We start from the raw sequence: 57,231 nt of genomic DNA, 5'->3' as shown, positions 1-57,231 counted from the left end.
AGTGCAACGCCATGATCGAGGACACCTACGCGCGGGCCGAGGCGGTGCTGCGGCTCGGCGGCGACCACTCCGACCTGGTCCGCGGCGCGCTGCACGAGGCCTACCTGATCGCGCGGCGCAAGTGGGGACAGATCCGCGAGTTCGAGGCGCCGCTCGGCTGGGTGATCAAGACGGCGCACAACGTGCTGCGCCGCGAGCGGGCGAAGGCCGACCGGGAGACCGCGCTGCCGGACGAGATGCCCGGCGCGCCCGCGTCCGCCACCGACTCCTGGGAGGCCGAGCAGCTGCGGCGGTTCTGGCTGGCCCAGCTCCCGCCGCGGCAGGCCCAGGTCTTCGAGCTCGCCGAGCAGGGCTTCTCCAACCCGGAGATCGGCCGCACGCTCGGGCTCGCCGACAGCAGCGTCCGGTTCTACAAGTCCGACGCGCGCCGCCGCCTGCAGGAACTGGCAGGTGCCGCCGATGCGACTCGATGACGTGCTGCGGCTCGCCGCCGGACACACCCCCAGCGCGCTGGAGCAGGCGCGCTTCCGCCGCGTCGCCCGGCAGGTGCTGCTCGACCACCGCCAGGACGCGCCCACGCCGGAGGCCGACCTCGCCGACCCGCTCACCACGTCGCAGGACGAGGTCACCCGGATCACCCAGGCGGCCCGCACCGCCGGCCTCGGCGTCATCGCCTGGGACCGCGCCGCCGGGCGGCTGACCTGGTCCGCCGGCATGACGCAGCTGCTCGGCCGGGCCCCGGCCGCGCCGCGGCACGCGTCCACCGGCGCGCCCGACGACGTGGTCACCCCGGCCGTGCTGATGTCCTGCATCCACCCGGACGACCTGGTCGCGGTCACCGCCGCGGTCGAGGACGCGTGGGCGCAGACCCGGCCGGCCGAGGTCACGTTCCGCGCCCGCCGCACCGACGGCAGCACGCGGTACGTGCACGCGCTCATCGAGGTCCCGGCCAACGGCATCGTCGCCACCTGTGAGGACGTCACCGCGCCGGAGCTGGCACGGCGCGAACGGGCCCGGCGGGCCACCCGCGAGGAGATGCTCTGCGCCGGCCCGCCCACCGGGCTGCCGACCCGGGAGTACCTGATCGACGAGGTGGACCGCGCACGGCGTACCGGCGACGGCATGGTGTTCGTGATCGCGGCCGAACCCGGCACCACCACGCTCGGCGAGGACGACCGGGACACGCTGGCCGCCGAGATCGGCCGGCTGCTGACCGGCGCGAACCCGCCGCACGCCACGCACGGCCTGGTCGCGCCCGGCCTGTTCGGCGTGCTGCTGCGCGGCACCACCACGCCGGCCGAGGCGGAACGGCTCGCGGTCGCGGCCGTCGGCCGGGTCCGCAACCACCTGTTCTCCGGCGTGCGGGTCAACGCCTGGGCCGGCGCGGCCTGCTTCGCGCGGGGCACCGACGCCGACGGCTTCGAGCTGGTCACCGACGCGGAGCACGCGGCCGCCGAGGCCCGCCGCACCGGCCACCACGCCCAGGTCGCGGCCGTCCCGGCCGGTCGCGCGGCCCGGCTGCGCCGCTGCCGCACCGCCGTGCGCGGCGCGGTCGCCAACGACCGGTTCACGCTCGCCGCGCAGCCGATCCTCGACCTCGACCTGAACCGGATCACCCGGCACGAGATCCTGCTCCGGGTCCGCGGCGAGTCCGGTGAGGCGGGCGCGCCGTGGGCGTTCCTGGACACCGCGGAGCGCATCGGTGAGATCCTCGCGGTCGACCGCTGGGTGATCGACCACGCGATCAAGCTGATCGGCCGCGGCGCGCTGGACTCGCACTGCCAGATCAACGTGTCCGGCCGGTCGCTGGCCGACCCCGGGCTGCTCGACCACGTCACCCGCGCGCTGGCCCGGCACCGGGTGCGGGCCGACCGGCTCACGTTCGAGATCACCGAGACGGCCGCGATCGACAACCGCAACGAGGCGCTGGCGTTCGCGACCGGCGTGCGGCAGCTCGGCGCGCAACTGGCGCTCGACGACTTCGGCACCGGCCACGCGTCCCTGCTGCACCTGCGGACGCTACCGATCGACCTCGTCAAGATCGACGGCCGGTTCGTCACCGGGCTGACCCGCACGCCCGCGGACCGGTCCCTGGTCGAACGGCTCACGCTGATCTGTCACGACCTCGGCATCCGGGTCGTGGCCGAGAAGGTGCCGGACGCGGACACCGCCGCGCTCCTGCGCCGCTACGGCGTCGACTTCGCGCAGGGCTTCCACATCGGACGCCCGGCGCCGATGATCGACCCGTCCGGCCGGATCGAGCTCGACCTGCGCCCGATCGCGAAGCTGGGCTGACCGTGCACCCATTGACCGCCTGGTGGGCGGCGCACGCGGCGGACCTGGCCGTCGAGCGCCGCCTGCTGCGTGACTACCTCGCCACGCTGACCTTCACGATCGGTTGGTGGCACTGGCTGATGACCACGAAACCGATCCGTCGCGACCGTCTCACCCTGCGCGTCGACGCCCACGTGAGCACGCTGCGCGCGCTGTGCGCGCCGGCCGTCGCCCTCGATCCCCGCCTCGCCGAGTGCGACCGGGAGGCGGCCCGCTTCCTCGCCACCGCCGACACGGCCCCGCACGAACCGGACGACGTCGCCCGCCTCCGCGATCCGCTGCGCCGCGCGCTCGACCTCCTCGACGACGTCGAGGCCGAGATGCTGCGGCCGCCCGGGCGGTGACGGCGACTATCCGCGGTGGACGGTGAAGCTGCTGGACTCGGCGAAGTCGTCGGAGTTGTCGGACTCGTCGATCCAGAGCTCGATGTTGCGGTGGTGGACGACGTGGGTCGGGTAGTTGACCGAGCGCAGCGTGACGGTGCCGGGCGCGGCGCCCTCCTCGGGACAGAACGTCGCGTCCTGGCGGAACAGGTCGGAGTCGTCGAGCGGGTCGAAGCGCAGGCGGTAGCCGGAGTGGCGCATGTAGCGGTCGCCGGAGCGGAACGTGAAGCAGGCCGCGTCGGCGAGGCCCTCGACGACCTCCAGCGCCGGGGCGTTCGCGGTGATCACGGCCAGGTCGTCCACACTCGACACCAGCGAGCCGGGCGAGGCGACGGACTCCAGCTCGTACGAACCGGTGGCCAGCTCCACCGGGCCCTCGGACGGCGGCGCGGCGGACGGGGTGCCGGCGACCGGGGCGGCGGACTGGGCAGCGGCCTCGTTGAGGTCGCGCAGCGGGTCCGGCTCGGAGACGCCGCGCCAGACGAGCCAGCCGAGGGCGAACGCGGCGACCATGCCGAGCGCGACGGCCGCGGTGACGCCGGGGTGCACGCGGTGGAACAGGCCGTTTCGCGGTGGGCGGGGGTCGTGCGCGCCCTTGCCGTAGACGGTGCCTGACAATGCCGCTCCTCGGGGTGTCGGAAGAACTCAACCGGCGGCGAAACTGTACAAAGCCGTCGCCAGTGTTCCGGGTCCGGGTGCGCCGGTAGGGTGGTCGTCCGTGGCGGTACGCATTGATATCGAAGCTTTCCGGGAGTCCGTGGCGGCACCGGTCCTGGACGCGGCCGACCGGCTCGTGGCCGACGGCGCGGTCGGCGAGCTGGAGTCGTCCGGTGGTGGCGTGCTCGCCGACGTCGCCGACGTGCAGGCCTGGGCCGGCATCGTGGACGGCGAGCTCGGCGGCGACTGTGACTGCGGGTCCGGTGAGCGGCTGTGCGCGCACGTGGTCGCGCTCGCGCTGACCGCGGTCGGCACCGGCTTCCCGTTGCTGGCCTCCGCGACACCGCCGGGTCCGGACACCACCGACCCGGAGCAGGCCCGCTACCTGGCGGCGCTGCGCGGGCTCACCGGGCGGCAGGTGGCCGCGCTGGTGGTGGACACCGCGCTGCGGGACCGGCTGTTCGCGGTGCGGCTGCTCGGCGAGGCCGGGCTGCTCGACGCGGACGCGGCGGCGAACGGGCTGGAGGACTTCCGGGCCGCGATCGACGTGGCCGCCGAGGACGAGGACGCGTGGGCGGCCGGCACCCGGCTGGCCGAGGAGGCGGAGATCCTGCTGCAGTACCCGGCGACCACGGCCGCGCTGGAGCTGGTCGAGGACGCGCTGCAGGTCTGGGACGAGCTGGCCGCGGAGATCGCCGACGACCCGGGTGAGATCACCGAGGTGCTCGTCGAGGGCCACCGTGAGCTGTGCGAGCGGCTCGGCCTGGACGAGGCGGAGGGCGCCGCGCGCCTGGACCGGGTGGCGGCGTCCGTGCGGTACGGGACGATCGTGCCGTCCGGCCGGTAGCCTGGTGCCGATGTTCGAGGCGGACGGCACGGACCTGCTCGGCGTACCCTATGAGCGCTTCGTCCTTGATTGTGGGCGGGACGCGCAGGGGCCGCTGATCGCCACGCTGGTGCGCCGCCGGCCGGACCACGGCGACGGGCGGCGGGCCGTGCTGATGCTCGGTGGGCTCGGGGACTACTTCTTCCAGACGCACGTCGCCGATCATCTGGCCGCCGGCGGCTGGGGCGTCTACGGGCTGGACGTGCGGCGGTACGGGCGGAGCCTGCTGCCGCACCAGACGCCGAACTTCTGCCGGTCGCTGACCGAGTACTACCCGGAGCTGGACGCCGCGGTCGCGCGGATGACGGCGGACGGCGCGCGGGAGATCGTGCTGTGGGGGCACTCCACCGGCGGCCTGATCGGGTCGCTGTGGGCGGCGGACCGGCCGGGCGTACCGGTCGCCGGCGCGTTCCTCAACAGCCCGTTCCTGGACTTCGCGCTGCCGTGGGTGCTGCGCCGCCCGGCGATGGCGGCGGTCTCCGCGGTGGCCCGGCTCGCGCCGCACGCGGTGATGCCGCATCCGACGTCCGACGCGTTCGCGGTGGCCACGCACGCCACGCTGGGCGGCGAGTGGTCCTACGACCTGGCGCTGAAGCCGGCGCGCGGGCACCCGATCCGGCTCGGCTGGCTGGCCGCGATCCGGGACGCGCACCGCCGGGTCCGGCGCGGGCTGGGGCTGCGCATGCCGGTGCTGGTCGGCTCGTCGGACCGGTCGTTCGACTGGGTGTCCGGACCGCGCGAGGACATCCACCGCACCGACATCGTGCTGGACGTCGCGCACATCCGGCGGTGGGGCGCGGCGCTCGGCACGCACGTCACGCTCGTCCGGTTCCCGGGTGCGCTGCACGATCTGACGCTTTCCGGACCCGATGTCCGCGCCGCGGTGTTGCGCCGGTTCGATCAGTGGGCCGGTTCGCACATCCGGCGTGACGCACCACGCCGAAACTTGAATGATTCCAATCTAGTGCCCTAAGGTCGTCGGCGTGACGTCCGATCTCGCGGCGCGGCTGCGGGCGGTCTCGTTGCGCGTGACCCGTCCCCGGCTGGCGGTGCTCGCCGCGCTGCACGACCACCCGCACGTCGACACCGACACCGTGATCTCCCTGGTGCGCGCGGACCAGCCCATGGTCTCCCACCAGGCGATCTACGATGTTCTGCGTGCGCTCACGGACGCCGGCCTGGTGCGTCGCATCCAGCCCGCCGGCGCGACCGCGCGATACGAGACCCGGGTGGGGGACAACCACCACCACCTCGTGTGCCGCTCCTGCGGCGCGATCGTCGACGTCGAGTGCGTCACCGGCCGGGCTCCCTGTCTCACCGCCTCGGACGACCACGGATTCGCGGTCGACGAGGCGGAGGTCGTGTTCTGGGGCACCTGCCCTGATTGTTCGTGATTGCGAGTGGAAGGAAACCAATGAGCGACAGTCTGGACCCGAAGGCCGGCGGCTGCCCGGTCGCGCACGACTCGGTGACCGCGACCGGCAGCGAGAGCGAGAACCCGGCGATCGACACGCCGACGCCGAAGACCGGCGGGCGCCCGCGCACGAACCGTGACTGGTGGCCGAACCAGCTCGACCTGTCCGTGCTGCACGCCCACTCGTCCAAGGGCAACCCGCTCGGCGACAACTTCGAGTACGCCAAGGAGTTCGCCAAGCTCGACGTCGAGGCGATCAAGCGCGACATCACCGAGGTGCTGACCACCTCGCAGGACTGGTGGCCGGCCGACTTCGGTCACTACGGCGGCCTGATGATCCGGATGAGCTGGCACGCCGCAGGTACGTACCGCATCCAGGACGGCCGCGGCGGCGCCGGCGACGGCGGGCAGCGGTTCGCGCCGCTGAACAGCTGGCCGGACAACGCCAACCTGGACAAGGCCCGCCGCCTGCTCTGGCCGGTCAAGCAGAAGTACGGCCAGAAGATCTCCTGGGCCGACCTGCTCGTCCTCGGCGGCAACGTGGCGCTGGAGTCGATGGGCTTCAAGACGTTCGGCTTCGGCTTCGGCCGCGAGGACGTGTGGGAGCCGGAGGAGATCTTCTGGGGCCCGGAGGACACCTGGCTCGGCGATGAGCGCTACTCCACCGACGCGCTGCCCGAGGGCGTCGGCGCGGCCGAGATGGGCCTCATCTACGTCAACCCCGAGGGCCCGCGCGGCAGCGCCGACCCGCTGCTCGCCGCGAAGTTCATCCGCGAGACGTTCGCCCGGATGGCGATGAACGACGAGGAGACCGTCGCGCTGATCGCCGGCGGCCACACGTTCGGCAAGACGCACGGCGCCGCGCCCGCCGACGGCCACATCGGCCCGGAGCCGGAGGCCGCGCCGCTGGAGGCCCAGGGCCTCGGCTGGCTGAACACGCACGGCACCGGCAAGGGCGGCGACACCATCACGTCCGGCCTCGAGGTCACCTGGACCGACAAGCCGACCCAGTGGTCCAACCGCTTCTTCGAGATCCTGTTCGGGTACGAGTGGGAGCTGACCACCAGCCCGGCCGGCGCGAAGCAGTACGTCGCCAAGACGACCGACGAGATCATCCCGGACGCGCACGACCCGTCGAAGAAGCACCGGCCGACGATGCTGACGACCGACCTGTCGCTGCGCGTCGACCCGGTGTACGAGAAGATCTCCCGCCGGTTCCTGGAGAACCCGGAGGAGTTCCAGCTCGCGTTCGCCAAGGCCTGGTACAAGCTGCTGCACCGCGACATGGGCCCGGTCAGCCGCTTCCTCGGCCCCTGGGTGCCGGAGGCCCAGCTGTGGCAGGACCCGGTGCCGGCCGTCTCCGGCCCGCTGGTCTCCGCCGAGGACGTCGCCGGACTCAAGCAGATCATCCTGGACTCCGGCCTGACCGTGTCCCAGCTGATCTCCACCGCGTGGTCGTCGGCCGCGACCTTCCGCTCCACCGACAAGCGCGGCGGCGCGAACGGCGCCCGCATCCGCCTCGAGCCGCAGCGCAACTGGGAGGTCAACCAGCCCGCGCAGCTGTCCGAGGTGCTCACCACGCTCGAGGGCATCCAGGCCGAGTTCAACGCGGCCGGCGGCGCGCAGATCTCGCTCGCCGACCTGATCGTCCTGGCCGGTGGCGCCGCCATCGAGAAGGCCGCGCGGGACGCGAACGTCGAGGTCACGGTGCCGTTCCACCCGGGTCGCACGGACGCGTCCCAGGAGCAGACCGACGTGGAGTCGTTCAAGGTCCTGGAGCCGCGCGCCGACGCGTTCCGCCAGTACCTGCGGCCGGGCGAGAAGACCCAGCCGGAGATCCTGCTGGTCGACCGCGCCTACATGCTCGACCTGACCGCACCGGAGATGACCGCGCTGATCGGCGGCCTGCGCGTGCTCGGCAACAACGTCGGCGGCGCCCAGCACGGCGTGCTGACCTCGCGCCCCGGCGTGCTCACCAACGACTTCTTCACCAACCTGCTGTCCCCCGGGACCCGCTGGAAGGCGTCGGAGACCGAGGAGCACGTCTACGAGATCCGCGACCTGTCCACCGACAAGGTCATCTGGACCGCGACCGCGGTCGACCTGATCTTCGGCTCCAACTCGCAGCTCCGCGCGCTGGCCGAGGTCTACGCGTCCGAGGACGCCCGCGAGAAGTTCGTCGAGGACTTCGTCAAGGCGTGGGTCAAGGTCATGGACAACGACCGCTTCGACCTGAAGTGATCCCCGCTTAGCCAGAACGGGCCCGGCCGAAAGGCCGGGCCCGTTCTGTGTGCGGTTCGCCTGAGAATCGCGGAGATACTTCTTGTAAGCGCCGCACTACTCTGGAGAGACTGCGAGCGCTGACCGGAGGCGGAGAAGTGGGGCAGGTGCGGCGATGGGGGGCGGCCACTTCGGTAAGTGCCGCCGGAATGGGTGCCTCCTGGGTGCTGTGCCAGGCAGTTCTCGGTATGGATCTCCCGACGGCGGTTGCTGTGGCGACGTCCGTAGCCGCGCTGATCGGTGCTCCGTCGGCGGCCTGGGCGGCGTATCGACCGGCCTTGCCGCTGGCCGACGACGTACGGCGCGACGTCGCTGACGCGACTGTGGAAGGGCACCTCACAGCCGTCGCGTGGAACATTCCGCCGCGAAATGTTGCGTTTACCGGCCGACGTGAGCAACTGGCGGCCCTCCGCGGGCATCTGCAGAACATGGGGCCTGTTGTCATCATGGCCCTGCACGGTATGGGTGGAGTCGGAAAGAGCTCGCTCGCGGTCGAGTACGCACATCGTTTCGCCGAAGACTACGACATAGCGTGGTGGATTGATGCCGAGCAGCCCGCTTTCGTGGCCGAGCAGCTGGTGAGCCTCGGATCTCTGGTCGGTTGGACGCCGAATCTGTCGGACGTCTCGGCCGGTGCCACGGAGGTACTGCGACGGCTTCGAGTCGAGAACAGATGGCTCGTCGTGCTCGACAATGTCGAGTCTCCCGAGGAGGTGGCTCGCTGGCTGCCGCAGGGACCGGGCCACGTGCTCCTGACATCCAGGAGGCCTGATTGGTGGCAGCTCGCGGCGGCGGTCGAAGTAGACGTCTTCGATCGGGACGAGTCGATCGCCTTGTTGCGCCGAATCTCACCTGCTGTCAGCGGTGCCGATGCCGGTGACATCGCGCGAGAGGTGGGTGACCTGCCCCTTGCCGTCGCACAGGCGGCCGGAGTGCTCTCGGAGACCGGAATATCGGCTCGTGACTACCTCAAGGAGCTGAGGCGGGGTGCCGCGGCGGTGATGGCCGAGGGTAAACCGCTTTCCTATCCGACCTCATTTGCCGCTGCGATAAAGCTCTCCCTGGGCCGAATGGCGGATGACAATGCGGCGGCTGCCCAGTTGGTGCGCCTGTGTTCGGCGTTCGCCGCCGAACCGATTCCGATCGAGTTGTTCTCTTCGGAGGCCGCAGCTCGGCTACCGCAGCCGCTCGGACCGGCGACGGTCTCTGCGATGGACTTCCGGCGGGTGCTCGGCCGGGTCAATCGATTCGGACTGGCGAAGGTCAACGAGTCCACCATGCAGCTACATCGATTGACGATCATGGTTGTCGCAGACCAGCTCGACGCCCATGAGAGCTCCGCAGTGCATGCGTCCGCGCAGTCTCTGGTCGCTGCGGCCACGCCGGGCGACAGCCGGCATCCGGAGAGTTGGCCGGCCTGGTCCCGGCTGATGCCCCACCTCTTGGCTCTTGAGCCGGCGAACAGTGAGAATCCTTCCTTCAGGGCGGCGGCGTGGCAGGGTGCGTGGTTCCTACTGGAACGTGGTGAGCTGTCGCTGGGCAGAAGCATCACCGAGGATCTCTACCTGCGGTGGCGGGACAGGCTGGGTTCGGATGACACGGACACCATGCACGCAGCGCATGGCTTGGCGTCGGCGCACTGGCGTCTGGGGCAGCATGATCGAGCTGAGGCGATAAGTCGGGATACCTACCTCCGGCGGCGCCGCCTATACGGGGAGGACCACGCTGACACGCTGCTGTCGGCTGTTCAGTACGCATGGCAGCTCTACGAGGTCGGAAGGTTTGCGGAAGCGTACGAACTGAACGAAGACGCAGTGGCCCGGCTCCGGCGGTGTAAGGGAATGGACAGCCGGCTCACACTGGGTGCCACTCACAATCTCGCCATCATGCTACGCAAACTCGGCGACATCGAGGCTGCGATAGCGCTTGATGAGGATACGCATGGCCGACGTCTGCGATTGCTGGGGAAGAGGCATCCCCACACCCTCATCTCAGTGCTCACCCTGGTGCGTCTGTATCGTCAAGCGGGCCAGGGGATCAAGGCGATGGAGATGTGCAACGAGGCGTTGGCAACTTCCAGGGCCACGCTCGGTGTCGGCCACTACATCACACACGACCTCGCCGCGCTCAAGGGAGTGCTGCTCTACGACGCGGGACGCCTTCAAGAGGCACAGCAGGTACAACAGGACACCCTCGATCGTCGTATCGAAGTGCTTGGTGCGGCGCATCCGCATACCGTCGAGACCGCGAAGGACCTCGCGAGGACCCTCCGAGCTCTGAAGAAGTCTCGGCTGGCAGTCCAGATAGAAGCGAAATTCCCCTCATCCGGCTGACCTTCGGCACGCGGTCCTGCGGCATGGCCGACCGCACGGCCATGCCGCAGGATGCGTGCTACTTCCAGAACGGCTTGTGCCGCTTCGGCTCCTCCGCCGGGAGGGTGTCGTCCACCGGCTTCCCGCTCTGGCCGGCGTCGCTCTGGCCGGTGCCGGGGGTTGTCGCGAACTCGTCCAGCAGGCGCAGGGACTCGGACCAGAGGGTGGCCAGGTCGGCGATGCCGCGCAGGAGCAGGCGCTTCAGTTCGGCCAGCGGGCGGACCTCGGACTCGGGGACGCCGGTCAGGACGGCGTGCAGGCGGGTTCCCAGGTCGTCGAGGAGGTCGCGTCGCTCCATCGTGGACAGGTCGACGGCCGCGCGCAGGCCGGCGGCCTCGGCACGGGCGAACGCGACGAGGTCCGCGCGCGGATCGGGCCGGCGGCCGCTCGGGGCGACGGCGGTGACCGGGGCCATCGCGGGGCTCGGCGCCCGAGGGACACGGCCGCCGGGCGCGGACGGGACGGCACCGGGCCGGCCGGACGCGGGGGGCGGTGGGGGAGCGGACGCCGTCGGTGCCGGGCTCGCGGGCGGTGCGGCGCCGAATTCCGGTGCCTCGGCGAAGGACGCGGCGCGGGCGACGCGGAATCCGCCCGCCGGGCCGCCACGGCCACCCACGACCGGTCGCTGCCCCGGCAGCGCGGGAACGGCGGTGAGCCGGTCGGCCGCGGGGTTCTCCCAGCCGGACGGCGACTCGACCGGCTGCGTCACCCGCCGGGTCTCGCCGCCCTCGGTGACCACCCGGGTGTCCACGGCCAGCCACGCCGTGAAGCGGCACAGCACCCGGTGCCGCAGCGAGGTCGCGACGATCTCCGGTTCCAGGGTGACCTCGCCGATCGTGTAGCGGTCCTCCAGCTCGCGCAGCCGGGCCCGCGCCCACTGCGCGGTCACCGCGGTCTCGTCGTCGCGCCGGACCGGCACCTGCACCACGAACTCCGCGTCGTCACGGGTGCGGCCGCGTACTGTCAGCGACGCGGGCGCCGGTTCCGAGGACCGTTCGAACAGCACCAGCGGTACGCCCGGGAAGATCGACTCCGGTCGCCGGGGCGGGAAGCCGTCGACGGTCACGGACGTCACCAGCGGGGCGGCGATGCGCCGGTGGATGCGGTCCATGGCCTCGTCGAGGCGGTCCTCGCTCTCGACCAGTTCGCAGCGGCCGGCGCCGGTCGCGGCCAGCCGGCCGAGGAAGCCGGCGTTGACCGCACGGTCGATGCCGACCGTGTGCACCCGGACGCCGGCGGCGAGCGAGCCGGCCTGGGCGAGGATCTGGTCCTCGTTGCCGACCTGCCCGTCCGTGATCAGCACCAGCACCCGGTCCCGGCCCTGCGGGGAGGTGGCCAGCAGCCGCAGCCCGGCCTGCAGCGGTGCCAGGATCTCGGTGCCGCCGCGGGCCTGCGCGCCGGCCACCCACTCCACGGCCCGGAACCGGTTGCGGTCGGTCCCCTCGGACAGCCCGTCGCCGAGCGCGGGCGGCCGCTCGATGTGGTTGTCGAAGGTGAGCACCGCGAACCGGTCGGCGGCGGTGAGCGTGTCGACGATCCGGGCGGTGGCGCGCCGCGCGGTCACCATCTTCCAGCCGTGCATGCTGCCGGACCGGTCGAGCAGCAGCACCACGTCCTTCGGCCGGGGCGCGGCGGACGTCGTCGGCGGCAGGACCACCAGCTGGTACGTACCCCCGTCGGCGTCGGGCACGAAGACGGCGCCGGACCCGGAGCCGGAGTACGGCAGCCGCAGGACGAAGTCGCGGTCCGCGCGCTCGCCCGGCAGGATCTCGATCCGCCCGGAGTCGCGGGTGACCGCGTGCAGGCTGGAGCGGACCTCGGTCAGCGGCAGCCCGGCCGGGTCGACGTCGACGCCGATCGACAGGCGCAGCGGGTGCGGGAAGCCGGGCAGCAGCACCGGCGGCGTGATCCGGGACGCGTCCGGGACCGCGTCGGTGTCCCGGACCCGGCCGTCGCCGGCCTGCTCGCCGGGCAGCGGTACCCCGGGGACGTAGCGGGGCGCGACGACCAGCGGGAACCGGAACGTGGCGGCGTCGTCCTCCCAGGCGAGCGGGCCGGTCAGCGACAGTGTCACGGTGACGCGCTCGCCGGGCAGGATGTTGCCGACGCGCATGGTGAACACGTCCGGCCGGTCCTCCTCCGCGATCGAGGCGCGCCGGCCGGCGCTGATCGCGGCGTCGTAGGCCTGACGGGCCGCGCCGCGCTCCCGCAGGTCGGCCTCGACGGTGCGGTCGTCCGCGGTCATGGTCATGCCGGTCACGGCCGCGCGGTCGGGCAGCGGGAAGATGTAGGTGGCCTCCAGCGGTTCGTCGAACGCGTTGACGAACTCGGTGGTGACGACGGTGCGGGAGACCAGGCCGCTGATCCGGGCCCGCACGTCCAGCCGGTCGAGCGGCAGGTTGCCGCGGGGCGTGCTGAGCGTGCCGAGGCCGGCGTCCGGCCGGGGCTGCGGCGGTGCGATCGGGACGACGGGCAGTACGGTCATGCGTTTCCCCCATCTTTGAGCAGGCCACGGGCCCGGAGCAGGTCGATCAGCGGCTGGGCGGCTTCGGTGAGGTCCTCCAGGTCGGGTGCTGACGGCCGTACCGGCAGGAGGAGGAAGGCACCACCGCCCAGCGCGACGCCTCCCACCTCCCGCACGCCGCCGGTGGCCGGGGGTTCGTGCGCCGCCGCCGGCGGCGTGGCCCAGAAACGCGGGCGGCTCGCGGCCGGCGGGGCCTCGGATCTCAGCAGCTCGGCCGGGACGCGGGCGATCGCGGCCAGCTCCGCATCGGTGGCGCCGGCCAGCTCGGCCTGGATCGTTGCGAGGGACTGCCCGGCGGCCTGGCGGCGCTTGACCGCGACGATCTGCAGCAGGTGCCGTGGCCCGTAGAGCGCGGTGCGCCCGCGCATCGCGGTGGCGCGGTCGACCAGGCCGGTCGTCGCGTACCACCGCACCGCGCGACGGTCGGGCAGCTCACGGACGCGGCCGTTGGGCGCACCGGGATATTCGGCCGTGAGGGCCTCCCGCACGCGCTCCAGCAGCTCGTCCATCGTCCACATGCCCGCCATCGTGACACTGTCACCGTGACAGTGTCAACGGCTGATCTAGACTGCCGGGCATGAGCGAGCCAATCATCAGCTCGGCGCCCGCCGCCGCGAGGCCGCGGTGGCAGGGGGGAACGGCATGACCGAGCGGCTGTCCAGCCGGGAGATCGCCCGGCGTGCGGTCCGGCGGCAGATCGAGACGGTCGCGATGGAGCTGTTCCTCGAGTCGGGGTTCGACGCGGTCACGATCGACCGGATCGCGGCCGAGGCCGGCGTGTCGCAGCGGACGTTCTTCCGCTACTTCCCGACCAAGGAGGACGTGGTCGTCGGCGACCCGATGGAGTTCGGCACGATCCTGCGCGACCTGCTCGAGGCGCGCCCGGCGGGCGAGCCGGCGGCGGAGGCGGTGCGGCGTGCGCTGGAGGGGTTCGCGCAGCTGGTGGAGCAGAACCCGGCCGCGCCCGGCATCTCGAAGGTCATGTTCACGATCGGCACGCCGGGCCTGCGCGCCAAGCACATCGAGAAGAACACGGTGTGGCAGGAGTTGCTGCTGCCGGACGTGCTGCGCCGGTTCGGTGACGTGCGCGACGCCGAGCTGGTCGCGCGCGCCCTGATCGCGTCCGGGCTGGCCGTCTTCGAGACCGCGCTGGCGTACTGGGCGGCGCACGGCGGCGACCTCGGCGACCTGCTGGCCCGCGCATTCGAGGGGCAGCGTCTGACGTAGGTGGCAGTTACTGACATGTCTGGCATAGGCTGTCGGCAAGGAATCCCCTTGCTGACGGGAGTACGCGCATGTCTCGCATCACCACGCCGTTCCACGCGGGCACCACGGCCGACGAGGTCGCGGCCGGTCACGACCTCACCGGCCGGCGCGCGATCGTCACCGGCGGCGCCTCCGGCATCGGCCTGGAAACCGTCCGCACGCTGGCCCGGGCCGGTGCGGACGTGACCGTCGCGGTCCGCGACGTCGACGCCGCCCGGGACGCGCTCGACGACGGCACCGTCCGGATCGCCCGGCTCGACCTGGCGGACCCCGGGAGCGTCCGCGCGTTCACCGCGGCCTGGGACGGTCCGCTGCACCTGCTGATCAACAACGCCGGTGTGATGGCGGTGCCGGACCTGCGGCGTACCGCCGAGGGGATCGAATGGCAGTTCGCCGTCAACCATCTCGGCCACTTCGCGCTCGCGGAAGGGCTGCACGGCGCGCTCGCCGCGGCGGGCGGAGCCCGGATCGTCGCGCTGGCGTCGGCCGGCCACCACGTGTCCCCGGTCGTCCTCGACGACGTCAACTTCGAGAACCGGCCGTACGACCCGTGGGCCGCCTACGGCCAGGCGAAGACCGCGACCGTGCTGTTCGCGGTGGAGGCGACCCGCCGGTGGGCCGCGGACGGCATCTACGCCAACGCGGTGTCGCCGGGCGGCGTCATGACCAACCTGCAGCGCCACATCCCGGCGGAGACCCGGGCGCGGTGGGCCACGGCGCCGATCCTCAAGACGCCGCAGCAGGGCGCCGCGACCACCGTGGTCGCCGCGATCGCGCCGCAGTTCGACCGGATCGGCGGCCGCTACCTGGAGGACTGCACCGAGGCCGAGGTCATCGACGACGACGCGGAGGCCGGGCTGGCCGACCCCGGCGTGCGCCGCTGGGCGCTGGACCCGGCCGCGGCCCGGCGCCTCTGGGAGGTCTCTACGGCCTTCGCAGCCCGGTGAGCATGACGTCGAGGTAGCGGTGCGTGACCGCGCGACGATCCTCCGCCCCCGGGTGCACCCGCACCGCGAAGATCACCCCGCACATCAGCGGCAGCAGGTCCGCGTCCGTCACGTCGGGGCGGACCCGGCCCGCCGCCCGCGCGCGGTCCAGCAGCCGGCCGGTCAGCGTGTCCAGCCGGTCGCGCAGCTCGGCCGTGCGCGGCAGCACGTAGGTGCCGGCCGCCAGCGCCGGCTGCATCGACGCGTCGTCGAGCTGCGCGTCCAGCGTCGCGATCAGGAGGCCGGCGAACGCGGCCCCGGCGTCGTCCTCGGTCACCGCCCGTTCCGCGTGCGCGACCAGCGCCTCCAGGCTCGGCGTCGCGATCGTCTCCAGCAGCGCCTCCGGCGTGGGGAAGTGCCGGTAGACCGTGGCGACGCCGACCGAGGCGGCCCGCGCCACCTCGTTGAGCTGCACCGGGATGCCCTCGTCCACGAAACGCCGCCCGGTGTCGACGATCAGTTGCCAGTTGCGGGCCGCGTCCTTGCGCATGGTCATGAGACGAGGGTAACCGGATAACTCATCCACTTCATGTTACGTTGAAGCGGATGAGTTATCCGGTTCTTTGTCGGGAGCGACCCCATGACCACGGTGCAACTGAGTAACGAGACGATCGAGGCCGGCGGGCGCACCCGCACCTACATACTGGCCGCGCCCGCCGGCGGCTTCGACCGCGTGCTGCTGGCCTTCCACGGATCCGGCCTCAGCGCGGCCCGGTTCCGGTCGTTCACCGGTAACACCTTCGACACCATCCCGGGTACGGCCGTCGCCTACCTCGACGGCTACCGGAGCCAGTGGAACGACGCCCGCCTGGCGAGCACCTTCCCGGCCCGCCGGGAGAACGTCGACGACGTGGCGTTCGCCGCCGCGGTCGCCGGCCGGGTCGCCGAGGGCCGGCCGGTGTACGCGGCCGGCTACTCCAACGGTGGTGGCCTGGTCATCCGCCTCCTGCACGAACGCCCCGACCTGATCGCCGGTGGCGCCGTCATCGCGTCCGGCCAGCCCGCCCCGGACAACTTCCTGCCGTCGCCCACGCTGCCGGTCGTGCCGAAGCCGGTGCTGCTCATCCACGGCACCCGCGACCCGCTCGTGCCCTACCGAGGCGGCCGGATGGCCGGCTGGGCGCGCGTCGTGTTCCGCTCCGGCGGCGCGCTGCTCTCCGCGCCCGACACCGCCGCGTACTTCGCCGCCCGCAACGGCATCACCGCGCCGCCGGAGACGGTCACGCTCACCCCCGAGGTGAGCCGCACCGACTTCCACCAGGCCGGCCACGAACCGGTGCGGCTGTTCACGATCCACGGCGGCGGCCACACCGTCCCGGGACCGGTCCCGTCGCCCGCGCTGATGGGCCGCACCACCCGGGACCTGCACACCACCACCGCGATCGCGGACTTCTTCGGTTTCTAGATTTACGTGCTCCGGCCGGTCCGGCGCGGGCTGTGCCGCCCCGGACCGGCCGGTGCTGCTCAGCGCTTCGCGGGGACCAGGCGGTAGATCAGGCCCGCCGCGTCGTCGGAGACGTAGAGCGCGCCGTCCGGACCGGGGACGGCGTCGACGCTGCGGCCCCAGCGGGTGCCGTCCGCGTTCTGCCAGCCCGTGACCAGGGGCTGGGGTGCGGTGAGCGTGCGCTTGCGCTGGTCCCACGGGCTGTAGACCACGGACGGCTCGCGCGGGGGCTGCCGGTTCCAGGAGCCGTGCGAGGTGATCAGGGCGCCGCTGGACAGCGACCGGGGCAGCGCGGAGCCGTGCGTGAAGGCGAAGCCGAGCGGTGCGCTGTGCGCGGGCAGGCCGACCGCGGTGCGGTCCACGGTGGAGCAGTCCAGCACCGAGTCGTCCGGGTTGCGCAGCGGCTGTGCCACGTACCCCAGGTTGGTCAGGTTCTTGCTGCCCCTGGTGTCCGGTACGCAGTAGGGCCAGCCCAGCTCCGTGCCGGTGGTGATCCTGGCTACCTGGTCGACCGGGTTCTCGTTGACGTACGCCGGGACCACCTGCCCGTACTGCCCGGTGTCGTCGCGGAACGGATAGGGCTGGTTATCGGCCTGGTTGATCGAGGCCCACAGCGTGCCGTCCGGGGCGAGGTCCAGGCCGGAGCCGTTGCGCACACCGGTGGCGATCGTCCGGTCGCCGGTGCCGTCCAGCCCGACCCGGCGGATCGTGGCCCGCTCCGGCGTCGTACCGGTGCGGTCGACCGGGTCGTCGTTGGTCAGCGAGCCGAGGTTGTAGAACACCTGATTGCCGCGGACCACCGGGGTGATCCGGTCGTGCCCGCCGCTGGGCAGGCCGTCGACGATCACGCGCTGGTTCGACACGGCGCCGTTCGCGTAGTCCCACACCAGGATCCGGTTCCGGTCGCCGGCCACCACGACGTGCCGGCCGTAGCCACCGGCCACGTCCAGGCCCTGCGGGTGCTGGAGACCGTCGACCAGCGTCGTCACCGCCGGTCCCGCACCGCCGGCCGCCGGGGTGAGCAGCTTGATCGCCCCGGCCGCGCCGGTCGAGACCAGCAGGCGGCCGTCCGGCGTCCACGCCAGGCGCCGCGCGCCGGGCACGTTCGCCCAGACCTCCGCGGACCAGCCGGGACGCAGGTTCAGCGACTGGCCCGCGGCCGTGCCGGGATCGACCCCGCCGGCCACGGCCAGCGCCACCGGTGACAGCGGGCCGGCGGCGCTCGCCGCGGGTGGACCGAGCGTGACCACCAGCCCGAGCGACAGCGCCACCGCGGCGCCGGACCGGAGTCGCCACGGGACACCGCCACCACGTGACGCGACGGCGGAAACGGGCATGGGCATGGCTGCACCTCTCGTCGACGGACCGTGGTATCGACGATAGTCATCATCGGGCGGTCCCGCTCACGAAACCTCCACCCCGGCTCCACCCGTCCTCCCGGCGGCCGCCGGAGCATGGACGGCATGCCTCAGCTGCTTCGGTTCGGATATCAGCAGGCCGCGAGCTGTGTGTTCGCCGGCGTGGTCTTCGGCCTGCTCGCGGTGACCGGCGTGCTGCCGCTGCCGATCGCCCGGTACGACGCGCTGCTGATCGGCTGCCTGGTGCTGACCGCGCTGCTCTGGACGCTGCGCGTGGAGACCGGCCGGGAGGTGCTCGTCATCGGCCTGTTCCACCTGGTCGGACTGGCGCTGGAACTGTTCAAGGTGCGGGCCGGATCGTGGTCGTACCCGGAGGACGCGGTCACCAAGATCGGCGGTGTGCCGCTGTACAGCGGGTTCATGTACGCCGCGGTCGGCAGCTACCTGTGCCAGGCCTGGCGACGGCTGGATCTGGAACTGACCGGCTACCGGACGTGGCCGACCGCGGCGGCCGCGCTGTTCGTCTACGCGAACTTCTTCACCCACCACTGGCTGCCGGACCTGCGCCTGCTCGGCGCGCTCGGGCTGCTGGCCGCGACCTGGCGCACCGCGGTCACGTTCCGGGTCGGCACCGTGCGGTACGCGATGCCGCTCGCGCTGTCGTTCGCGCTGGTCGGCGGCCTGCTCTGGCTGGCCGAGAACGCGGCCACCTTCCTCGGCGCCTGGCAGTACCCGGACCAGGGCGACGTGTGGCGCATGGTCCACCTGTCCAAGGCCGGCTCCTGGGCCCTGCTGGCCAGCGTCAGCTTCGTGCTGGTCGCGGCCCTCAAACGCTGGGAGTCACGATCGTTCCCGCGCCCGGCGACCACCGGGGCGACACCCGCGGCGGCGGTCCGGCCGCGATCCTGAACACCCTGTCGCGCCGCGGGCTCAGCGCACCGTGAGCACGGCGGTGTAGAGCGGGCTGCCGTCCGTGGCGGCCAGGCGCCACGGCGAGTCCGCCACCACGGCCTCGAACTCGGCCACGCCGGCCAGCCAGTAGTCGAACCAGGCCGTGACCGTGGAGCCGTGGCGGACGCGGATGCGCAGCTGACCGCCGGGGCGGCCGCGGTCGCGGTTGCGGCGGTGGTATTCGGCGTGGACCGGGTCGGTGGACCGGTAGGGGTCGATGTTGGACCCCAGCAGCACGGCTCCCGGCGCGGCGACCCCGGCCAGCGCGGCCAGCCGCCGGGCCGCGGCCGCGGGCGAGCCGAGCAGGGCGAGGTTGCCGCCCATCAGCAGCAGCGTGTCGAACGGGCCGGCGGGCAGGGTGTCGATGTCCCCGGCGTCCGCGGCCAGGCCGCGGGCCCGGCAGACCTCGACCGCGCCCGGGGACGGGTCGACGCCGCGCACGTCCGCGCCCCGGTCGCGCAGCGCGGCCAGGTGGCGGCCGGCACCGCAGCCGACGTCGAGGACGCGGCCCCGGGCCCGGCCCAGCAGCGCGACCTCGGACGCCGGCCAGTGCTCCGGGCCGTGCAGGTAACGCGCGGCGTCGCCACGGCTGACGAAGCCGTCGTCGCGTTCGACGATCTCGGTGGCGGTGCCGGCCGCCGCGGCCTCCCGCAGCAGGTCCCCGAACGCGTCCCCGATCACCGGCTCCATGACCGTCGTTTCTACCGGTCCCCGAGGACGCGGTAGACGGCCTGGTCGAAGTCGGCGAACGCGCCGTCGGCGCCGAGGTCCTGGACCCAGAGGCCGGCCATGGCGCCGGTGAAGCCCCAGGCCTCCGGCTCGCCGTCGACCTTGTGGGCGGCGTGCTCGTCGGAGAGGATCGTGGCGTCCGGCGTGGCGGGCAGCTCGGTCCAGGTGCCGCCGGTCGCGTACGCGAAGCGGATGACCGGGCCGTCGAACGTGACCCGCAGGCGCAGGCGGTCGACGCCGGGCAACGGCACGCGGCTGTCCGGGTGGGTGGCGCGGCGGCCGTTGTCGCAGGAGAGCACCTCGAGCACCGGGTGGCCCTCGTCGCCGCGCGTGACGTACGCGTAGTGCCAGTTGCGGGTGTTGTAGTAGGCGGTGACGCCGGCGAGCTGGCGGAAGTTCGCCGGGCGGAACTCCATCGTCGTCTCCAGGCTGCACCGCCGCGCGGTGACCCGCCGCGCGACCAGGCTCGGCCGCAGCCGGCCGACCGGGGACTGCCCACCGTGGACGCGCAGGTGCGACGGGCGCGCGGACAGCTCGACCCAGTCGGGCGTGGCCGGGCGGCGCAGCGTCGACCAGTCCGGGCCGAGCGCGGGGGCGTCGAAGTCGTCGACCGCGGTGTCCGGGACGGTGTGGATCTCCTCGACACCGTCCGGCACGGGCACCAGGTCGGCCGGGACGCCGCCGTCGACCCGCGGCCAGCCGCCGGGCTCCCAGGTCACCGGCTGGATCGCGGTCTCCCGGCCGAGCACGCAGGCACCGCGCGGCGTGTACGGCCGGCCGACCAGGTGGGCCAGGTACCAGCTGCCGTCCGGGGTGGAGACCAGGCTGCCGTGCCCGGCCTTCTGCATCGTCAGGTCGGGGCGGTGCAGCGAGGTGATCAGCGGTCCGGCCGGGTCCGGCTCGTACGGCCCGAGCAGCGAGCGGGACCGGGCGACCAGTGCCTCGTGCTCCCAGCTCGTGCCGCCCTGCGCCACCAGCAGGTAGTACCAGCCGTCCCGCTGGTAGAGGTGCGGCCCCTCGACCAGGCCCGCGGACGTACCCGGGAAGATCTGGAACTCCTCGCCGACGAGCGTGCGGGTGGCGCGGTCGTAGCGCTGGGCCTGGATGCCGGCGAAGCGGTTGTGGCCGGGCCGCCAGTCCGCGGTCATCGACAGCATCCAGGTGCTGCCGTCCTCGTCGTGGAACAGCGAGGCGTCGAAGCCCCGCGCGTGCAGCACGACCGGGTCGGACCACGGGCCGTCCGGTGACGGCGCGGTGGTCAGGTAGTTCTGCGAGTCCCAGTAGCCGCTGGAGAAGCTGGACACGTCCGTGTAGACCAGGTGGAACTCGCCGTCCACGTACGACAGGTCGGGCGCCCAGACGCCGCACGAGTCGCCGGCGCCACGCAGGTCGAGCAGGCGCTCCTCGGTGAGGATGCCGCCGAGCGGGCGCCAGTGCACCAGGTCGGTGGAGTGGTGCAGGCGCACGCCCGGGAACCACTCGAACGTCGACGTGGCGATGTAGTAGTCGGTCCCCACCCGCAGGATCGACGGATCCGGGTGGAAGCCGGGCAGCACCGGGTTCCTCAGCAGCGGCGTGGCCGCGCGGTCCGGTGCCTGCAGGGCGTTGCCGGTCGTGGAGGTCATGGGTCCCATCTCAGTCGCTGAGTCCGAAAAACCTTCCGGAAGAACATCGGAGACGGTACGGCCGTGAGCGCCCCCGCCCGGCCGATGCTAGTACGCCGATCGATGAATTCGGTAGCTCTTTCTGCCGGTCTCCGGCGTCGAAAATTTTCGAAGCACAACCGGAACATCGGCGAACCAGCGACGAAACTGCCGGACCTGCGCGGCGGCCCGCGGTCAGCCGGCGACCGGGTTGCGGCAGGCCGCGTCCAGCCGGCTGGCCGGGCGGACCTGGCGGCCGAGACCCTCCAGCAGCGAGTCCTCGACGTGGAAACCGCGCACCCACAGGCGATAGCGGGGCAGCTCGCCCTCGGTCGGGCAGAGGACCTGAGCTTGCACCAGACCGGTCGGTACGTACCGGACGCCGCCGCTCTCCTGCAGGATCACCATGTGCACGTCGTCCACCGTGATCACGTGACCGAGGATGTCCTCGGTGTCCCGCGTGTCGACCGGTGGCGCACCGGCCGGTGGCGCACCGGGCGGCGGCTCGCCGGGCGGCGGCTCATCGGCCGGTGGCGCGGCGGGGCTCGGGGAACCGGGCTGTTCGGTGGTGCCGGCCGGTGCGGGACCGGCGGTGCCCGTCGGGCCGGGTGTGGCGGTGCCGGCCGGGCCGGGTGTGGCGGTGGCGGTCGGGCCGGTGCCGGCAGTGCCGGTCGGGCCGGTGCCGGCAGTGCCGGTCGGGCCGGTGCCGGCAGTGCCGGTCGGGTCGGTCGGGTCGGTGGCGGGGGCGTCGGCCGGGTCGGGTGGCGGCGGGACGGTGGCCGGGTCGGCGCGGAGCACGGTGGTCACGGTGAGCGGCAGCACCGGCGTGGTGATCATCGGGACCGCGGCCGCCGCGACCATGACCAGCGCGACCGACTGCGCGAACACCGTCAGCACCCCGACGAAGCGCCGGGGCAGCGGCCCCGGGACGCCCAGCGCCAGCAGCGGCGGCGCCACGAACAGCGTGAACACCAGCCAGTCACCCTGCCTGCCGGCGGCCGCGACGGTCGGCCCGACCAGCCAGCCGTACGCCACGACGCCCGCTCCGACCACGGCGGCGACGGTCCACCGGGAGTCGCGCGGGACGGTCACGATCGATTGGAACGCCGCGACCGCGCACGGCAGCAGCAGCGGCAGGTACATGAGCTGCCAGGTGATTCCGGCCAGCCCGAACGCGGCCACCGCGAACCACAGCGGCGCCGCGCGCAGCCAGCGGGCGAACAGCGGCAGCCGCCCCTGGTCCGGCGTGTGCCCGGCCAGCGCCACGCCGCCGATCGCGAGCACCCCGACCAGCGTCGCGGACACGAACCGGGCCGCGGTGGTGAACAGCGCCGCGATCAGGTTGATCGGGTCCACGTTCGCGACCAGCAGCAGCGTGGTCTGCAGCTCACCGCCGGCCTCGACGCCGAGCCGCAGCACCGAGAAGATCGCCGGCACGCCGACGACCACGCTCCAGAACGACTGCCCGGGCCGCGCCCCCTGGTCGGCGGAGTCCGGTGGCGGCGCGGCACTCATCTCGGCGAGACCTTGTCGTCGTGGTCGACGAGGTCCGGCACGTCCAGCGGCTCCGGCTGACTGATCTCGTCGACGTCGGCCAGGTACCACGCGCCGAGCGTGTTGTTGTAGGCCGTCAGCCACGGGCTCGCGCCGGTCTCGCGCCCCTCGTCGTAGCTCTTCTGCAGGAAGTACGCGATCAGGTCCCGCAGGGGCTCGTCGTTGATCGAGACGCCGACGTGCAGCCGCTCGTCCGCGCCGAACGGCAGCTGGACGTACGCCAGGTCCTGCGGATGCTGTGAGTAGTAGCCGGCCAGGATCGTCTTGTCCGAGCTCATCGCGCCGTACTTGCCGGACCGCAGCCCGTCCGCGCACTCCTGCAGGTCCTGCACGACGGACCGGTTGAAGCCGCGCCGGGTCAGCTCGTCCTCCGTGGTCGAGCTGCCGCTGGTGCAGACCTTGACCTGCTTCTCCTTGAAGTCGTCCTCGATCCGCAGTGTGGACGCCGACGCCTTCGGCACCAGGAACGCCTGGTTGGTCACGAAGTACGGCCCGGCGAACCCGATCAGCTTGGCGCGCTCCTCCGTGTACGACAGGCTGGCCACCACCATGTCGACGTGGCCGGCCAGCAGGAACCGGATCCGCTCGTCCGTGCGCACGGTCACGAACTCGACGTCGCTCTCGTTGGTGTAGCCCAGCGACCGGGCCAGATAACGCGCGATCTCCACGTCGAAGCCGCTGCGCACACCGTCCCGGACCTCACCCATCAGCGGTTCGTTCGCGGCGACGCCGATCCGCAGCTTCGGCTGCTGCCAGATGCCGGTCTGCCGCAGCAGGTCGTCCACGGACGGCGGCCCGGCCTCGTCCGACTGGCACCCGGCGACGGTGGCCAGCCCGAGCGTCAATATCACCGCGGCACCGGTCACCGCACGGCGGAAACGATCACGTCGCATATCCATCACCCCGTCGGACGGAAGGCCGTCAAGCGTAGTGCGACAGAGTAAACGCTCTATGTGACAAGTGTGGACCGGCCGCGCACCCCGAGCGAGCGCGCGGCCGGAAATCACGGGATCAGCTGTTGTAGATCGGAATCCAGCCGAGGCTCTGCCCGGTCTCCGAGAAGACCTGCATCTTGCGCACCATCGGCCCGACCGACGTGGCCGCTACGGCGTTGCCCACGCCCAGACCGTCCTTCGCGAGCACCTTGCCGGTGATCTTGAAGGTGCCCTGCGTGGCGATCTCGGCGCGTTCGGTGCCGCCGCTGTGCGTGGCATCGACGCGCTGGATGATCACGGTGCCGGGGTGGGCCCAGATCGGCTGGGCGGCCTCCACCGTGTTCCAGGCGACGGTGACGTCGGTGGAACGTGCGTCGGCCTCGCCCGTGGCGGTGCCGTTGTCCTTGACGAAGATCGCCGGGAGGTTCGGGTTCGCCTGGCGGACGACGTTACCGGTGACGGTGACCTTGTGGCTTCGCGAGTTGACCGCGATGCAGGTCGCCTCCGCGGTCGCGACGGTGTTGATCACGCTGTTGCCGGCGATCGTCGCGTCGGTCGTCGACAACAGCGTGAGCGTGCCCTTGACGGAGTTGACGATCGTGTTGCCGGTGATGGAGATGCCCATCGCGCGGCCCACCGGGCTCTTCCCCGCGTCCGCGGTGCCGTCGATCTCGATGCCGTGCAGGTGCGGCGCGAAGATGGTGTTGTTCGCGATGGTGACGTGCGTGACCGCCTGCGTCCAGATCGCGGACTGGCCGATCTCGGCGAGCGTGTTGCCGGCGATGACCGTGCGGGTGCCGCCGGCCCAGACGCAGATGCCGTCGAAGTAGTCCGAGAGCCTGGAGTCGGCTTCCGGCGGCGGGTGCTCGCCGAGCCGCTTGTACTCGTCCGTCGACGTGTAGTCCATCGCCACGTGGTTGTTGACGATGCGCACGTCCCGGCCGTTGGTCGAGATGCCGAAGCGGGTGTCCTCGGTCGTGCAGTTGGTGATCACGATGTCGTCGGACGTGCGCGGCGTCGCGTCGAAGATCGCGATCCCGTTGAAGCGCACGCTCTGCACCCGCACGCCGTCCACCACGAGACCGGTGGACTTCACGATTCGCACGCCGTTCTGGTACGTCGTGCGGCTCGTGTCCCGCAGCGTCAGGCCGATCACCTTGACCCGGGTGCAGTTCTCCAGGTGCAGGATCGCGTACGGGTCGAAGTCGTCGACCGGATTCGCCTTGCCGCCGACGAGCGCGATCGTCGCGCCGTGCCCGGAGATGACGGCGTCGGTCAGGTTCCGCGCGTTGAGCTGGTCGGTCACCTTGTAGGTGCGCCCGGCCGGGAAGACCACGCTCTTCCTACTGGTCGCGGCCGCGTTCAACGCCGCCTGAATCGCCGCGGTGTCGTCCGTCGTGCCGTCACCGGCCGCACCGTGGTCGAGGACCGAGATCCAGCCCTCGCCACCGGCCGCCGCCGCGTCGGTCGGGGCCGCCTGCGCCGCCGACCCGGTCACCGCGACCGCGCCGACCGCCGCCGTCGAGGCCAGCCCGGCCCGCAGCGCGCCCCGCCTGCTGATCATCTCCACGATGTCTTCCTCCCGTTGATCTTCATAACCGACGGCACACTAGTCGATATTGGCGGCCCGTGGTGTCCTGTGTGCTCAGCGTGACGAAGAGGCGATGCGGGGCCGGGAGAAGCCGGGCGGCTCGGCCGACCTGGTCCGCGCGCTCCTCGACGCCGGCGCGTCGCGTGCCCACCCACTGCGCGTCGCGCCCACCCACTGCACACCCGACGGCGGCTCGGTGCCGAACCCGCTGGCCGCGGCCGATGCCGGCGTGTCGGTCGTGGCGCTGGCCACGGTGCACCGGTCACGCGGCGCTGGTCACGCGGCGCTGGTCACGCGGCGCTGGTCACGCGGCGCCGGTCACGCGGCGCCGGTCACGCGGCGCTGGTCGCGGCGCCGGCCACGCGGGCCGGTCACAGCGCCGGTCACGCTGCGCCGGTCGTGCTGCGCCGGTCGTGCTGCGCCGGGCGCGGCGCCTCTCACGGTGCGGCGGGCGGGGTCACTGGTCGCCGGGTGCGCGGGGTGCGGCGAGTGGCGGGTGGCCGGTGGTGGCTTGGAAGCGGGTGGGGCGGAAGCGCGCGAGCAGCGGCTCCGGGGCGGCGCCGGTCAGCTCGGCGGCGATCGTCTCGGCGAGCCACGGGGCCAGCGTGATGCCGCTGTGGGTGGCGATCGCCCAGACCGGTGAGCCGGGGGCGACGGGGCCGGCGGCGGTGCGGCCGTCGGCCGGGATGACGCGGTGGCCAACCCGGACGGCGGCGATCCGGGTGCGGGTGTGCGGGAGCGCCTCGGCGACCCGGTGTGCGATCTCGGCGGTGACCGTGGCGGGCGGTTCCCGGCCGGGCTCGGCCGTACCGTCGAGGTCCAGGGTCTGGACGAGGAGCGTGCCGTCGTCGCCGGGGCGCAGGCCGAGGCGGTCGGTCTTCACGATGCCGGTGACGCCGTGGCCGGGCGCGACCACGTCCGTGAGGTAGCCGAACGCGGCGTAGCCGGCGGCCGGCGGCACCAGCGGGAGCGTGCCGCCGGCGGACGCGACCAGGGCGGCGGTGCCGGTGCCGGCGCAGACGACCACGGTGCCGGCGGTGACCGTGCCGCCGTCGGTCAGGTGCACGGTCGCCCGGCCGGCGTGTGACGCGACGCCGGTCGCGGTCGCGGTGCGGACGGTCACGCCCGGCCGGGTGAGCAGGTGGGCGACGTAGCGGCGCGGGAACGCGTGCCCCTCGCCGTCGAAGATCGCCACGAGTGCGTCGTCCGGGACCGGCATCGGCGTGCGCGCGCGGGCCTCGGCCGGCGTCGCCCAGCGGGCCGGGTAGCCGAGGCCGGTGAGCCGCCGCATGCGTGCGGTGAGACTCGCGCGGTGTGCCGCACCGGTTGCGATCGAGACCTGGCCGGCGAACGTGACCGCGTCCGGGAACTCCGCCGCGATCCGGCGCCACGCGACCACGCCGGCGACGTTGAGCGCGTGATAGTCGAGCGGGTCCTTCTTGTGGCTGTTGATCCACGCGAAGCTCGTCGCGCTGGTGCCGCCACCGGGCTCGCCCGCCTCGATCAGCGTGACCGCCCGGCCGCGCCGGGCGAGGGCCGCGGCCAGCGCCGTACCGATGATGCCCGCGCCCACGATCGCGACGTCCGCCCCAGTCATGGCCTGAGCTCCGTTCCGCCGGAACGTTCGCGACCGGAAGTGTTCAGGATAGGCCGTGCCGGCCGGTGGCCGACACCCGTCGCGGCCCGCTGGTCGGCGTCCGGCCGGCCGAGGGGGCACCGGAATCGGTCGTTACGAGGTGTGGCGGACGAGCGACACCGAGTGTTGGGATGATCAACTAAGGGTGAGCTTTGCCGGGTGGGTGGCGTCTGGCGCGCCAGGGTGGCCGGGCGCAGGGATAATCGTCGCGAGAGACGTGCGAAACGATCGAAGGGATCTGCCTTGAGCGGTGGACTAGCAGCCCTGCTGGACGATATCGCGGTGCTGGCGCGGGCGGCCGCCGCGTCCATCGACGACGTCGGTGTGGCGGCCGCGAAGGCGGGTTCGAAGGCCGCGGGTGTCGTCATCGACGACGCCGCGGTGACGCCGCAGTACGTGCGCGGCCTCGCCGCCGACCGGGAACTGCCGATCATCAAGAAGATCGCGCTCGGGTCGCTGGGCAACAAGGCCATCATCATCGTGGTCGCGTTGCTGCTCAGCCAGTTCGTGCCGTGGTTACTCACACCGATCCTGATGCTCGGCGGCGCCTATCTGTGTTACGAGGGCGCGGAGAAGGTCTGGGCGAAGGTGTCCGGCCACGGGCACGGTGACGGCGAGGAGAAACTCAAGGACGAGAAGACGCTGGTCTCCGGCGCGATCCGGACCGACCTGATCCTCTCCGCGGAGATCATGGTGATCTCGCTGAACGAGGTCGCGTCGCAGAGCTTCGTGTCCCGGCTGGTCATCCTGTGCGTCGTGGCGATCGCGATGACCGTCGCCGTGTACGGCGCGGTCGCGATCATCGTGAAGATGGACGACGTCGGCCTCGCGCTGTCCGAGCGGTCCAGCGCGGCCGTCGCGGGCTTCGGCCGTGGCCTGGTCAAGGCGATGCCGAAGGTGCTGACCGCGCTGACCGTGATCGGTACGGCCGCGATGCTCTGGGTCGGCGGCCACATCCTGCTGGTCGGCACGCACGAGCTCGGCTTCCACCTGATCTACGACGCGGTGCACCACGTCGAGGAGGCCGCGCACCACGCGACCGGCCCGCTCGGCGGCGTGGTCGGCTGGCTGGTCAACACGATCTTCAGCGCCATCCTCGGCCTGATCGTCGGCGCGCTGATCGTGGTGGTCATGACGTTCACCGTCCACCGCGGCAAGCACGGCGACGACCACCACGCCGGCGACCACAAGGTCGAGATCAACACGCCGGCCGGTACGGGATCCGCGGCGGGTGCGGCCGGTGTGGCCGGACCTGTGTCCGCGGCCGGCCCGGCGTCCGTGGCCGAAGCCGGTGCGGCGACCACGGTTCCGGCCGACGGGCCCGGCACCGCCACCACGACCGGCACGGCCTCCACGCCCGGGACCGGCGCGGCGACCGCCGTGCCGGCCGACGGCTCGGAGACCGGCGCCGCCGGGACGACACCGACCGACGGAAAGCCCGGCGCCGCGCCGGGAACCGGCACCGCCCGCGACTGATGTCCGCAAGACACGAACCGCCCCGCCACCATTCCGGCGGGGCGGGTTCGTTTGTGCGCGGCGAGCCGGCCGTCGGCGAAGCCCGGAGATGCGTCATCGCCTGCTCCGGCAGGGAGGTAGCTGGCCGAGGAAAGCCCGGCACCACCGGAACCCGAAGAAAGCCCGGTCGCGCCGAAAGCCCGGTCGCGCCGAAAGCCCAGTCGCGCCGAAAGCCCGGCCGCGCCGTGGGCTGATCTGCCCGAGACGTGAACCGCCCCGCCAGAATCCTGGCGGGGCGGTTTCGCGTCGCGTGTTCGGTTCCGTGTTGCGGTGTGGTCGCTCAGGAGCGCACGACCAGCGTCTTGGCGGCCATGTCGCCGAGGCGCTGGCGCTTGCCGCTGACCAGGACCGCGACGAACGCGACCAGGTAGCCGAACATGCCGTCCACGACGCGCAGCAGCGTGCGGATGAACGCCTGCCCCCACGTCGGCGCCGCGCCGGACCCCTCGCCGACCACCCGGATGCCGGTGACCATCTTGCCGAGGGTACGGCCGAAGAAGCGCTCCATCAGCACGTAGTACGCCAGCGCGAAGGCCGCGTACATCAGCGTGCCGGCCGGCGACATCGACCACATCGTGCTGGTGCCGGCCGTGGTGGTGGCCGTGGTCGTCTCGACGCCGGTGGCCATCATGATCCCGGCGCCGACGCCGACCAGCAGGACGCCGTCGATCAGGTTGGCGACCACCCGCCGCCCGGTCACGTGCACGTCCCCCGACGGTCCGGCGGCCGGCGCGGCCGTCTCCCACGACGTCTTGCCCTGCGGCGCTTCCGTGATGCTCATGGTCGATCCTCCCCTATGGACGCTGTTGCCGAGTCACTACCCAGAAGGGGATCGATCGATAACCTCATCCGGCGGGTTTATCCAGCGGCCGGCAGGGAACGGGTTCGCCCCGCACCATGCTCGTGTGCAGGCTGGTCGACCAGTTCCCGGCGGTGTCCCGCTCGGCGAACATGACGAAGTGCAGGCTCATCCCCGGCGGTATGCGGTCGCGGCGGAGCGTGTAGACCTGTTCGCCGGCCTCCGGCCGCGGCATGACGTCGAGCAGCCCGGGCTGGCCGGTTCGGCCGTCGTCGGCGCATCCGGCCGGGTGGCCGGGCGCGACCTCCTCGAACTCCACGAGGGCGGGCACGCCGGCCTCCCGCAGCGCCGCGGTCAGCCCTTCCGCGTCGGTCAGCTGCCGTACCGTCAGGCGTACCGTGCCGTCCGGTTCCGGTTCGACCGACCAGGCCGCCAACCGCATCGGTGCCGGCTCCGCCGGGCCGGGCGCCAGGACCGGCCACAGACCGGCGGCGGCCAGCACGGACGCCACGACCAGGGTGCCACCGGTGAAGCGCCGGCGGCGCCACCGGCGTCCCCGTGCGGTGACGGCGCCGAGCGGTTCGTCCAGGCGGACCGCGGAGAATTCGTCCCGTACCAGCCGGTGCAGGTCTTCGGTCATCGTTCGTCACTCCTCTGCCGGGGCGGCGGTCAGGTGGGCGCGCAGCGTGCGGGTGGCGCGGGCCAGGTGGGCGGTCACGGTGCCGGCGGAGATGCCGAGCGTGCGGGCGGTGGTCTCGCTGTCCAGGTCCAGGAAGATCCGCAGCGCGACCACCTGGCGTTGCCGGGCGGGCAGCGACTTCAGCGCCGCCATCAACCGCGGGTCCGGCAGGCCGTCCCCGGGGTCGCCGTGGCCGGGCGGGTCCTCGATCCAGTCGGGTGCCGGCACCTCCCGCCGGCGGCGGCGCCACCAGGAGACGTGCACGTTCAGCGCGGTCCGGACGATCCAGGCGCGCGGGGCCGGGTGCCGGGAGACGGCGGGCCATCGGGCCCAGGCGCGGGCGAACGCCTCGGCGACGAGTTCCTCGGCGGTCTGCCGGCTGCCGACCGTGGCCAGCACCGCGCGGAGGCAGTCGTCCTTGGCGCCGGTGTAGAAGTCAGCGAAGTCCACAGTTCTCTTACGCGCGAGCGCGCTCGTCCACGTACCGACGCGTGGTGTTGATCTTCGGGTGGGATCGGTGTTCATCACGAAGTCGGGTGGGGCCACGATACTGCCGGACGCACATCCCCTGAAAGGACATCGCATGCTCGGGTGGAGTACCCCGCGCCGGTGGGCGGCGGCCGCGGTCGCGGCGACCGTGCTGGCGCCTCTCGCCGGCGCACCGGCGGGCGCGGCGGCGAAGGTGATCGCGCCGTTCGACGCGGTCGACCAGTTCATCGGCACCGAGATGGACACGACGCAGAACAAGAGCAACGACGCGTACGGCAACACGTATCCGGGCGCGGCGCTGCCGTTCGGCATGGTGCAGCCGAGCCCGACGACGTACCAGCCGGGCAACGCGCTGGTGGGGGAGAAGGGCGGGTACGAGTACACCGCCGACCTGATCCGCGGCTTCGGCATGACCCGCCACTCCGGGACCGGGTGCACCGGCCGGTTCGGCGGCTACGAGTTCCCGGTCATCCCGTACGCGGGTGAGCTGCCCGGCGGCGTGCTGCCGTCCAGCCCGGCGACCGACATCAAGCCGTACTACCTGAGGTTCGCGCACGCGAACGAGGAGTCCGAGCCGGGCTACTACCGGGTGGCGCTGGACAACGGTGTCACCACGGAGCTGACCGCGACCACCCGGACCGCGGTGAGCCGCTTCGGGTTCGGCGCGAACGCCACGCTGATCCTTGACGTGTCCGGGCCGAACAACCGCACGTTCGGCAGCGCGGTCACCATCGACCCGGCGACGCGCACGGTGTCCGGCTGGATGTACGGCACGGATGTCTGCGACAACGGCAACCTCTACCGCGCCTACTTCTCCACCGTGTACGACACCGACTTCGCGTCGTACGGCGTGTGGAAGGACGACACGCTGACCGCGGGCGCGACGACCGTCGAGAAGAGCGGCACGGACACCGGCGTCGACTTCCGGCACGACAACGGCGCGTGGCTGACGTTCCCGGCCGGCGCGACCGTCACCGCGAGCACCGGGTTCAGCTACGTGAGCGTGGCGAACGCGGCCGAGAACCGTACCGTGGAGGTGGGCCGGAAGTCGTTCGACACGGTCCGCAAGGACGCGCGGAAGGCGTGGGAGAAGGCGCTCGGCACGGTCGACGTCAAGGGCGGCTCGGACGAGCGGCGCGTCATGTTCTACACCGCGCTCTACCACTCGTTCCTGCACCCGAACGCGCGGGAGGACGTCAACGGCCAGTACCTGGGGTACGACCGGCAGGTGCACCTGGTCGAGAAGGGCCGGCACTTCTACACCAACATCAACTTCGCCGGGTCCGGCTGGGACATGTACCGCAGCCAGGCGCAGCTGATCGCGCTGACGCACCCGAGGGTCGCGTCGGACATCAACGCGTCGATCGTGCTGCTGACCCGGCAGACCGGTGGCTGGGCGCCCGGCGCGTCCCGCATGCAGGGCGACAACCTGCAGGTGATCCTGTCCACGTTGGACGACATGGGGATCACCGACTACGACCGGGCCGCCGCGCTGAAGTCCATGGTCACCACGCAGAAGCTGCCCGCGACCGCGTCGAGGCGCACGGACGCGTACCAGTACTTCGCGACCGGCCTGATCGAGAACCGGAAGGGCGACTTCGCCACGTCCCGGGTGCTGGAGTACGCGATCGACGACTTCGCGATCGCGCAGCAGGCTCGCCGCCTCGGTGACCGTGAGTCCTACGACTTCTTCATGGCCCGCGCGCAGAACTGGATGAACGTGTTCGACCCGGCCACCGGCCACCTCCGCCCCCGCGAGCGCACCGGCTTCGACCAGAACTTCGACCTGCGGGTACGCGAGGACGGCGCCGGTCGCGGCCAGTTCAACCAGTCGACCGGCTACCAGTACGGCTGGCTCGTCCCGCACAACCTGTCCACGTTGATCGCCAAGCGTGGTGGGGTGGCCGCCTCGACCGCGCAGCTCGACGTGCTGATGGCGCAGCTCGACGCGGGCGCGTACACGCAGACCGGCAACTACCTGTCCAACCAGCCCGCGTTCGGTACGCCGTGGGTCTACAACTGGCTGCGGGCGCCGTCGAGGACCGTGGACGTGCTCCACCGCGCGGTCACCGAGATGTACGACACGACGCCGTCCGGCCTGCCCGGCAACGACGACCAGGGCGCGCTCAGCGCCTGGCTGGTCTTCGCGCACCTGGGCTTCTACCCGGCGATCTACGGCACCGGCACGCTGGTCGTGCACGCACCGATGTTCGCGCAGATCGACATCCGCCCGATCGGTGGCGACGCCGACATCGAGATCCAGGCGCCCGGCGTCGAGGACGGCAGGCGTTACGTCCGGGACCTCCGGGTCGACGGCGAGCGGCAGACCGCGTCGTGGGTCGGTGCCGAGTTCGTCCGCGCGGGCGGCAAGCTGCGCTTCGTCATGTCCGCCACGCCGACCGCGTGGGGCACCGGCGCCGCCGACGTCCCACCGTCCTACTCGGACGGTGCGGACGCCCGCAACAACGTCGGCACCACGCCGCGCGGTCAGGGCAACCTCGGCTCGATGGACCTGAGCGACTGGTCGTACTCCCGCGACTCGCTCGCCGCCGCCGGTGCCGCACCGGGCGCGGCGATCAGGCACGGCGACCTGACGTTCACCTGGCCCACGGCCGCGCCGGGCACACCGGACAACTGGATCCCGCACGGCCAGCGCGTCGACCTGGCCGACCGCCCGGCGAACGCGGTCTCGTTCCTCGGCCTGGCCACCAACGGCCCGGCCACCGGCACCGCCCAGGTCGTCTACACCGACGGCACCACCCAGGACGTCCCGCTGACCTTCGGCGACTGGGCCGCGACCGCGCCGGCCGGCAGCACCGCGATGCTGACCGTCGAGGGCCGCAACAACGCCAACGGCACCACCGGCGGCGGCACCTTCCGCGTCTTCGCCACCGACCCGGCCGCCCTCGACCCGTCCAAAACCGTCGACGCCGTCATCCTGCCCCAGGGCAGCGACCGCGGCATCATGCACATCTTCGACGTCACCATCGGCTGACCACCCCTCGACCCGAAAGGCGTCCTCCGTCGGAGGACGCCTTTCGGCGTCCTGTGCTGATTTCCGCACAATGGTGCCTCTACTATCGTTGTGCGGAAATCCCCACAACCCCCTGAAAGATCTCGGTGTGGGGAAATCGCACAGTAGGAGGTGGTGGGATGGCGCGGCGAGCATTGGTCCGCTCGGGCGCAGACTTCGGCGTGGCTATCGCGGAGGCACGCGCTATTCGCGGCCTGACGCAGGTCGCCACGGCAGAACTCGCGACCGTCGAGCGCACCTACCTGGCACGGATCGAAGCCGGGGCCACCACCCTGCTGCTCGACCGGATTCTCCGGATCCTGCGCCGCCTCGGTGCCGAAGTGATCGTGCTGCTCCCGGAGGAGGACCCTGACTCGCGTCCGTGAGCTTGGCGTCTGGCTGAGCGGCCGGCGTGTCGCAACGCTGCGAGCACCGAAGGCCGGCCGCGTGACGTGCCAGTATGCGCCCGACGACGTAGCGGAGCACGCGCTGGGTCTGTATGACGACTCCGAGCTGTCGCTCGCCGGCATCCAGGACAAGATATTGCTGGTACGGACGCCCGGCGGCGAATGGGCCCGCCCAGTGCACGGCTACCCGTCCACGCACATCCTCAAGGTCGACGACCGGTTCCACACGGGCCTGGTCCGCGCCGAGCACAACTGCCTCAGCCTCGCCCGTGCCGTGGGGCTGCCCGCGTCCCGCAGCGAGTTGATTCGGGTCGGTGACGCCGAGTGCATCGTGGTGGAGCGGTTCGACCGGGCCGGCACCGCGCCCGGCGAGCCCGCGACGCGGCTGCACCAGGAGGACGCCTGCCAGGCACTCGGTATCGACCCCGACAATGCGCACGGCCGGGACAAGTACGAGGCGCACGGCGGCCCGGCCCTCCGGCAGATCAATGAGCATCGGCGGTGTCACCCGGCTGCCCGAGGTCGACCGCGCCGCCCTGGTCCGGGAGGACGTCTCGTGGGGCCTGCCGGAGCCCGCTGCCGCCGAGCGCGTGCACGAGCTGCTGGAGCGGTTGCGGGACGTGCTGCGCGACGGCGACGGCACCGTTCCCGCGATGCGCATGGTCACGGAACGGGTGGCGGGACTGCTGGGATGACCACGGCCCCGGCGGTCCCGGAGGGCCGCCGGGGTGGGCGGTGGTCAGACGAGCCGGCGGAACGTGCTGCCGTGGAAGACCAGGGGTGGCTCGGCCGGCGGGTGGGCGACGTCGTGGATGGTGAGCAGGGCGATGACGTGGTCGCCGGCCGGTAGTTCCTCGCGCAGCGCGCAGTCGAACCAGGCCGCCGCCCCGCCGATCCGGACCGCGCCGGACGGTGTGGCGGTCCAGTCGACGCCGGTGAAACGGTCCGTGGCGCCGGAGAGCCGGCGGGTCAGCGGGCCGTGCCCGGCGGCGAGCACGCTCACCCCGATGCCGCCGGCCCGCCGGAGCGCCGCCCAGGTGCGCGACGAGCGGCGCAGGGACACGGCGAGCAGCGGCGGGTCGAGGGACACGGAGATGAAGGAGCTGACCGCCATGCCCTCGGGTGCGCCGTCGACCAGCGCGCACAGCGCCGTGACGCCGCTCGGGAAGCGGGCGAAGGCGGCCCGCAGCACACCGGCGTCCACCTAGACCGCCAGGTACTCGGTGATGTCCGGCAGCGCGCCGGTCACCTCGTACGCGCCGACGAACGCCATCTTCGCGTCGAGTGAGTCGTGCGAGGCGAACGCGCGGGCGTTGCGCCAGTACCGGTCGAACCGGTACCGGTTCGAGGTGCCGCGCCCGCCGGTGAGCTCGTGGATGTCCGCGGTCACCCGCAGGCCCGCGGCCGTGCTCGCCACCTTCGCCCGGAAGCCACGCACGCCGGTCTCGGCCGGGTCCGTGGTGCCGGCCGCGATCTCCGCGGCCACGGCCAGCAGCAGCGCCCGCGCGGCGGCCAGGTCGCTGGACATCTCGCCGAGGCGGCGGTGGATCAGCGGGTCCTCCCGGGTACCGGCGAACTTCGGCATGCTGGCCCGGTTGACGGTGCGCAGGTAGCCGGTCGTGGCCTCGAGCGCGCCCTCGCCGAGCCCCTGCAGCAGCGCCGCGTGGGTCAGCATGACGGCGCTGAGCAGGTACGGGTCGATCGCGGCGGGCGGGAAGTGCCAGCCGTCCGGCACGAACACGTTCTCGTACACGATGGTCTGGCTGTCCGTGCCGCGCTGGCCCATGTTGTCCCAGTCGTGCGCCGCGGTCAGCCCGGGGTCGTCCAGCCGGACGAGCGCCTGGTGCGGTGCGCCGTCCAGCAGGAACCGGACGTGCAGCAGGTCCCGCCCGCCGCCTCCGCTGTTGGTGTTGAACGTCTTCGTGCCGTCGACGACGATGCCGCCGGGCACCCGTCGCCCGGTCACCGGCCCCGTCCCACCGGCCTCCGACGCGGACGACACCAGGCGCCGCCCGTCCGTGATCAGCTCGTCCGCGACCTGCCGCCGGACCTCACGCGGTATGTCGGAGATGAAGATCTGGCGGGCGACCAGCGCGTTGGCGCTCCAGCACTGCCCGGTCGAGCCGTCCGCCGCGGACACCTCCACGATGGCCTCGATCGTCTCCGGCAGCCCGCCCCAGGCACCGTCCCAGAGGCCGCCGAACTCGACCGGCACGTTGAGCCGGTCCAGCCCGGCCTCGCCGAGCAGCCGCATGTTGTCCGCGACGTCCGTACCCTCGGCGTCGGCGCGGAAGCCGTTCGCCGACATCTCGGGGCGCAGCGCGCGGGCGCGGGCCACCAGGTCCGTACGGTCGGTGTTCATCTGTTCTCCTCGATTCGGTGAGCCGGATTCGGTGGAACCGGAACCGAGGGGAACGCTAATCACGCCACGGCCGTCTGCCCCTGCTCCGGCGGGAAGTGAGCAACGCCGGTGAGCGGATGTATCGGTTGCCCGCCCGGCGGCAGCGGCGCGGTGCGCGCGGCGAACGACTGCAGCAGGTACGCGGCCAGCCGGCGCGCCGCCTGCGGTGAGGTCTCGGCCAGGCTCTCCCCGGCCCGCATCAGCAGCAGCAGATCGTGGGGTTCGAAGTCGGCGCGCAGCCGGCCGGCCTCCTGCGCCCGCCGGGTCAGCTCGCAGACGCCGGTGATCGCCCGTTGCCCGGCCGGTGCGTCGAGCATCTCCGCCACCGGCATGTCGTGGCGCCGGGCCCGCGGGTCGAACACCCGGTCCACCATCGCGGTCAGGCCGTGCCAGGGGTCGGGGTCGGCGAGCGACTCGTCGATCACCTCGGTGCAGATCTCGAACTGGCGGGCGGAGGCCGCGTCGATCAGCGCCTCCCGGGTCGGGAAGTGCCGGGTGACGGTGGCCGTGCCGACCCCGGCCCGCCGGGCGACCGCGCGCAGCGTCACGCCGGTGCCGTTGGCCGCGATCAACGCGCGGGCCGTGTCGATGATGTGTCGCCGGTTCCGGGCGCCGTCCGCTCGCACCCGGCAACGATACGTCCGGCCGCCCCGGTTGCGAGCGAGCGGCCGGACGATCGTCGAAGGTCTAACCCCGTAGCGGTACGCGCGACCAGTCCGTGTCCGAGGCCAGGTAGAAGCCCGGGTACGACGGCTGGTTGTAGGTGGTCTGCTGGCGCGCCACCTCGACCCGGTACTGCGGGTCGTGCATCAGCGTGTACATCTTGTGCCCGGTCAGCTCCGTGCTCAGGTGGATCCGGATCGCGGAGCTGTCCGCGGTCCGGACCAACAGTTCCTCCCGCCAGTCACCGAAGATGTCGGCGATCAGCGCGGCGTTGCCCTTCGTGCCGTTGTTGGCCCGGGTGCCGGTCGCGGTCAGCAGCGTGCCGCGCGTCCAGTCGTCGACGGTGGGCGTCGCGTCACCGGAGCCGTTGAGCAGTTGGGTGGTCAGGTCGCCGGCCCAGCGGATGCTCTGGTTCGTGCCCGGGATCGCGCCCGGTGTGACCCGGCCCTGCGCGGTGTAGAGGCCGAGCGAGTCGGTGCCGCCGGGCAGGCTGGCCCACGCCTCCAGGCCGGGCGAGGCGGGCAGCACGTCGCCGACCATGCCGCGGCCGGTGTCCCGGCCGGAGTAGACCCCGAAGAGCACCTCGCCGGTACGGGCGTCGCGCATCGCCATGCCGTACGGCGCGGACGTGGCGCCCTCGTGCACCGTGAAGATCTCCAGGCCGGGGCGGGCCGGGTCGATGTCGGTGACGTGCATGGCGTCGCCGTGCCCGAGCCGCGCGTTCTGACCCGGTGCGGCGCTGCCGGGCGGCATCGTGCCGAACGAGGAGTAGAGCAGATCACCGTCGTGGTCGATGGTCGCCGAGCCGTACACGATCTCCTGTTTGCCGTCGCCGTCCACGTCCGCCGCGGACAGCGAGTGGAAGCCCTGCGTGGTGAGCGTGCCGAACTCCGAGTCGGTGCCGTCCCGGCCGTGCGGTGAGTCGTTGAACGGGTTCGTCATCGGCGTCCAGCCGCTGTCGACGAACCAGTCCTCGGTGAGTCTCCGGCCGTCCCAGCGGTACGCGACGAGAGTGCTGCGCGTGTAGTAGCCGCGGGCGAAGACCGCGGACGGGTGTCTGCCGTCCAGGTAGGCGACGCCGGACAGGAACCGGTCGACCCGGTTGCCCGGCTCGATCCGCGCCATCGCGTAGTCGCCCCACATCAGGCCGTCGTCGTGCCGGCCCGGCCGGTAGTGGATCGTCTGCAGTTCGCGGCCGGTCGCGCCCTCGAACACGGTCAGGTACTCGGGCCCGCCCAGGATGAACCCCTCGAACGCGCGCAGGACGTTGCGGGTGCTGCGGGCCGGGGCGTACACGTCGACGAAGTGGTCGGCCAGCGCGGCGGCGTCCGTGCGGCTCAGCGGGTACGGGTACCGCGGCGCGATGCCGAACGCCGCCTCCAGCGTGGCCGGCCAGCGCCCGGCGACCACCTCCGGGTGCGCGTGCCAGCCGGCGAACATGTCCACCAGGTGCTCGTAGTAGTCCGCCGCGCTGAGCCGGTAGTCGTCGGTGTTGCGGTAACCGGCCCGGACGTCGTCGCGGGGGAGCGTGACGTACCGCTCCGACAGCACGCGCCCGTCCCGGGCGTACCGCGTGGTCTTCGTGCCCGGCGCGGTCTTGAACATCATCTCCGACCGGCCGTCGCCGTCGAGGTCGTAGACCAGGAACTGCGTGTAGTGCGCGCCGGCCCGGACGTTGACGCCCAGGTCGATGCGGTGCAGCAGCGTGCCGTCCAGCTCGTACGTGTCGATGTAGACGTTCCCGGTGTAGCCGACCTGGGAGACGTCCTTGGAGTTCGACGGGTCCCACTTGACCACGTACTCGTACTGCCCGTCGCCGTCGACGTCCCCGACGCTCATGTCGTTCGCCGAGTACGTGTACGCCTCACCCTTCGGCGTCACCCCGTCCGCCGGCTTGCGCAGCGGCAGGTCGTAACTGCCCGCCGACCAGGCCTTCACGCTCGCGCTGCGGTCCCGCTCCCGCCCCTTCGACACCGCCGCGATCCGGTACGCCGACGTGGCGGTGCCGGCCGTGTCCAGGAAGTTCGTGCTGTCCGTGACCGTGGCGATCCGCCGCCCGTCCCGGTAGACGTGGAAATTCACGCCGGTCAGCCCGGTGGCCGAGTGACCGGTCGCCTCGTCGGCGCGCAGCCGCCAGCTGAGGAAGACACCGTCCGCCGTGGACGCGGCCACCAGACCGCGGTCGAGCTGTTCGAGTCGCGGGCCGCGGGCCGGCCCGCCGGCCGTCGCCACCGACGCCGGAAGCCCGGCCAGCACGACGGCGATCGCGCAGGCGGAGGCGAGGGTTCTATAGCGCGGTCTCATCAGGTCTCCTCGTCGAAGCGGGCTACCGGGCGGTTGATGAAACGATTTAATGGCGTGAAGGCTATGAATGGCCTGCACCCTTGTCAAGGTTTCGGTTTCGTTTCCCGTCGATAAACGGCACAGAAGGATCGCTATCGGACGCCCCGATCGACCTCCGCCCCGCGCGCCCTTTCCGGGCCTATTGTCGGCTTTGTCGGAGGGAGTGATCGGTGAGGTCTGTGCTGCGGGGCGCCGGGGCGGCGTTGATGACGTTGTGCCTGGCGGTGACGTGTGGGCCCGGGGCCCGGGTGGAGCCGGTGGCGCCGGGGGCGGCCGTGGGGCGGCCGAACATCGTGTTCGTGCTGACCGACGACCTGACCGTGGATCTGCTGCGGTTCATGCCGCAGGTGCGGAAGCTGGCGGCCGAGGGGGTGTCGTTCACCGACTACGTGGTCACCGACTCGCTCTGCTGCCCGTCCCGCGCGTCGATCCTGACCGGCAAGTTCCCGCACAACACCGGGGTGTTCACGAACGCGGGGCCGGACGGCGGGTTCGCGGTGTTCCGGCGGCGCGGCAACGAGGAGAACACGTTCGCGACCGGACTGCGCGCGGCCGGCTACCGCACCGCGATGTTCGGCAAGTACCTCAACGGGTACGACCCGGCGTCCGGGCACGTGCCGCCGGGGTGGGACGAGTGGGCGGTCGCGGGCAACGCGTACGCGCAGGTCGGGTACACGCTCAACGAGAACGGGCGGATCCGCGGGTACGGCGGGCAGTACCTCACCGCGGTGCTCGGCGCGAAGGCGGAGGCGTTCGTGCGCACGTCCGCGCAGCGCAAGCAGCCGTTCCTGGTGGAGATCTCCACGTTCTCGCCGCACGCGCCGTTCACGCCGGCGCCGCAGGACGCGCACGCGTTCCCCGGGCTGACCGCGCCGCGCGGGCCGGCGTTCGACCGGCTGCCGGCGAACCCACCGCCGTGGCTGGCCGCGCGGCCGCCGCTCACGCCGGCCCAGATCGCCCGGATCGACGACGCCTACCGCAAGCGGGCGCAGTCGGTGCTGTCGATCGACCGGATGATCGGCGGACTGCGGGCCGCGCTGGTGGAGACCGGCGTCGCGGACGACACCGTGCTCGTGTTCAGCTCCGACAACGGGTTCCACCTCGGGCAGTACCGGCTCACCGTGGGCAAGCAGACCGCGTTCGAGACGGACGTCCGGGTGCCGCTGATCATGTCCGGTCCCGGTCTGCGGCGGGGCGCGACCGTCGCGGAGACGGCGGCGAACATCGATCTGCGGCCCACGTTCGACGCGCTGGGCGGCGCGGTCACGCCGCCGGACGTGGACGGCCGCAGCCTGCTGCCGCTGATCACCGCGGGCGACGCCGGACGCGAGCCCTCACCACCGGCCCCGCCGGGCGCGGTCGGCGGCCGTGGTCCGCTCCTACTGACCCCCTCCGGAATTCCGGTGTATTCCGGGATGCCGCGGGACTCCGGAATTCCGGAGAACTCCGGTATCGTGAGCTCCGGTTGGCGAACCGCCGCGTTGGTCGAGCACCGCCGTCCGGAGTCACGTCCGGACGATCCGGACCGGCAGAAGGTGATTCCGGAGTCCTATGTGGCACTCCGGACTCCGGAGTGGACGTTCGTGAGATATGCGAACGGCGCACGCGAGTTCTACGACCGCCGCACCGACCCGCACCAGTTGCGCAACACCGCGGCGGCGCTCAGCCCGGCCCGCCGGGCCGCGATGGACGCGGCGCTGACCGCGCTGGTGGCCTGCCGGGGCCGCGTGGCCTGCGACAAGGCCGCGATGGTGCGTGCCTGAAAGACATCGGTAAGCCGTCGGTAAGTCCCCCCTTCCTAGCTTCAGGTGAGCGTTTCCACGCCCTCCGAGCAACGGGGACACCCATGAGACCACCGGTACGAACCGCCACCGCCCTCGCCGCAGCCCTGCTGCTGGCGGCCGGGGGCCTGACCGTCACACCGTCGCCCGCGGCCGCGGCCGTGACCTCGTACATCCGGCTCAACCAGGTCGGCTACCAGGCCGGGCAGGAGAAGATCGCCTACCTGATGGGGACGACCGCGCAGGCGAGGCCCGCGTTCCGGGTCGTCGACGCGGCGGGCGCGACCGTGCTGTCCGGCACCACCGGCAACAGCCGCGGCTCCTGGAACAGCGGGTACACCGCGGTCTGGCCGATCGACTTCTCGGCCGTGACCGCGCCGGGCAGCTACACGATCCAGATCACCGGCGTGGGTACGTCGCCGACGTTCGAGATCGCCGCCCGGGCGGACCTCTACGCACCGGTCTCGCGCGCGATGAGCCAGTTCTTCCAGGTGCAACGCGACGGCGCGAACGTCGTCCCCGGCGCACTGGGCCGGCAGGCCGCGCACCCGGAGGACGTGTCCGCGACCGTCTACAACGTGCCGGTGTTCCAGGACGGCAGCGACACGATCCAGGGCACCCTCACACCGATCCGCAACGCGGCGAAGGTGGACGTCTCCGGCGGCTGGTTCGACGCCGGCGACTACCTGAAGTTCACCCACACCACCGCGTACGCGGTCGGCGCGCTGCAGATCGCCGAGCGGTCCGGCAGCGCCGACCCGGCCCGCGCGGCCGAGATCGACCACGCGATGGACTGGCTGGACAAGATGTGGGACGAGGGCAGCGAGGTGCTCTACGTCCAGGTCGGTCTCGGCGGTGGCAACGGCGACTTCAAGGGCGACCACGAGAAGTGGCGGCTGCCCGAGAGCGACCACGACATCCAGGACCCGGCCGGGAAGGGTTTCTACTACCTGCGCTACCGGCCGGTGCTGCGCGCCAACGCGCCCGGCGGGCAGATCAGCCCGAACCTGGCCGGGCGGGTCTCCGCCGCGTTCGCCCTCTCCGCGCAGCTGCACGCGGCCGACGACCCGGCCCGGGCGGCGGAGGACCTGGCGAAGGCGGCCGCGATCTACGCCAAGGCGCAGTACGTCAACCCGCCGTCGCCGCTGGTCACGTCGTACCCGTGGTCGTTCTACCCGGAGACGGTCTGGCGCGACGACATGGCGTACGGCGCGACGGAGCTCGCCCGGGCGGCCCGCGCGCTCGGCGACCCCCGCGCCGGCACCTGGCTCAGCCTGGCCGCGCAGCACGCGGCGAACTACATGGCCGACGGCGGCAGCACGCTGAACCTCTACGACGTGGGCGGCATCGCGCTGCCCGACCTGGCCGAGGAGATCGAGGCGGCCGGCGCCACCGGCCTGGCGGTCACCCCGGAGGCGCTGCTCAGCCACCAGCGGGCCCGGCTGGACGCGGCCGTCACCCGGGCGCAGACGGACCGGTTCGGTGCCGGTGCGGAGTACACGAACTACGACTCGACCTCGTACACGATGGGGCTGATCGCCCAGGCGCACCGGTACGACCAGGTCAGCGGCACGAACACGTACGCGAACTTCGTGCAGTCGCAGGCGAACTGGGCGCTCGGCGGCAACCCCTGGGGCCTGTCGCTGATCATCGGCGTCGGTGACACGTTCCCGGTGTGCCCGCACCACCAGGTCGCGGACCTGAACGGAAGCCCGGACGGCACCGGCGCCATCCTGACCGGGGCCGCGGTCAACGGCCCGAACGGTGAGCGGGTGTTCGACGGCCTGGAGACCAGCGACTCCTGCCCGGCGGACGGCGTGGACCGGTACGCGGCGTTCTCCGGCAACGGTGCCCGGTACCTGGACGACACCGAGGCGTGGATGAGCAACGAGCCCGCGATCGACTTCACGGCCACCGGCCTGCTGGCGTTCGCACTGCTCGGCAAGGGCGGCGGCGGCACCGGCCCGGACCCGGAGCCCGAGCCGGGACCGCGCAAGCGGGACACGATCGCCGTCCACCGGTCGTCGGCGAACATCGTGTACGCCCGGAACAGCCTGTCGACCGGCACCGCGAACGCCCAGGTCCAGGTCCAGCCCGGCTCGATCGCGTTCGTCGGCGACTGGGACGGCGACGGCGTGGACGGCATCGGCTTCTGGGTGCCGTCGACCCGGACCGTGATCCTGCGGAACGCGTTCAGCGGCACCGGCAACCCCGACGTCTCCTACGTGTCCACGCTCGCGACCAGTTCCGACGTGCCGCTGGCCGGCGACTGGGACGGTGACGGCAAGGACACGTTCGCCACCTGGCGGCCCGGTGACCAGACCGTCCGGATCCGGAACACGAACTCGCCGGGCGCGTCCGAGAAGAGCGTCAAGATCGGTGCGGTCGGCGACACCATCCTGAGCGGTGACTGGGACGGAGACGGCACGGACGGCCTCGGCTGGCACCGGGCGTCCGAGCGCCGGTTCGCGCTGCGCGACGAGCTGGCGAACACGGTGTCGGAGACCCCGTTCGTCTACGGCAGCGCCGGTGACAAGCCGGTGGTCGGCGACTGGAACGGCGACGGGACGGACACCGTGGGCGTGTTCCGGGCACCGAACAGCTGGTTCCTGAAGAACACCAACGCGTCCGGCAACGCCGACTACGCCGAGTTCACCTTCGGGGCGAACGGCGACCGGCCGCTCGCCGGTGACTGGGTCCGGGACATCACGCCGCCGGCCGGGCAGACCCCGGGGCAGATCGCGGCCGCGAACGGCTTCTACACCGACCCGGACTCGAACCCGCTGGCCTGGGTGGCGGAGAACCCGGACGACGCGCGCGCCGCGACGATCCGCGAGAATCTGGCCGAGCACCCGGGTGCGCGCTGGTTCGGCGACTGGAGCGGTGACATCGAGGCGGCCACCGACGCCTACCTCGACGGCGCGACCGCCGCGGGGAAGGTGCCGATCCTGGTCGCCTACAACATCCCGAAGCGCGACTGCGAAGGCCAGTCCGCCGGTGGCGCGGCGAACGCGGCCGCGTACCGGCAGTGGATGACCGACTTCGCCGCGGGCGTCGCGGGACGACCGGCCGTCGTGGTCATCGAACCGGACGCGGTGACCCAGCTCGACTGCCTCTCCGAGGCGCAGATCACCGAGCGGTTCGGGCTGGTCACGCACGCGGTGAACGCGTTCGGCGGGCAGGTCTGGACGTATGTCGACGCGGGTAACGCCGGCTGGGTCGCGGCGGCGACGATGGCGGAGCGGCTGGGCCGGGCCGGGATCACGAACGCGCACGGCTTCGCGGTGAACACGTCGAACTTCTGGCCCACCGCGAACTCCACCACCTACGCGAACGACATCAACGCGGCCCTGGCCTCGCCCAAGCCGTTCGTGATCGACACCAGCCGCAACGGCAACGGGCACAAGGGCGACTGGTGCAACCCGACCGGCGTCAAGCTCGGCCCGACCTCGCGGCTGAACGCCTCCGGCGCGGAGATGCTGCTCTGGCTGAAGGTCCCGGGTGACTCCGACGGCGCGGACTGCGGCCGGATCGAAGGGCTGCCCGCCGGTACGTTCAGCCCCGACTACGCCATGTGGTTGATCAACGGCAACTGAGCATAGTCCTGGCGGAGGACCCGGAGACGGGCCTCCGCCAGGTGCTGTCCCGCGTCCACGCCCAGCTCCTCGGCGAGCAGCCGGGTGGTCCGGGTGATCACGTCCAGTGCCTCCGCCTGCAGGCCGCAGGCGGCGAGCGTGAGCGCGCGCAGCGACTGGGCCAGCTCGTCCAGCGGTGCGGACTCGGCCATCCGCTCGACCAGCGGCAGCGACCGGTGCGCGGTGCCGTCGGCCAGGCACGCGGTCGCGACCTCCGTGGTCACCTCGCGGCGCACCCGGTCCAGCGTGCGCACCGCGTACCGCTGCCGCAGGGTGTGCGGCGCGTCGGCCGCGACCGGGCCACGCCACAGTTCCAGCGCCTCGATCAGCGTGCCGGTGTCCCGCCGGGCCCGCCCGTCCGCGACCAGCCGCCGGAACCGGCCCGCATCCACCGCCTCCGCCGGTACGTCCAGCCGGTAGCCGGCCGGCGTCAGCTCCAGCCGCGGCCCGCCGTGCTCGCGCAGCCAGCGCCGCAGCCGGTGGATCGCCACGTGCACCGGCCCGGCCGTGCCCCGCCCGCCGCACGCGGCCGCGGCCTGCCCGACCGGCACCGGCTCCGGCTCCACCAGCAGCAGCGTCAACAGGCCGCGCAGCCGCGGCGCGGTCAGCGTGGCATCGGCGCCCGGCGGCCACATCCGCAGCGGCCCCAGCACACCGAACTCCAGCGCGTCGGTCATCCCCAGGCCCCCGATCGACGGACGTATCCGGCATGGTATTCCGTCGATGTCCGGCCCGCACCGACACCCGGTCGGCGGTAACAGGGCTATTTTCTCCTGGTGGAAGATGTTTTCGAGTCGGCCGGGTCGCTGCGCGAGGCGTATGCCGCGGTGGACTGGGCGGCGACTCCGCTCGGGCCGGTCTCGTCATGGAGCCCGACGCTGATCGCGACGGTACGGATGGCGCTGCGCACCCGGTTCGCGGTCACGCTGTTGTGGGGCCCGGAGTACGTGCTGGTCTACAACGAGGCGTACGTGCAGATGATCGCGGACAAGCACCCGGCCGCGCTCGGCCGCCCGGCCCGTGACGTCTTCCCGGAGATCTGGGACACGATCGGCCCGATGCTGGACAGGGCCGCCGGCGAGCGCGCCACCTGGGCCGACGACCTGCGGTTGCTGCTGGACCGGCGCGGCTTCCTCGAGGAGACGTTCTTCACGTTCTCCTACTCCGCGGTCGCGAGCCCGGACGGCGCGGTCGAAGGCGTGATCGACATCGCGTCCGAGACGACCGACCGGGTGATCGGCAACCGCCGGCTGGCGCTGCTCCACCGGCTCTCCGAACGGCTCGCCGACGTGGAGGACCGGGCCGCGCTGCTCGACCGGGCACTGCCGGTGCTGCGGTCCGCCCCCGCCGACCTGGCCGACGTCACGTTCTCCGTGACCGCACCCGAGTCATGGGCCCCGGACACCTGGCGGGCGACCGCCTCCCCGGCCCCGTCGTCGACCCAGGTGACCGTGGACGGCACCGTCGCCCGGGTCCGGCTCGGCGACGGCGCCGGACAGCTCACCGCGACGCTCAGCCCGCACCTGCCGGTCGACGAGCAGTACCTCGGCTTCCTGCGGCTGATCGGCGGCGCGCTCTCGCACGTACTGGACCGGCTCCAGGTCCGGCAGGCCGAACGGCTGCTCGCGTCGATGGAACGGGCGATGTCCGAGGCGCTGCAGGACAGCCTGCTCACCCACGCGGCACAACCGGACAACCTGCGGGTCGCGGTCCGTTACCGCACGTCGATCGCACAGGCGCACATCGGCGGCGACTGGTACGACGCGTTCCAGCTGGTGGACGGCCTGCACACCGTCGTCATCGGCGACGTGACCGGGCACGACCGGGCCGCCGCGGCCGCGATGGCCCAGATCCGCAACATGCTGCGCGGCATCGCCTACACCGTCGAACGGCCGCCGTCCCAGCTGCTCGGCGCGCTCAACGACGCGATGATCGGCCTCGGCGTCGACCGCTTCGTCACGGTCGTGCTCGGCCAGTTCCGCGACGAGCCGGGCCGGCGCACGTTCCGCTGGTCGAACGCCGGCCACCCACCACCGGTGCTGCTGCACCCGGACGGCACCGTGGAACTGCTGCGCCGGCCACCCGAGATCCTGCTCGGCGTGACGGATCCGCCGGCCCGCACCGACCACGAGATCACGCTGGCACCGGGCGCGGCGGTCGTGCTGTACACCGACGGGCTGATCGAGCGCCGCGGAGTCACGTTCGACGAGTCGATGCGCGACCTGATGGAGACGCTCACCGGCCGGCAGGACCTCGACGCGGAACAGCTCTGCGACCTGTTGCTGGATCGCTACACGGAACACGCGGAGGACGACATAGCGCTGACGGTGGTTCGCTGACCCGCCTCGCCGCGGCTCGCCCACCGAGGGCGGACGGGGTGAGCGGACCTCAGAACCTGTCCATCCAGATGACGACGCCGGTCACATCGTGCAGCACGGCGGCGACGCCGGCGCGGATCGCGGCGGCGCAGCGGTCGGGGGTGAACGAGGCCGGGTCGAACATGGTGGCGGAGCCGTTGCCGGTGCCGCGGAAGGAGGCGCCGGTCCAGCCCACCGAGGTGACGTTGCCGGTGGGTTCGGGCAGTTCGGCGCCGACGACGAGGAACTGCCGGTCGAGGTGGCTGGCGGTGACCACGGCGAGGGCGTCGACGAGGTCGTTGCCGGCGCTGACGATCAGGTCGGGGCGCATCTCGATCGCCTCGACGATGCCGTCCACGTGGTGGGCGGTCGCGTCGACGGTGCGCAGGTCGACGTCCTCCGCGTCGGCCCATGCCTCGACGGCGTCGATGACGGCGGCGGACGGCGCGTCCGTGCCGGCGGTGAGCAGCACGACGCGGTAGTCCGCGGACGGGCGTACGCCGGACCAGGAGCCGGGGGCCGGCGTGACCGTGCCGGCCGGGGTGGGCGGCGCGGACGGGTCGGTGAAGCCGGGGCCGAGCGAGCCGACCGGTGCCGGTGACGGGTGCGGTCCCGCTGCCCAGTCGTCGCCGGTGCCGCAGCCGGAGGCGGTGACGAGCACGGCGGTGAGCAGGGCCAATGACCGGAGTCGCACGGGTTTTCCTCGGGCAGGCGGGCAGGTGCGGGTCCTTACTACTCCGGCGGGCGCGTGCTCCGAAAGGCTTGTCGCCAACCGTTCTCCCGCGATCTGGATCTTGTTAATCCGCGGGGTGCAGCGTGCTCTCTCATGTTCAATCGCGCAGCCGCTCTCGGCCTCACCGCGGTGGCGCTCGCCGTTCTCGTCGCCGCACCGGCGCGGGCGCACGGGTTCACCTCCACCGTCTACGTCGACGTGACCGCGGACCGGGCCCACGGCGCGGACCGGATCCGCACGGACCTGCACCTGGAGTACGACCTGCTGTTCGTGTCCGCGGCCGACTTCATGGGGAACGACCCGCTGTTCCGCGAGGGGGACGCCGCGTTCCAGGCCGGTGACACCGAAGCCCAGGCCGTGGCCGTCAACCACCACCGGGACACGATCGTCGGGTACGTGTCGGAGCGGTTCACGGTCACGGCCGGTGGGCGCGCGTGTGCCGCGGAGGGCGCCGGTGCGATCACGATCGGCGAGCGGGAGGGCGTGCCGTACGCGATGCTGCCGTTGGTCTGGGACTGCCCGGCCGGCGGTGGGCACGCGATCCGCAGCGGGCTGTTCCCGGACTCCGAGGAGTACGTGCGGGACACCACGACGCGGGTCACGTACACACTGGACGGACGCAGCGGCAGCGTCGCGCTGACCGCGGCCGAGCCCGAGTTCTCCACCGGGACGCGGTGGTGGCGTAACCCTTGGGTGTACGCCGCCGCACCGACCGTGGCCGTGGTCGCGGTGCCGGTGCTGCTTTTCCGCCGCCGGGCCAGGTCACGCGCGTCACAGGGGCACAGCTCTTCCTGGGTACGCCACCGCTCCGCCCGGCCCGGTTCATGAACGGTTCATCACGTACCGCCAAGTTGATCAACGCTTTTTCAGCACCACACTCTCATCTGGAAATGAGGAAGAAACAGCCGATGAGAAACAGCAACCTCTCGCGGGGCTCCGGCCTCGCGGGGCGCCGGGCGACCGCAGGGTTCGCCGCGGCGTTCGTGGGCCTCGCCGGGGCCCTCGGCGGCGGACTCGGCAACCCCGTGTTCGCGGCCGACGCCGCCACGCTGAGCGGCATCATCCTCGGGGTGGGTGCGGACGAGACCCAGCGCATCGTGACCTGGTACTCGTCCGCGGACACGTCGCAGTCCATCCAGCTCACGCCGACCGCGCGGGTGAAGGACGGCGAGTTCCCGGCGGATGCGTCGTCGATCGCGGCGATCGGTGGAGCGAACGTCGCGGCCAGCGGCGGCTTCAACCGGCACGCGACGATCACCGGGCTCGCGGAGCACACCGCGTACTCGTACCGGGTCGGTGCGGCGGGGAACTGGTCCCCGACGTACTCGTTCAAGACGCAGGACTTCGAGGGCGACTACGACTTCCTGTTCTACGGCGACCCGCAGATCGGGGCGTCCGGCAACCTGGCCAACGACCAGGCCGGCTGGGCGGACACGATGAAGGTGTCGCTGGCCGCCAACCCGGACGCCGAACTTCTGGTGTCCGGCGGCGACCAGGTCGAGACCGCGGGCAACGAGGCGCAGTGGTCGGCGTTCCTCGCGCCGGACCAGCTGCGTCAGTACCCGTGGGCCGCCACCATCGGCAACCACGACGTCGGCTCCAAGGCGTACGAGCAGCACATGTTCACCCCGAACACGGACTACTCGGGCAGGTACTACGCCAACGGCAACCCGGCGTCGAACACCTCCGGTGGCGACTACTGGTTCATCTACAAGGACACGCTGTTCATCGACCTGAACAGCAACTCCTACGCCACCTCGCAGGGCGGCGGCGGCGACGAGGCGCACCTGCAGTACGTGACCGAGACGATCCGGCAGCACGGCGCCAAGGCGAAGTGGACGGTGCTGGTCTACCACCACGCCATCTACTCGCCCGCGGCGCACGCCAAGGACGGCGACGCCAAGGTCCGGCGGAACGACTTCCCGACCGCCTTCTCCACGCTCGGCGTCGACCTGGTGCTCCAGGGCCACGACCACGCGTACTCGCGCAGCTACTCGATCAAGAACGGCGTCAAGGAGAACCCCGACGAGCAGCCGAACGCGGCCGAGGTCTTCCCCGGCCCCGGTGGTGTCATCTACGTGACCTCGAACTCGGCCTCGGGCTCGAAGTACTACGACATCACCAAGCCGGACGCGAGCGGCACCAACGGGCCGGACCCGCTGAAGCCGGAGAACTACTGGTACAACTCGGTCCAGAGCCAGGAGAAGGTGCGCAGCTACACCAAGGTGAAGGTGCGCAACGACGAACTGGTCGTCGAGACCGTGCGCAGCCAGGCCAAGGGCGACGCGCCGGTCGGCTCGCTGGTCGACTCCGTGACGGTCCGCCCGTACCACGGTGACAACCAGCAGATCCAGGTCAACGTGCCGACGGCGGCGCCCGGCGAGTTCGGGTGGACGATCGACGGCTACAACGGCCTGGTCGACCTGGGTACGGCGCGGGAGGTCGACACGACCTACTTCGCGGCGTCCGGCCAGATCAACCCGATCCTGGTCACGGACACGCGTCGCTCGCTGGCGCCGTGGTCGATCTCGGCCGGCGTGGGCGACTTCGTGGACGGCGACAAGTCGTTCTCGGGTGCCTACCTCGGCTGGGCGCCGAAGGTGATCACCGCCGGCGCGGGGGCCGTGGCCGGGCCGGTGGCGCCGTCCGCGTACACCGCCGGTGGTGACGGCCTGTCCGTCTCGCGCGGACTGGCCTCGGCCGCGCAGGGTCACGAGCGTGGCTCCGCGAAGGTCGGCGCCGACCTGGACCTGAGGATCCCGGGCGAGGTCGACAAGGGCTCGTACCGCACCACCCTGACGATCACCGCGCTGAGCAGCTGATCGTTTCGTCGAAGTCGGCGGGGTGGGCCCGGTGCCCGCCCCGCCTTCCCGGTTAGGAACCCCGTCATGCGTTGGAAGAACACCGTCCTGGCCGTGCTCGCGGCCGCCGTCTCGGCCGGCCTGTGGGCCACCCCGGCGATGGCCGAGGAGGGCGACGTGACCTGGACGGTGCGGACCGCCTCGAACAGCCTCGGCGCCGACCGGTCCAGCTACAGCTACGCCATCAACCCCGGCGGTACGGTTTCCGACGCCATGGTCGTCGCCAACCGCGGCACCACGGCGCTGACCCTGACCGTGTACGCCGCGGACGGCTTCACCACCGGCGAGGGCGGGCTCGACCTGCGCAACCGGGACGTGCCGCAGACCGGCGTCGGGGCGTGGGCATCGTCCGGCGGCACGGTCACCGTCCAGCCGGGCACCACCGCGGACGTGCCGTTCACCGTCGCGGTGCCGGCCGACGCCACGCCCGGCGACTACGTCGGTGGCATCGTCACGTCGCTGACCAGCCCGGACACCACCCAGCAGGTCAATGTGGAACGCCGCCTCGGCATCCGGATCACGCTGCGCGTCGGTGGCGAGCTGGCGCCGTCGCTCGCGGTCTCCGGCATGCGCGTCTCCTACGACGGCTCGTGGAACCCGTTCGCGGGCGGCGCGGCCACGGTGTCGTACACGATCGAGAACACCGGCAACACCACGCTGTCCGCGACCCAGGCCGCGTCCGTGGCCGGCCCGTTCGGCTGGTTCCGCTCCGACGCCGGCGACATCGCGGCCCCGCCGGAGCTGCTGCCCGGCGAGTCCTGGCCGGTCACCGTGCCGGTCGCGGACGTCCCCGCGGCGCTGCTGCTGACCGGCACCACCACGCTGACCCCGCTGATCATCGACCCGTCCGGCTCCCGCTCGATGCTGGCACCGGTCTCCGCCGAGGCGACGACCTGGGCCGTACCGTGGCTGCTCCTGCTCGCGCTCGTGCTCCTGGCCGCCCTCCTGACACTCACCGTCCGGCTGCGCCACCGCCGCCGGGCGCGCGAGGACGCCCGGGTGGCCGCGGCGGTCAGGCAGGCCCTGGCCACCGCCGCGAAGTAACCCCCGCCTACAGCGCATCCGGCCGCCCGCAGCACCGGCGGCCGGATGCGTCGGGCCGGGCCGGTCAGCAGGAGCCGGCGGTGATGATCGGGGTGTTGGTGTCCGGGGTGTCGCCGGCGCCGTGGAAGACGACCCGGAGCGGGGCGGTGGTGGGCAGCGCCGAGCGGGGGAGCTGCCAGCGGTACGTGCCGCCGGTGCGGGAGGTCTGCAGGCCGCTGTCCTCGATCTCGGACCAGTCCCACTCGGCGTCGTTCGCGCGGAAGAAGCCGTCGTTCTCCACCATGTAGTCGGCGCCGAGCCGGCCGCCGATGTCGGGCACGTCGTAGCCGGTCGAGGCGTTGCCGTCGACGTCGAGGTAGGCGTGGTGCCAGTCGAACGGCTTCGTGAACGTGACGGCGAGGACCGCGGTGCTGCCGGTGGTGCACGCGGAGTACCCGGTGATCGGGCCGGTGGCCGCCGGCGGCTGGGTGGCGGGTGCCGGTGCCGCGGCGGCCGCCGTGCTGCGGGCCGGGGTGGGGGTGGCCGGCGCGGTCCGGGTCGGCGCGGCCGGTGACGGCGTCGGGCTGGCGGACGGCGTGGCCGCACTCGGCCCGGCCGACGGCGTGATGATCGTGACCTGGCCGGTCGCGGGTGTGCCGAACGTGGCCGGCGGGATCGCGACCGGTGTGTCCGCGCCGTCCGGGGCCGGTCCACGGCCGGCGAGCGCGGCCGCGGCGATCACGATGGCGCCGATCAGGACCAGCGGCACCAGCCACAGTCGCGGGTGCGGCACCGCCCGGGCGCCGGCCGTCGCGAGCGGCGTCTCCGTCACCACCAGCCCGGCGGTGGTCTCCGCGCTCTCCGGGGGCAGGTCATGCCGGGTGCCGTGGGCCGCGTCCGGCGGGCCGGCGACGGCCGGGGCCGCGGGAACCGCGCCGGCCGCGGGCGGCAGCGGCGCGGACGGCAAGGGCGCGGGCGGAAGCGGCGCGGGCAGCGGCGGCGCGGGTGGCGGCGGCGAGGTGGTCACGGCGGTGGCCGGTCCGGGGTCCTCGGGCGGTGGCGCGGTGCCGGCCGGGGCCGGGTGCGCGGGCCAGGAGGGAAGCTTCGGCGCGCCCCAGGAGCCCGAGTCCTCGGACGGTGCGTCCGGCGCGTCCGGGGAGGCCAGGCCGCGCAGCGGGATCGCGCGCTGCAGCGGTGGACGTCGGTCGGCGTCCTGCTCCGCGGGAGTCCTTCCCGGTCCGGTCACCGAACGCTCCCACGTCGATCCAGGTTCTGCTGTCCGGCGGCGTAGACCGCGAACCAGGAAATGGTCGGCGTGTCACTGTGGATTGTCAATGCGTCGGCGGGCGCGCTCAGGTGATCTGCGGCACGCCCGCCGTCGTACCGGTCAGACCTCGAGTTCCGCCTCGACGCGGCGCAGGCGGTGCCGGGCCAGGCCGAGGTTGGCCCGGCTGCGGTCCAGCACCATGTAGAGCAGCAGCGCCTCACCCGGGCGCCGGGGCTGCATCAGCCGGATCAGGTGGTACTGGGTGTCGAGTGTGATCAGCAGGTCCTCGATGCCGTCCGAAAGGCCCAGCATCTCCAGGGTGCGCAGCTTGGCGCGCACCACGTCGGTGTTGCCGGCCGCGGCGACCGTCATGTCGATCGTGCCGCCGCCCAGCACACCGAGCGTCAGGCCGCTGGTGTAGTCGACGAGCGCGACGCCGATGGCGCCGTCGATCGTCATGGCTTCCTTCAGTGCGATGTCGATGCTGGCCATACTTTTTCTTCCCCGCTCGGTTCTGTTGCCTTTTCGCTTCCGTGCGACTACCGTCCGTGAGTGGATCTTGGGACGGCTCAGCGCAGCCTTGCATGACGTCCACGGGGATCGAAATCGAACGGCGAGAATTGGCCGCCCGTACCCTGAAGTCCGGATAACGGTCGATCGCCCCACCGGAACGGCGGATACCCAGCTCAGGCGTCATCTGGTACGCGCTGGTTCCCGCATCTCCCGCGCGTGCGACCCGGCCGGATCCGCCTCGGCGGCCCGTGGCGGCCCGTTCTGTGCCTCGTGCGGCGCTCGACGTACACCCCGTCGCTATTCCTATCGAGCCGGTAGGTGTGGTTGTCTATCCGGAAACGGACAGGAGGGTCTTCGATGAACGAGGCGACCTACGACCGGGTACGGCTGGAGCAGTGGCGGGACGGCCGGGCGAGCGGACGCGGCTTCACCCGGCGCGACCTGATGCGGCTCGCCGCGGCGGTCGGGGTCGGCACCGCACTGGGTGGCGGTGCCCTGGGTGGCGGTGCCGCGGCCGGGACGGCCCGGGCGGACGGGCCGATCGTGAAACCGCTGCCGCCGGAACTGTTCACGGTCTTCGGGACGAACGCGGAGACCCGGTGGGAGGCGCTGCGGGACACCGGCTACCTGGTGCCGGTCGACCGCTTCTTCGTGCGCAACCACACCAGCACGCCGATCATCGATCCGGCCGCGTACCGGCTGCGGCTCTTCGGCAGTGGACTGCGCGCGCCCGCGGAGTTCAGCCTCGACCAGCTCAGGCGGCTGCCGCAGGAGACGATCACGGCGGCGGTCGAGTGCGCCGGCAACGCGCGCAGCTTCTTCACCACGCAGCAGGGCCAGACCGTCTCCGGTACGGCGTGGAAGCTCGGCGCGATCGGCGTCGGCCGTTGGCAGGGCGTCCGGCTCGGCACCGTGCTGCGCGCGGCCGGCCTGCGCCGGGACGCGGTCGACGTGCAGCCGCAGGGTCTGGACGCGAACTTCGTCAGCGGCGGTGTCGACCTCGGGCCGGTGCGCCGCCCGCTGCCGGTCGGCAAGGCGCTGGACGACGTGCTGCTCGCCTGGGAGCTCAACGGCGCACCGCTGCCGCCGGACCACGGCGCTCCGCTGCGCGTGGTCGTACCGTCCTGGATCGGCATCTCGTCGATCAAGTGGGTGGGCGCGATCGAGGTGGCCGCGGAGCCGCTGTTCTCGCCGTGGAACACGCAGTTCTACCGGCTGTTCGGCGCGGATCACCCGGCCGACGGCACGCTGATCGACGAGCAGGTGGTGAAGAGCGCGTTCGAGCTGGCCTGGGGTGCCACGCTGCCGCCGGCCCGCACCACGCTCACCGGCCGCTCCTGGTCGGCGAACGGGCCGATCCGGCACGTCGACGTCAGCACGGACGGCGGCACGACCTGGCGGCGCGCGCGGGCCACCGGCCCGAACCTGCCGAACGCCTGGCAGCGCTGGCGGATCGACTGGACGCCGGCCGGCACCGGGCCGCACACGCTGATCGCCCGCGCCACCGACGTGACCGGCGCGACCCACCCGGCGACGGTGCCGCACAACACGCTGGGCTACCTGTTCGGCGCCCAGGTCCGGCACCCGGTCACGGTCGCCTGAGCCGGGCGGCCACCGGCCCCGGCCGGCTCAGTGCATCTGGATGATCTGGATGAGGTTGCCGCAGGTGTCGTCGAGGACGGCGGTGGTGAACGCGCCCATGTCGACCGGTTCCTGGGTGAAGCGGACCCCGAGGTCGCGCAGGCGGGCGAACTCCGCCTTGACGTCGTCGACGGCGAACTGGGTGTACGGGATGCCGTCGCCGACCAGCGCCTCCTTCCACGGCTTGGCGGCCGGGTGGGCGTCCGGCTCGAGCAGCAGCTCGGTGCCGTCGGGGTTGTCCGGGGAGACCACGGTGAGCCAGCGGGCGTCGCCGCCCATCGGGACGTCGTGCTTCTTCACGAAGCCGAGGACCTCGGTGTAGAACTTCTCCGCCACGGCCTGGTCGTGGACGAGCACGCTGGTGATGGTGATGCGCATCAGGTCTCCTTGGTGTCGCGGTGACGCCACCGGTCGGTGAGGTGCTCCAGCGGGCCGGTGTCGAGGTGGTGGAACTTGTAGCGTCCGTCGCGGCGGCTGTGGACCAGGCCGGCCGCGGCCAGCACCTCGAGGTGCTGGGAGATGGCCTGGCGGGACGAGCCGAGCTGGTGCTTGGAGCTGAGCCGCGCGCAGATCTCGAACAGGGTCTGGCCGTCCCGATCCGCCAGTTCGTCCAGTATCTTGCGGCGGGTCGGGTCGGCCAGGGCCTTGAAGACGTCGTCATCGTCCACGCGACGATGATAGGCAAGTCACCGCTTGCATATCAAGGAGATCAGAAGGAAAGGACCGACTGCACCTCCTGGCGCCGGCGGGCGGCCAGGTCGTCGAGCAGCGCGGGCGCCTCGTCGAACGGGACGACCGCGGTGATCAGGTGACGACGGATCGCCTCGCCGTCGCGGCGCAGCAGATCGATGGTCGCGGCGGAGAGCCGCTCCCGGTCCCAGGTGCCGGCCAGGCCGCGCGGCACCCGGCCGATCTGCGCGCAGACCAGGCGCAGCCCGTTGTGGTGGAACTCCTCGCCGAGCCGCACCTCGTCCGCGCCGCCCTGGTAGAACGCCAGGTCGATCACCGTGCCCTGCGGCCGGAGCAGCCGCATCGCCAGCTGCAGCGCGGACGCCTGGCCACGGCACTGGAAGACGACGTCGGCGCCGCGGTCGCCGGGCCAGTGCCGCCACGCGGTCTTGAGCACCACCGCGGGGTCGTCCGAGCCGCCGCTGTCCAGCGTGTCCAGTCCGAGCGACTCGGCGACGGCGCGGCGCTCGGCGGACGGGTCGAGCACGACGACCGAGGCGGCGCCGTGCGCGCGGGCCAGGAGCGCGGTGAGCAGGCCGACCACGCCGGCGCCGGTGACCGCGACCCGGCGGCCGGCCACGCCGTCGCCGAGCGCGCGCACGGCCGGGCCGACCGCGTCCGCGGCCGCGTGCAGCAGGCCGTTGGCGCAGATCGGGCCCATGTGCGCGGCGTAGATGCCGAGCATCGGGTCGAGGTCGTCCGGCAGCGGCACGATCCGGTCGCGCAGCGGGTCGCCGGTCCAGCCGGTGCGGTGGCCGTACGTCATCGCCACGGTCGTGCCGGTGGCCACCGCGGGCGTGCTGCTCTCGGTGACGACACCGACCTCCATGTAGCCGAGCCGGGTGACCGGGTACGCGTCGTCGGCCGGCCCGCCGAACAGCCCCAGCTCGGTGTCGAAGCCGGTGTGCAGCGCGGGATGGGTGTTCTTGACGAAGCTCAGCTCGGTGCCGGCCGAGACGCCGCTGAACAGCGTGCGCACCCGGAACGGGCCGGGCGCGACCTCCTCCTCGACGATCTCCAGCTTCCCGGGCGCGCTGACGATCAGGTTGCGGTCAGACATGGCGCGTCTCCCCGGTCGCGGCGGACGAGGCGACCGCGAGCGCGAGCGTGTGGGTGCGCAGCGCCTCCGCGTACGGCACCCGGATGTCGTGCTCCTCGCCGCGGACCGCGGCGACGAACGCCCGGTCGACCGCGACCCGCGCGGTCTCCGGGTCGCTGTCCACGGTGCGCTCGCCGTCGGCGTCGCGGACCGTCAGCCCGGTCTCGGAGACGCGCACGGCCAGCCCGTCCGCGTAGATCTCCAGTCCGGCGCGCTCCTTCCAGCCGAGCACGCAGGTCGCGGCGAGCGTGCCGACGGCACCGCTCGCGAACCGCAGAACGGCCGCGGTGGCGCCGTCGATGTCGCCGGCCGGGGGAGTGCCGTTGCCGGCCGCGGTCAC

At 72.4% G+C, this 57,231-nt stretch carries 49 protein-coding genes and 1 pseudogene (2 of these 50 running past the window's edge); 24 read left to right on the top strand and 26 right to left on the bottom strand.

Translation table 11 applies throughout. From position 1 onward, the window contains the following. The 3 genes in view from J2S44_RS05995 to J2S44_RS05985 are tightly spaced (at most 2 nt apart) and all read left to right on the top strand, a layout consistent with a single transcriptional unit that may run on beyond the window. Nucleotides 1-473, top strand: the 3' portion of a protein-coding gene (locus J2S44_RS05995; protein WP_310409692.1) for an RNA polymerase sigma factor. It extends 82 nt beyond the left edge of the window; 473 of the gene's 555 nt are visible here — the last part of the coding sequence; its start codon lies off the left edge, out of view; it ends in the stop codon at nt 471-473. Further along, nucleotides 460-2,295, top strand: a complete 1,836-nt coding sequence (locus J2S44_RS05990) for an EAL domain-containing protein (RefSeq protein WP_310409690.1) — start codon at nt 460-462, stop codon at nt 2,293-2,295. Before J2S44_RS05995 ends, J2S44_RS05990 begins: the two co-directional genes overlap by 14 nt. Nucleotides 2,296-2,297: 2 nt before the next feature. Next, nucleotides 2,298-2,678 carry a hypothetical protein gene (locus tag J2S44_RS05985; RefSeq protein ID WP_310409688.1) on the top strand — a complete coding sequence of 127 codons (381 nt, stop codon included), beginning with the start codon at nt 2,298-2,300 and terminating at the stop codon, nt 2,676-2,678. Nucleotides 2,679-2,684: 6 nt separating this feature from the next. Here J2S44_RS05985 and J2S44_RS05980 read toward each other — a convergent pair whose 3' ends face one another. After that, nucleotides 2,685-3,335, bottom strand: coding sequence for an AbfB domain-containing protein (locus tag J2S44_RS05980; RefSeq protein ID WP_310409686.1), 651 nt, complete (start codon nt 3,333-3,335; stop codon nt 2,685-2,687). A gap of 100 nt (nt 3,336-3,435) precedes the next feature. On the opposite strand from J2S44_RS05980, the gene J2S44_RS05975 reads away from it, so the two are divergent. The 5 genes from J2S44_RS05975 to fxsT all read left to right on the top strand — a co-directional run bounded on the left by J2S44_RS05975 (nt 3,436) and on the right by fxsT (nt 10,287). After that, nucleotides 3,436-4,221, top strand: a complete 786-nt coding sequence (locus J2S44_RS05975) for a hypothetical protein (RefSeq protein WP_310409685.1) — start codon at nt 3,436-3,438, stop codon at nt 4,219-4,221. 10 nt (nt 4,222-4,231) lie between these two features. After that, nucleotides 4,232-5,233: an alpha/beta hydrolase gene (locus tag J2S44_RS05970; RefSeq protein ID WP_310409683.1), complete on the top strand. Its 1,002-nt coding sequence runs from the start codon at nt 4,232-4,234 to the stop codon at nt 5,231-5,233. Between the two features lie 10 nt (nt 5,234-5,243). Further along, entirely contained in the window at nt 5,244-5,654 is a 411-nt protein-coding gene (locus tag J2S44_RS05965) for a Fur family transcriptional regulator (protein ID WP_310409681.1), read from the top strand. 20 nt (nt 5,655-5,674) lie between these two features. Further along, a complete protein-coding gene (gene katG / locus J2S44_RS05960; protein ID WP_310409679.1) occupies nt 5,675-7,915 on the top strand; it encodes a catalase/peroxidase HPI in 2,241 nt (746 codons plus the stop codon). A gap of 227 nt (nt 7,916-8,142) precedes the next feature. Beyond that, a complete protein-coding gene (gene fxsT / locus J2S44_RS05955) occupies nt 8,143-10,287 on the top strand; it encodes an FxSxx-COOH system tetratricopeptide repeat protein (RefSeq protein ID WP_310409677.1) in 2,145 nt (714 codons plus the stop codon). Nucleotides 10,288-10,345: 58 nt separating this feature from the next. Here the strand turns inward: fxsT and J2S44_RS05950 are convergent, their stop codons facing one another. Together J2S44_RS05950 and J2S44_RS05945 are read right to left on the bottom strand one after the other, a co-directional pair. Beyond that, a complete protein-coding gene (locus tag J2S44_RS05950; RefSeq protein ID WP_310409675.1) occupies nt 10,346-12,811 on the bottom strand; it encodes a VIT domain-containing protein in 2,466 nt (821 codons plus the stop codon). Further along, nucleotides 12,808-13,368, bottom strand: a complete 561-nt coding sequence (locus J2S44_RS05945; protein ID WP_310409674.1) for a MerR family transcriptional regulator — start codon at nt 13,366-13,368, stop codon at nt 12,808-12,810. The genes J2S44_RS05950 and J2S44_RS05945 overlap by 4 nt, the downstream gene beginning before the upstream one ends. Nucleotides 13,369-13,492: 124 nt before the next feature. Between J2S44_RS05945 and J2S44_RS05940 the strand changes: the two genes are divergently transcribed. Together J2S44_RS05940 and J2S44_RS05935 are read left to right on the top strand one after the other, a co-directional pair. Beyond that, entirely contained in the window at nt 13,493-14,077 is a 585-nt protein-coding gene (locus tag J2S44_RS05940; RefSeq protein ID WP_310409672.1) for a TetR family transcriptional regulator, read from the top strand. Between the two features lie 68 nt (nt 14,078-14,145). Continuing rightward, nucleotides 14,146-15,063 (top strand): SDR family NAD(P)-dependent oxidoreductase, encoded by a 918-nt coding sequence (locus J2S44_RS05935; protein ID WP_310409671.1) that lies wholly within the window; start codon nt 14,146-14,148, stop codon nt 15,061-15,063. Here the strand turns inward: J2S44_RS05935 and J2S44_RS05930 are convergent. Next, complete coding sequence (locus J2S44_RS05930) at nt 15,041-15,598, bottom strand: TetR/AcrR family transcriptional regulator (protein WP_310409669.1); 558 nt, start codon at nt 15,596-15,598, stop codon at nt 15,041-15,043. The two genes, J2S44_RS05935 and J2S44_RS05930, sit on opposite strands and share 23 nt — an antisense overlap. A gap of 84 nt (nt 15,599-15,682) precedes the next feature. On the opposite strand from J2S44_RS05930, the gene J2S44_RS05925 reads away from it, so the two are divergent. Further along, a complete protein-coding gene (locus J2S44_RS05925) occupies nt 15,683-16,507 on the top strand; it encodes a CE1 family esterase (RefSeq protein ID WP_310409667.1) in 825 nt (274 codons plus the stop codon). A 59-nt stretch (nt 16,508-16,566) separates the two neighbouring features. On the opposite strand, the gene J2S44_RS05920 is transcribed toward J2S44_RS05925, so the two are convergent. Beyond that, entirely contained in the window at nt 16,567-17,889 is a 1,323-nt protein-coding gene (locus J2S44_RS05920) for a PQQ-dependent sugar dehydrogenase (protein ID WP_310409665.1), read from the bottom strand. A 120-nt stretch (nt 17,890-18,009) separates the two neighbouring features. Between J2S44_RS05920 and J2S44_RS05915 the strand changes: the two genes are divergently transcribed. Next, nucleotides 18,010-18,813: a DUF817 domain-containing protein gene (locus tag J2S44_RS05915; protein ID WP_310409664.1), complete on the top strand. Its 804-nt coding sequence runs from the start codon at nt 18,010-18,012 to the stop codon at nt 18,811-18,813. Between the two features lie 21 nt (nt 18,814-18,834). On the opposite strand, the gene J2S44_RS05910 is transcribed toward J2S44_RS05915, so the two are convergent. The 6 genes from J2S44_RS05910 to J2S44_RS05885 form a co-directional block, all read right to left on the bottom strand. Beyond that, entirely contained in the window at nt 18,835-19,545 is a 711-nt protein-coding gene (locus J2S44_RS05910; RefSeq protein ID WP_310409663.1) for a class I SAM-dependent methyltransferase, read from the bottom strand. Nucleotides 19,546-19,556: 11 nt separating this feature from the next. Then, the gene (locus J2S44_RS05905; RefSeq protein ID WP_310409661.1) at nt 19,557-21,209 is read right to left on the bottom strand and encodes a glycoside hydrolase family 43 protein; all 1,653 of its coding nucleotides are present in this window, start codon (nt 21,207-21,209) and stop codon (nt 19,557-19,559) included. Between the two features lie 213 nt (nt 21,210-21,422). Then, nucleotides 21,423-22,742: a hypothetical protein gene (locus J2S44_RS05900; RefSeq protein ID WP_310409660.1), complete on the bottom strand. Its 1,320-nt coding sequence runs from the start codon at nt 22,740-22,742 to the stop codon at nt 21,423-21,425. Next, the gene (locus J2S44_RS05895) at nt 22,739-23,674 is read right to left on the bottom strand and encodes a transporter substrate-binding domain-containing protein (RefSeq protein ID WP_310409658.1); all 936 of its coding nucleotides are present in this window, start codon (nt 23,672-23,674) and stop codon (nt 22,739-22,741) included. The genes J2S44_RS05900 and J2S44_RS05895 overlap by 4 nt, the downstream gene beginning before the upstream one ends. Nucleotides 23,675-23,792: 118 nt before the next feature. Next, a complete protein-coding gene (locus J2S44_RS05890; protein ID WP_310409656.1) occupies nt 23,793-25,280 on the bottom strand; it encodes a right-handed parallel beta-helix repeat-containing protein in 1,488 nt (495 codons plus the stop codon). Nucleotides 25,281-25,764: 484 nt separating this feature from the next. Beyond that, a complete protein-coding gene (locus tag J2S44_RS05885) occupies nt 25,765-26,904 on the bottom strand; it encodes an NAD(P)/FAD-dependent oxidoreductase (RefSeq protein ID WP_310409655.1) in 1,140 nt (379 codons plus the stop codon). A 282-nt stretch (nt 26,905-27,186) separates the two neighbouring features. Here J2S44_RS05885 and J2S44_RS05880 point away from each other — a divergent pair, with 282 nt between their 5' ends. After that, nucleotides 27,187-28,419, top strand: a complete 1,233-nt coding sequence (locus J2S44_RS05880) for a DUF808 domain-containing protein (protein ID WP_310409653.1) — start codon at nt 27,187-27,189, stop codon at nt 28,417-28,419. Between the two features lie 319 nt (nt 28,420-28,738). On the opposite strand, the gene J2S44_RS05875 is transcribed toward J2S44_RS05880, so the two are convergent. The 3 genes from J2S44_RS05875 to J2S44_RS05865 all read right to left on the bottom strand — a co-directional run bounded on the left by J2S44_RS05875 (nt 28,739) and on the right by J2S44_RS05865 (nt 30,386). Further along, nucleotides 28,739-29,239, bottom strand: coding sequence for an RDD family protein (locus tag J2S44_RS05875; RefSeq protein WP_310409651.1), 501 nt, complete (start codon nt 29,237-29,239; stop codon nt 28,739-28,741). Between the two features lie 64 nt (nt 29,240-29,303). Beyond that, nucleotides 29,304-29,897: a hypothetical protein gene (locus J2S44_RS05870; RefSeq protein ID WP_310409649.1), complete on the bottom strand. Its 594-nt coding sequence runs from the start codon at nt 29,895-29,897 to the stop codon at nt 29,304-29,306. A gap of 6 nt (nt 29,898-29,903) precedes the next feature. Further along, a complete protein-coding gene (locus J2S44_RS05865) occupies nt 29,904-30,386 on the bottom strand; it encodes a sigma-70 family RNA polymerase sigma factor (RefSeq protein WP_310409647.1) in 483 nt (160 codons plus the stop codon). Between the two features lie 133 nt (nt 30,387-30,519). Between J2S44_RS05865 and J2S44_RS05860 the strand changes: the two genes are divergently transcribed. From J2S44_RS05860 to J2S44_RS05850, 4 genes and pseudogenes are all read left to right on the top strand, one after another. Beyond that, complete coding sequence (locus tag J2S44_RS05860; RefSeq protein WP_310409645.1) at nt 30,520-33,420, top strand: GH92 family glycosyl hydrolase; 2,901 nt, start codon at nt 30,520-30,522, stop codon at nt 33,418-33,420. A 158-nt stretch (nt 33,421-33,578) separates the two neighbouring features. After that, nucleotides 33,579-33,824, top strand: coding sequence for a helix-turn-helix domain-containing protein (locus J2S44_RS05855; RefSeq protein ID WP_310409643.1), 246 nt, complete (start codon nt 33,579-33,581; stop codon nt 33,822-33,824). A 61-nt stretch (nt 33,825-33,885) separates the two neighbouring features. After that, nucleotides 33,886-34,293 (top strand): annotated as a pseudogene (locus J2S44_RS42850) (HipA domain-containing protein); the annotation flags it as partial. 40 nt (nt 34,294-34,333) lie between these two features. Next, nucleotides 34,334-34,540 carry a hypothetical protein gene (locus J2S44_RS05850; RefSeq protein ID WP_310409642.1) on the top strand — a complete coding sequence of 69 codons (207 nt, stop codon included), beginning with the start codon at nt 34,334-34,336 and terminating at the stop codon, nt 34,538-34,540. Nucleotides 34,541-34,584: 44 nt separating this feature from the next. Here the strand turns inward: J2S44_RS05850 and J2S44_RS05845 are convergent, their stop codons facing one another. The 4 genes from J2S44_RS05845 to J2S44_RS05830 form a co-directional block, all read right to left on the bottom strand. Next, the gene (locus J2S44_RS05845; protein WP_310409639.1) at nt 34,585-35,049 is read right to left on the bottom strand and encodes a flavin reductase family protein; all 465 of its coding nucleotides are present in this window, start codon (nt 35,047-35,049) and stop codon (nt 34,585-34,587) included. Next, the gene (locus tag J2S44_RS05840; protein WP_310409637.1) at nt 35,050-36,207 is read right to left on the bottom strand and encodes an acyl-CoA dehydrogenase family protein; all 1,158 of its coding nucleotides are present in this window, start codon (nt 36,205-36,207) and stop codon (nt 35,050-35,052) included. Between the two features lie 59 nt (nt 36,208-36,266). Next, nucleotides 36,267-36,872, bottom strand: coding sequence for a TetR/AcrR family transcriptional regulator (locus J2S44_RS05835; protein ID WP_310409635.1), 606 nt, complete (start codon nt 36,870-36,872; stop codon nt 36,267-36,269). 61 nt (nt 36,873-36,933) lie between these two features. Further along, nucleotides 36,934-39,213 carry a rhamnogalacturonan lyase gene (locus J2S44_RS05830; RefSeq protein WP_310409634.1) on the bottom strand — a complete coding sequence of 760 codons (2,280 nt, stop codon included), beginning with the start codon at nt 39,211-39,213 and terminating at the stop codon, nt 36,934-36,936. Nucleotides 39,214-39,422: 209 nt separating this feature from the next. Between J2S44_RS05830 and J2S44_RS05825 the strand changes: the two genes are divergently transcribed. Both J2S44_RS05825 and J2S44_RS05820 read left to right on the top strand, forming a co-directional pair. After that, nucleotides 39,423-41,015: a sulfatase family protein gene (locus J2S44_RS05825; protein WP_310409632.1), complete on the top strand. Its 1,593-nt coding sequence runs from the start codon at nt 39,423-39,425 to the stop codon at nt 41,013-41,015. Nucleotides 41,016-41,098: 83 nt separating this feature from the next. Next, nucleotides 41,099-44,629: a glycoside hydrolase family 9 protein gene (locus J2S44_RS05820; RefSeq protein WP_310409630.1), complete on the top strand. Its 3,531-nt coding sequence runs from the start codon at nt 41,099-41,101 to the stop codon at nt 44,627-44,629. On the opposite strand, the gene J2S44_RS05815 is transcribed toward J2S44_RS05820, so the two are convergent. Continuing rightward, a complete protein-coding gene (locus tag J2S44_RS05815) occupies nt 44,599-45,345 on the bottom strand; it encodes an AfsR/SARP family transcriptional regulator (RefSeq protein WP_310409628.1) in 747 nt (248 codons plus the stop codon). The two genes, J2S44_RS05820 and J2S44_RS05815, sit on opposite strands and share 31 nt — an antisense overlap. A gap of 99 nt (nt 45,346-45,444) precedes the next feature. Here J2S44_RS05815 and J2S44_RS05810 point away from each other — a divergent pair, with 99 nt between their 5' ends. After that, nucleotides 45,445-47,007 (top strand): PP2C family protein-serine/threonine phosphatase, encoded by a 1,563-nt coding sequence (locus J2S44_RS05810; protein WP_310409626.1) that lies wholly within the window; start codon nt 45,445-45,447, stop codon nt 47,005-47,007. 49 nt (nt 47,008-47,056) lie between these two features. On the opposite strand, the gene J2S44_RS05805 is transcribed toward J2S44_RS05810, so the two are convergent. Then, the gene (locus J2S44_RS05805) at nt 47,057-47,719 is read right to left on the bottom strand and encodes a type 1 periplasmic-binding domain-containing protein (protein ID WP_310409624.1); all 663 of its coding nucleotides are present in this window, start codon (nt 47,717-47,719) and stop codon (nt 47,057-47,059) included. 132 nt (nt 47,720-47,851) lie between these two features. Here J2S44_RS05805 and J2S44_RS05800 point away from each other — a divergent pair, with 132 nt between their 5' ends. From J2S44_RS05800 to J2S44_RS05790, 3 genes are all read left to right on the top strand, one after another. Beyond that, entirely contained in the window at nt 47,852-48,586 is a 735-nt protein-coding gene (locus J2S44_RS05800) for a hypothetical protein (RefSeq protein WP_310409623.1), read from the top strand. Nucleotides 48,587-48,666: 80 nt separating this feature from the next. Next, on the top strand, nt 48,667-50,580 hold the full coding sequence (locus J2S44_RS05795) for a fibronectin type III domain-containing protein (RefSeq protein ID WP_310409621.1): 1,914 nt from the start codon (nt 48,667-48,669) through the stop codon (nt 50,578-50,580). A 66-nt stretch (nt 50,581-50,646) separates the two neighbouring features. Then, on the top strand, nt 50,647-51,663 hold the full coding sequence (locus tag J2S44_RS05790; RefSeq protein ID WP_310409620.1) for a COG1361 family protein: 1,017 nt from the start codon (nt 50,647-50,649) through the stop codon (nt 51,661-51,663). Between the two features lie 64 nt (nt 51,664-51,727). Here the strand turns inward: J2S44_RS05790 and J2S44_RS05785 are convergent, their stop codons facing one another. Continuing rightward, a complete protein-coding gene (locus tag J2S44_RS05785) occupies nt 51,728-52,888 on the bottom strand; it encodes a hypothetical protein (RefSeq protein ID WP_310409617.1) in 1,161 nt (386 codons plus the stop codon). A 141-nt stretch (nt 52,889-53,029) separates the two neighbouring features. Next, nucleotides 53,030-53,401 carry a hypothetical protein gene (locus J2S44_RS05780; RefSeq protein ID WP_306827725.1) on the bottom strand — a complete coding sequence of 124 codons (372 nt, stop codon included), beginning with the start codon at nt 53,399-53,401 and terminating at the stop codon, nt 53,030-53,032. Between the two features lie 378 nt (nt 53,402-53,779). Between J2S44_RS05780 and J2S44_RS05775 the strand changes: the two genes are divergently transcribed. Beyond that, nucleotides 53,780-55,024, top strand: coding sequence for a sulfite oxidase (locus tag J2S44_RS05775; RefSeq protein WP_310409616.1), 1,245 nt, complete (start codon nt 53,780-53,782; stop codon nt 55,022-55,024). A 27-nt stretch (nt 55,025-55,051) separates the two neighbouring features. Here the strand turns inward: J2S44_RS05775 and J2S44_RS05770 are convergent, their stop codons facing one another. The 4 genes in view from J2S44_RS05770 to J2S44_RS05755 are tightly spaced (at most 41 nt apart) and all read right to left on the bottom strand, a layout consistent with a single transcriptional unit that may run on beyond the window. Further along, entirely contained in the window at nt 55,052-55,441 is a 390-nt protein-coding gene (locus tag J2S44_RS05770; RefSeq protein WP_310409614.1) for a VOC family protein, read from the bottom strand. Beyond that, entirely contained in the window at nt 55,441-55,731 is a 291-nt protein-coding gene (locus J2S44_RS05765) for an ArsR/SmtB family transcription factor (RefSeq protein WP_310409613.1), read from the bottom strand. Before J2S44_RS05765 ends, J2S44_RS05770 begins: the two co-directional genes overlap by 1 nt. 41 nt (nt 55,732-55,772) lie before the next feature. Further along, nucleotides 55,773-56,852, bottom strand: a complete 1,080-nt coding sequence (locus J2S44_RS05760; RefSeq protein WP_310409612.1) for a zinc-dependent alcohol dehydrogenase — start codon at nt 56,850-56,852, stop codon at nt 55,773-55,775. Continuing rightward, nucleotides 56,845-57,231, bottom strand: partial view of a Gfo/Idh/MocA family protein gene (locus J2S44_RS05755; RefSeq protein ID WP_310409611.1) — the 3' end only. It continues 564 nt past the right edge of the window; only the last 387 of its 951 coding nucleotides appear in the window; its start codon lies off the right edge, out of view — the gene reads right to left on this strand; the stop codon is at nt 56,845-56,847. Before J2S44_RS05755 ends, J2S44_RS05760 begins: the two co-directional genes overlap by 8 nt.

It is taken from the genome of Catenuloplanes niger (assembly GCF_031458255.1).
Lineage (GTDB): Bacteria > Actinomycetota > Actinomycetes > Mycobacteriales > Micromonosporaceae > Catenuloplanes > Catenuloplanes niger.
This window is presented reverse-complemented; position numbering and strand designations above follow the sequence as displayed.

Excerpts from the sequence above, each read along its gene's own strand:
- J2S44_RS05885 (WP_310409655.1), bottom strand. The coding sequence starts at position 26,904 with ATGACTGGGGCGGACGTCGCGATCGTGGGCGCGGGCATCATCGGTACG.
- J2S44_RS05795 (WP_310409621.1), top strand. The coding sequence starts at position 48,667 with ATGAGAAACAGCAACCTCTCGCGGGGCTCCGGCCTCGCGGGGCGCCGG.
- J2S44_RS05905 (WP_310409661.1), bottom strand. The coding sequence starts at position 21,209 with ATGACCTCCACGACCGGCAACGCCCTGCAGGCACCGGACCGCGCGGCC.
- J2S44_RS05990 (WP_310409690.1), top strand. The coding sequence starts at position 460 with ATGCGACTCGATGACGTGCTGCGGCTCGCCGCCGGACACACCCCCAGC.
- J2S44_RS05895 (WP_310409658.1), bottom strand. The coding sequence starts at position 23,674 with ATGCGACGTGATCGTTTCCGCCGTGCGGTGACCGGTGCCGCGGTGATA.
- J2S44_RS05875 (WP_310409651.1), bottom strand. The coding sequence starts at position 29,239 with ATGAGCATCACGGAAGCGCCGCAGGGCAAGACGTCGTGGGAGACGGCC.
- J2S44_RS05920 (WP_310409665.1), bottom strand. The coding sequence starts at position 17,889 with ATGCCCATGCCCGTTTCCGCCGTCGCGTCACGTGGTGGCGGTGTCCCG.
- J2S44_RS05950 (WP_310409675.1), bottom strand. The coding sequence starts at position 12,811 with ATGACCGTACTGCCCGTCGTCCCGATCGCACCGCCGCAGCCCCGGCCG.
- J2S44_RS05970 (WP_310409683.1), top strand. The coding sequence starts at position 4,232 with ATGTTCGAGGCGGACGGCACGGACCTGCTCGGCGTACCCTATGAGCGC.
- J2S44_RS05890 (WP_310409656.1), bottom strand. The coding sequence starts at position 25,280 with ATGATCAGCAGGCGGGGCGCGCTGCGGGCCGGGCTGGCCTCGACGGCG.
- J2S44_RS05930 (WP_310409669.1), bottom strand. The coding sequence starts at position 15,598 with ATGACCATGCGCAAGGACGCGGCCCGCAACTGGCAACTGATCGTCGAC.
- J2S44_RS05850 (WP_310409642.1), top strand. The coding sequence starts at position 34,334 with ATGAGCATCGGCGGTGTCACCCGGCTGCCCGAGGTCGACCGCGCCGCC.
- J2S44_RS05775 (WP_310409616.1), top strand. The coding sequence starts at position 53,780 with ATGAACGAGGCGACCTACGACCGGGTACGGCTGGAGCAGTGGCGGGAC.
- J2S44_RS05760 (WP_310409612.1), bottom strand. The coding sequence starts at position 56,852 with ATGTCTGACCGCAACCTGATCGTCAGCGCGCCCGGGAAGCTGGAGATC.
- J2S44_RS05800 (WP_310409623.1), top strand. The coding sequence starts at position 47,852 with ATGTTCAATCGCGCAGCCGCTCTCGGCCTCACCGCGGTGGCGCTCGCC.
- J2S44_RS05910 (WP_310409663.1), bottom strand. The coding sequence starts at position 19,545 with ATGGAGCCGGTGATCGGGGACGCGTTCGGGGACCTGCTGCGGGAGGCC.
- J2S44_RS05925 (WP_310409667.1), top strand. The coding sequence starts at position 15,683 with ATGACCACGGTGCAACTGAGTAACGAGACGATCGAGGCCGGCGGGCGC.
- J2S44_RS05840 (WP_310409637.1), bottom strand. The coding sequence starts at position 36,207 with ATGAACACCGACCGTACGGACCTGGTGGCCCGCGCCCGCGCGCTGCGC.
- J2S44_RS05945 (WP_310409674.1), bottom strand. The coding sequence starts at position 13,368 with ATGTGGACGATGGACGAGCTGCTGGAGCGCGTGCGGGAGGCCCTCACG.
- J2S44_RS05815 (WP_310409628.1), bottom strand. The coding sequence starts at position 45,345 with ATGACCGACGCGCTGGAGTTCGGTGTGCTGGGGCCGCTGCGGATGTGG.
- J2S44_RS05860 (WP_310409645.1), top strand. The coding sequence starts at position 30,520 with ATGCTCGGGTGGAGTACCCCGCGCCGGTGGGCGGCGGCCGCGGTCGCG.
- J2S44_RS05830 (WP_310409634.1), bottom strand. The coding sequence starts at position 39,213 with ATGAGACCGCGCTATAGAACCCTCGCCTCCGCCTGCGCGATCGCCGTC.
- J2S44_RS05915 (WP_310409664.1), top strand. The coding sequence starts at position 18,010 with ATGCCTCAGCTGCTTCGGTTCGGATATCAGCAGGCCGCGAGCTGTGTG.
- J2S44_RS05790 (WP_310409620.1), top strand. The coding sequence starts at position 50,647 with ATGCGTTGGAAGAACACCGTCCTGGCCGTGCTCGCGGCCGCCGTCTCG.
- katG (WP_310409679.1), top strand. The coding sequence starts at position 5,675 with ATGAGCGACAGTCTGGACCCGAAGGCCGGCGGCTGCCCGGTCGCGCAC.
- J2S44_RS05855 (WP_310409643.1), top strand. The coding sequence starts at position 33,579 with ATGGCGCGGCGAGCATTGGTCCGCTCGGGCGCAGACTTCGGCGTGGCT.
- J2S44_RS05820 (WP_310409630.1), top strand. The coding sequence starts at position 41,099 with ATGAGACCACCGGTACGAACCGCCACCGCCCTCGCCGCAGCCCTGCTG.
- J2S44_RS05770 (WP_310409614.1), bottom strand. The coding sequence starts at position 55,441 with ATGCGCATCACCATCACCAGCGTGCTCGTCCACGACCAGGCCGTGGCG.
- J2S44_RS05780 (WP_306827725.1), bottom strand. The coding sequence starts at position 53,401 with ATGGCCAGCATCGACATCGCACTGAAGGAAGCCATGACGATCGACGGC.
- J2S44_RS05900 (WP_310409660.1), bottom strand. The coding sequence starts at position 22,742 with ATGAGTGCCGCGCCGCCACCGGACTCCGCCGACCAGGGGGCGCGGCCC.
- fxsT (WP_310409677.1), top strand. The coding sequence starts at position 8,143 with ATGGATCTCCCGACGGCGGTTGCTGTGGCGACGTCCGTAGCCGCGCTG.
- J2S44_RS05935 (WP_310409671.1), top strand. The coding sequence starts at position 14,146 with ATGTCTCGCATCACCACGCCGTTCCACGCGGGCACCACGGCCGACGAG.
- J2S44_RS05940 (WP_310409672.1), top strand. The coding sequence starts at position 13,493 with ATGACCGAGCGGCTGTCCAGCCGGGAGATCGCCCGGCGTGCGGTCCGG.
- J2S44_RS05870 (WP_310409649.1), bottom strand. The coding sequence starts at position 29,897 with ATGACCGAAGACCTGCACCGGCTGGTACGGGACGAATTCTCCGCGGTC.